Consider the following 57,671-nt stretch of genomic DNA (forward strand, 5'->3'; position numbering starts at 1 on the left):
CCTTATTAAAGAGCTTTATTCTTTTCATGTTCGGTCTTTTTAGAACCTATCTGGCCCTCTGGGTGGTCGCCTCGCATATCATTGCTCTGCCCTTTGTCGGCCATTACGCGGTGCATGGGTTTTTCATCCTGTCGGGTTACCTGATGGCACTGGTGATGAACGGCGTTTACGGCTATTCGCCGCAGGGCACGGCCACCTTTGCACTGAACCGGATCCTGCGGCTCTTCCCCTCCTATTGGGTGGTGCTGATCCTGACCGTGGGGGTGGTGCTGATCCTCGGAGAAGAGGTCACAAGCACCTACCGCCCCGCGATCTTCCTGCCCACAACCGCGGCGGAATGGCTGCAGAACATCACCATGATCTTTGCCAGCTGGATCCCGCTGAGCGTCCAGCCCCGGCTGGCCCCCGCCACATGGGCGCTGACGATCGAGCTGTTTTATTACGCGCTCATCGGTCTGGGGCTCTTTCGCTGGCGCCACCTGACCTGGGCCGTGTTCATCCTCAGCCTGGGCTATCACATCACCACCATTGCGCTGGAGCTGCGCTATGGCACCCGATACGCCTTTATCGTGGCAGGGGCCTTGCCGTTTTCCATCGGTGGGCTGATCTATCACTACCGGTTCTGGTTTGAGCAGCGCAGCCCGGACATTCGGCTGACCTATCTGCTGTTCATCCCGCTCTTTGCGCTGCTGCCCGCCATTGCCTCCTGGCTGCGCCAACAGGGGATCGATTACCCCGCCTCGGGCATGTTCTATGTGAATATGGCGCTGAATGCCGTGGCCGTGGGCTGGCTGGCCAAACCCAGCCAGCGGTTCGACAGCCCAGCGGACCGCTTCATCGGCGATTTCAGCTATCACATCTATATCGCCCATTGGACGGCGGCGTTGATTGCGGCGCATTATATTGTCGGCGTGGCCCGCCCCAACACCACGCTGGAGGGGGGCATTGTCTTTGTCCTGGCGGTTCTGATCTGCGCCGGGCTTAGCCTGGTGTTGCGCAGATATGTCGATGCGCCGGTGGAACAGCTGCGCACGGCCGCCAAACGGCGGCGGGCGGCACCCGGTCTGGATCAGGCCTGAAGCTGCAGGCGGCTTACGTCAGGATGCGTTTCACGATCCCGCCGAGCTGCAGGCCGAGGATATGGTGGGGCGACCACACAAAGCTCAGGCAGACAAAGGTCAGCAGCACCACAGGGTTGACCGGTCGGACCATCCTGATGCGCCCCTGCAGCGCCAGCGCAAAGATCACCACCGTGAAGAGGGTGATGTAGATGCAGAGCCAGCGCCCCCAGTCGTGAGCCACAAAAAACAGCGGCAGCACCGGCAGCAGGCAGGCCGCCAGCACGCCATAAAGCAGCCGCGCCCGGTCATGCAGCGACACCAGATAGACCAGCGGCGCCACCACCAGCGTGGCCGCAACGGCAAAACTCAGCGCGGCACCGGGGGCGGTCAGGCGCCGGATCAGCTCGGCACGCGCATGGGCGCTATCATAGGTCAGCCAGCGGATGGAGCCGCTGCAGATGTTACTGCCCAGACCGCGCTCCAACAGCGGATCGCAGACAGCGGCCCGGTCGCTGATCTGCGCCTGGCTCATCGCATAGAGGAGGGCCGCCGCGGTGAGAGCGAAGAACACCGCCGCCGCCGCCCAGAGCACCCGCGAGCGCAGATCGGGGCGCAGGGTGATCACGAAAAGGGCGGCCAGAACCGGAGCCATAAAGGTGTTTACCTCATGCCCGATGCAGGCAATGGCAAAGAGCAGCAGGGAAAATGCCACCACCAGCCCCCGAAAGGCCTTTGGCAACAGCGGGATCAGCAGCAGCACGCAGATGCTGGCCAGCCCGATCATTTCCTTGCGCAGGCTGCCCGTTGGGCTGGAGGCCCAGAACACGATAAAGAACCCCGGGGAGGTCAGCAGCAGCGCATAGGCCGGGATGCGCAGCCGCCAGAACGCCAGCAGCACCGGCAGCGTCATGACAATCATCAGGCTCAGCTGCAGGATCACTGTCACCGTGAGCGGACCCAGCCCCGTCCAGTCCCCGATGTGGATGATCACGGAGCCCAGAGGCCCGCGCCTGACCGGTCCGTTGATCGAATTGATCAGCCAGTCGCCCTGGATGAACGGGTGCCCGCCCGCCAGATAGGCATTGTAGTGATACCAGAAGCCCATGAGCAGGCTGAGGGCGGCAATGGCGAAGGCCAGCAGCCAGATATATCTTTCCAACCGGCTCTCCCGGGGAAGGGCCATGCTGTCGCTCATATCTTCATGCCTTTGAAGATCCGTTCCGGGATATTGCAGATGATCGTCATGATCCCCCACCAGATCTTGCGCACATAGATGATGTTGCGGCCCTTGCGCAGGGCGGCCTCGATCGCATCCGCGACTTCCTCCGGTTCGGCGGTCAGTTTTTCGGGCAGCTCCAGGTCTTCGGTCATGCGGGTGGCGACAAAGCCCGGCAGCACGGTCAGCACATGCACGCCTTCGCCTGCCAGCCGGTTGCGCAGGCCCGACAGATAGGCGGTGAACCCCGCCTTGGCCGAGCCATAGATATAATTGGTCGCACGCCCACGCAGCCCCGCGACCGAACTGATGCCCACCAGCGCGCCCGAGCCGCGGGCAGCAAAGCGATTGGCCAGATGGCCAAAGATGCTGGCCGGGCCTTCGTAGTTGGAGCGCATGACGCGCACCGCCCGTTCCATATCGGCCTCGTTCTCGGACTGCTCGCCCATCAGGCCCACGGCGCAGACGGCGATGCGCGGCAGCTCCGGCAGCGCATCGATGAAGCCCGCGTGGCTTTCCAGCGCCAGCGCGTCAAACGCATGGGTCGTGACCTCGACGTTATGGCGCAGGGCCATATCGGTCCTGGTGGCCTCCAACCCTGCGGCATCGCGCGCGGCCAACTGGACCGGATGGCCCAGACCGGCAAAGCGATGCGCCACGGCAAGGCCAATGTCGGAGGTGGCCCCGAGGATCAGAACAGCGCCTTTGCTCATAGGGATAGCCTTTCAGATTGTTTGGAGTGAAACCGCGCGGGCAGCCCGCCTGCGGCGCGCATCGCTTCGAAATCGGAAACCCGAGTGTCGGAGCTGCGCAGGGTCTGCGCACTCATGCGGCTGTCCTTGGCGAGGTAAAACCGCCCCTGATGCGCCAGCGTGATCGCATCAAGCCGCTCCATCAGCTGCAGCGTGGTGCGGTTGACCGGGAAATCCAGCGCCAGCGTATAGCCCGCCATCGGGAAGGAAAAACGGCTCTCCTGCGCCCCGAACCGTTTCAGCACGGCCAGAAACGACCCGGCGCCGGCGGCGGATGTCGCCTCCAGCAGCGCCTTGAGACCCTCCGCGGATGTCTCCAGCGGCAGCGCGCATTGAAACTGCATGAAGCCGCGGCGGCCATAGATCCGGTTCCAGCCCAGGATCGCATCGAGCGGGTAGAAATAACTGTCCCAATCCACCAGCGTGGTGCCCGCCTTGCGCGTGCCGTTCCAGTAATAGAGCCTGTTAAAGGCCCGCACGGTGAACCGGTTGAGCGCGAGGCCCGGTGCGTCAAAGGGGATGGTGCGTTTGGATTTTACAGGCACCTCGAAGGGGCGCTTCTTGCGGCTCTTTTTCAGATCATCGCCCGCCGCATGTTCACCCAGCATCAAGAGCGAGCGGCCCAGCTGATCGCCCTTGCTCAGACAGTCAATCCAGGCGACGGAATAGGTGGCCTCATCTGCGGCCTCAAAAGCCTCGATCGCCGCCTCGAGATTGGGCAGCGCTCGGGTGGTCTGGCGAATCCAGGCGCTTTCCACCGGGCGCAGCCGGATCGCGGCGCGCAGGATCACACCCGTCAGCCCCATGCCGCCGAGGGTCCATTCAAAAAGCTCTTTGTTGCGGCGCGGGGAGCAGCGTTTGATCACGCCGTCCGGGCCCATCAGCTCGATCCAGTCGACAAAGCTGCCGAAACTGCCGTCCTTGTGGTGGTTCTTGCCGTGCACATCGGCCGCAATCATGCCCCCCAGGGTCACGAATTTGGTGCCCGGCGTGACGGGGGGAAACCAGCCGCGCGACAGAAAGGCGGTGATGACATCGCCCAGCAGCACACCCGCCTCGGCCACCAGCACGCCTGTTGCGTCATCGAACGAGATCATATGGCTGAAGTGGCGCATCTGCACCGTGCGTCCCTGGGCCACGGCGCTGTCGCCATAGGCCCGCCCGTTGCCGCGGGCGATCACCGGCCCGTCGGCGAGTTCCGCCTGCAGGGCCTCCGGCGTGCGTGGCCTGCAAAGTGCCGTGGTATGCACAGGGTAGCGCCCCCAGCCCGACAGCTTCATGCGGCGGTCCCCAGATGCGTATCGGTGAAGACAAAGCGGCGGTCGAGCTTGTATTTGACGATATAGCCCACCGCGAGCCCCAGCACCGCGCCGGTCTCGCGCATGAGGTCTGTTTCCCAGATCAGCCAGAAGGCGGTTTCGGTGCCCCAGAAGATCGCGGTCGTGATCACGCCCATGACGGTATAGAGGGTGAATTTCTGACCATGCGCCTTCAGCCCGGTGGAGGTGTCGGCAAAGATCCAGCGCTTGTCGAGCGCGTATTTGATCACCAGCCCCACCAGCGTTCCGGCAAAAACGGCGAGCGCAAAGCCAAGGGCGGAGGCATCCCAGGCCAGCACCACGCGCTGCACGCCCAAATTGGCAATGGTGGCGATGACCGCAAAGGCGGCATAGCGCAGAACCAGCGTTTGCAGGCTCACAGCAGGGCCCCGCCGATGGCGCACCCGGCCATGACGACCACGCAGACCTGGCTGATCCGGTCCTTGGCGGCAAAGACCACCGGGTCGTCATGCATATAGCCGCGGTGGGTCAGCATCACCATCCGCGACAGCCAGTAGAGCAGGATGCAGCAGATGCCGCTGAGGGCAATCGGGCTGGAATAGAGCTGCATCACGTCCGGCGACTGCACGTAAAGCGCCATCACCAGCACCGAGACATAGCCCGAGGCGATGCCCATCATCGACACCATCGGCAGATCATCGACATGATAGCCGCGCCCCGAGGCGCTCAGCTTGCCGCTGGCGGCACTGTCCACCAGCTCCGCCTGCCGCTTGACCGTGGCCAGCGAGAAGAAAAAGAAGATCGAAAAGGCCAGCAGCCACATCGACAGCTGAATACCAGTGGCCGCCCCCCCGGCGATGATGCGCAGGGTATAAAGCCCTGCCAGCGTGCAGATGTCGATGATCACCCGGCGCTTGAGCGTCAGCGAATAGGCGGTGGTGGTGATGTAATAGACCACCATGATCCCCAGGAACGTGGGGTTGAGAAAGAGCGACAGCACCGCGCCCAGCGTGATCAGCGCGGCGAACATCAGCCCGCCATGGGCAATCGGGATGGTCCCGGCGGCAAAGGGGCGCAGGCATTTGCGCGGATGCGCCCGGTCGGCCTTGAGATCGAGCAGGTCGTTCAGCACATAGACGCTGGAGGCCACAACAGAGAAGATGATGAAGGCCAGGATGCTTTGTAAAAAGGTTATCGCGCCCAGTTGATGACCCGCCAGCATCGGCAGAAACACCAGCACGTTCTTGAGCCATTGATGCGGGCGCAGCGCCTTGATGTAGGGTTTGGCCGAGGCGGTGACCGTGCTGAGATGCTCCACCTCGCCGTCCATCGCATCGACCTGTTTTTGCAAAGCGGGCGGCGCGTTGACGGTGATCGCCCGCGCAGCCCCTTTCCAGACCGGCAGGTCGGCATCCGTGTCGCCCATATAGGCATAGCCGCGCGGCCCGAAGGTCTCTGTGAGGAAGGCGGCCTTGTTCGGCCCTTTGAGATTATGCGCCGCATCCGAGCCATGCACCGCGTCGAAAATATCCAGATGCGCCGCGATACGGTCCGCCAGATCCTGATTGCTGGCGGTGACCAGCGCGGCCTTGCCCCCCTTGTCGCGCCAGGCGCGGACATAGTCGATGACGCCCGTGTCATAGGGCAGGGTGGTCACATCGATATCGGCGGCCTCAGCCAGATGGCTTTTCAGCGCCGCGCGCCCCTCAGAGAGGTTTTTGACGGCGGCAAAGGGCGTGCGCCAGTCGCGGCTAAAGGCCGACCAGAAGCTTTCATGCAGCATATCAGAGCGCAGCAATGTGCCATCCAGATCGACCGCAAGCATCGGGTGATGTTCCACTGTGTCCTGTAACATGACCTTCAACATTCAAATAACGCCGCACTACGCAGCGGCAGGGGGGAGATACAACGCTTTACCGGGTCTTTCAAAATTATTGTGGCAGTCGCGTGACGATCCGCCGATCGTCGGCGGGATTTGCTGCTTCACGCAGCGGTTGGGCGTAAAAGCACTTGTCCTGAGACGTAACAGAAGAAATCACCGCTCACGGTGACGATGCGGAAAATCAGGACAGACAGCAGCAGGGTGCTGTCCGGCGCCACCCCTTCCAGCAGCAACAGGATCGTCGCCTCGCGCGTGCCGATGCCGCCGGGTGAGCCCGGGGTGAGATAGCCCACCAGCCAGGCGATGATGGTGGCGGGGATCACCGCAAAGGAGGGGTTGGGGATCATGAAATAGAGGATTGCCCAGAGATTGAGCCCGAGAATACCCATGAAGAGGCAGGCAATCAGCACCACCAGGCAGAGCCGGCGCCCGTGGGAGATCCAGGGCAGGTGCGCGGGGATCACGAAAACGGCAAGCCCCGCCAGAACGCCCGCGCCCAGCACGAAGGGGGCGGCAAAATTGGCCAGCGGCGCAAACCAGATCGCCGGATCCAGCGGCATCAGGGTAACAAAGAGCGAGGCGGTCAGCACGGCGGCCAGCGGCATGGACAAAAGCTCCATCAGCGTGGCCAGCCCCAGCGCCTTATCGCTCAGCCCCTTGCCGCGCAGCACCAGATAGCGCCCGATCAGATGGGCGACATTGCCGGGGATATATTTGGCGATTTGCGTGCTGGTGTAGGAAAAGAGCCCCAGCCGCACCGGCATGGCCCCACCGCTGAGCTTGTCGAGGATGATCTGCCAGTTGCCCGCCAGCATATAGAGCGAGGCGCCATAGAGCATCGACTGCACCAGGGTTCGCGTCAGATCGAGCGCGGTGGGCTGCCACTGGCTCAGCGCGGGCCATTGCCGGCGCACCTCCCAGGCGATGAAGGCCAGGGCGGCCAGCGTCAGCGCCCGCCCGATCCATTTCACAACCCCGCTGCTGCGGGATTTTGCCGTCTCTGAGGTTTGCATCAGCGGCATCCCCACGAGGATGCCCAGGTGCCGGTCACAGCGCACATATCGTAGCAAGCCGCTCTGAAGGCAGGCCCTTCTCGGCAACGCGCTCGGCGCATTCCTCATAGGTCCAGACCTGCCCGAAGGTTCGCTGATATCCGTTATTATAGGTGCGCGCGGAAATCAGGCTTATGTAGAGCCCAAAGACCAATGCGGCGCATCCGAGCAGGAAAAACTTTCTGGGGGTGCTCTTGTCCATCAGGCTGCGACAGGCCGCCGGCAGCGAAAAGATCGCCAGCGCCATCAGAAAGGGCCACATGTCAAAGGAATATCGCAGGCTGATCGTGCCGTAGCTAAGCGTCACCACCGCCGGGACGGCTGTGGTCCCCAGGAGCGCCACGCCCCCCGGTGTGAAAATGCCTGTGCGCCTGAAACCCAAAAGCACCAGCGCAAACCAGCCGGTCCAGAGGTAGAAGGCGCCTGCTGTCGGCATGTAGATCCGGATGAAGCCGAGCATGGGTGTGGTGACCTTGCGGTAGGCAATCAGGGCCTTGCGGTAGGGCGCCTTGCTTTTCAGCACCCGCCGTGGCGGAGCAAAGGTATACATCGCCAGATTGGGCAGGATGCGTTTGGCGTTGAACCGCCCGTGTTCGATGAAGGCGCTGGCCCGCGGGCTGTCACGCTCCTCAAAGCCCCAAAAAACCGGGCCATATTGCACCCCGGTGTCCTCATAGGTGCCATGCACCTTGCCAGCGCTGCCGAACTTGACACTGTTGAGCACCATGAAGCCGGCCAGCGAGCCCACCATGATGGTGCCGGACACCGCGATGGGAATCAGCATCTTCATCCGGTCCCGCCCGATAAGCGCCACAAGGCAGAGAAATCCCGTCCCCAGCAGCAAGCCCAGAGCGAGGTTGGGCCGTGCATGTACGGTCATCGCCGCACAGATCCCCATCGGAATCAGGATTTTGGACAGCGGGGCATCGAAGAAGTGATAGCGCACCATGCAAAAGACGCAGATCGCCGCCATCGCATAGCTCAGCGCGATGGGCTCATGATAGAAGGGGACCGCCACCACCATCAACAGCGTGGGCGCGGTGACCCAGACCATGAACGAGAGCACCCCGAACCAGACCATCCGATTGAACGATTCCTCGGGCCAGTAGCGGGCCGCGACCTGATGAAAGGACAGATGATAGAAGACCGCGCCCAGCGTGCACCAGAACCAGATCGACGCCCCCGAGATCGCCGGGTTGTTGAGATCCATGAAAGGCGCCACGATCAGCCGGGTCAGGATCGGGGCGATCCCGTGATAGGAAACCGCCGTGCCGTCGGGCGCATAATGGCCTTCGTAGCCGATGATCCGTACCGGCATCTCCAACGTGCCGTTCAGAATACCGATCGCCTGGTAATTATAGATGTCCATGCCCCAATAGGGCGTGTCTTTCCACGGCATCATAATGTCGAGCGCGAGGAGCAGATAGACGAGGGTGCTCACAACGGCGATCATCACAGCCACCAGGGTTGTTGGGGACACCCTTTCGGAGGGCAGTATATTACTTTCTTCCAGCACTGGCGGTCTTCTTCTGCGGCGCTTCAACGAAGGGGGGTTCTGCGGCGTCTGACAGCGCCATCTGCTGATCGATCTCCAGGTGGCGGACCCGGCGCAGCGTGGCCTCGATGAGGCGACGGTTGGTAGCGATGGTATCGCTGAGCAGGGCCAGCACCAGCGTCAGATACCCCGCCAGCAGGAACATGCTGCCGAGGATCAACGACTGAATGTTGCCGCCGCCTTCGCCGATGAAATAGAAATACAGGAACCGGATGATCGGCACGATCCCGATCACGATCATGACCGCCCCCAGGGTGGAGAACGCATTGAGCGAGCGGTACATCACATAGCTGCGCAGAATCGTCAGCGCCTGCTTCTTGATGAAGGAGGACATCGAGCTGAAGAGCCGCGACGGCCGGGTCTTGCTGTTGGTGCCCACCGGCACCGAGACAATTGTCAGGCCCATCTGGCCCGCGTGGATCAGCGTCTCCGTGGTGTAGCTGAAGGTGGTCATCACGTTGATCGAAAACGCCGCCTCGCGGGAATAGGCGCGAAACCCCGAGACCGCATCCGTGACCTCGATGCCCGCCATGCGCTGCACCACCGAGCTGCCCACCGCCTGCAGGCGCCGCTTGAGCGCGGAGAATTCCATATTGCTGGCGGTATCGCGGTCGCCCAGCACGATATCGGCGCGGTCCTCCACGATCGGCTTCACCAGATCGGGGATGGAATTACCGTCATACTGGTTGTCGCCATCGGTGTTGACGATGATATCGGCGCCCCGCAGCAGCGCATGTTCGATGCCCTTCTGGAAACTGCGCGCCAATCCCTTGTTGGTCTTGTTGCGCACGATATAGGTGACCCCAAGTTCTTGCGCGACAGCGACCGTATGATCGGTCGACCCATCGTCGATGATCTGGGTTTCGATGATATCGATGCCGGGGATTGTGGTGGGCAGGTCCCGCAGGACCGCAGGCAGGGTTTCTTCCTCATTGAGGCAGGGGATTTGGATAATAAGCTTCATTTGACCAACTTGCGACTATCGTTATGCGTTACAACATTAATACCCGGGAACGCACGGCTTTATGACGCTGCAGCGCAGAGATGCACATTTTTTACCCCTGAATGGACAACGTCACCGCCCGGTTTCCCCCTATACCATCAGGGTTTTTCCCACCAGCATGCAATCTGTTTGCAGTTGCAGCACGATTTCAGGCGTCTTTTTGCTGTGATATTTTCGCATCAATTCCCTGCGCCCGATCCGGCCCGCATGCAGAGGCGGGGCAGGATCATGCTTTTGGCGCGTCAGACCTTATTGTCGCCTGCATGTCGTCGGAGTATGTGCATGAGGAGTGCAAGCCACAGATCCAAGGTGCAGGGAGACGCGTGTGATACATCCGGTTATTCTTTGTGGGGGCTCCGGAACACGTCTGTGGCCCTCCTCGCGCAAAGCCTTTCCCAAGCAGTTCAGCAACCTGATCGGCGAAGACACGCTGTTTCAGACCACCTGCAAGCGCCTGAGCGGGCCCGATTTCGCCGCACCATTGATCATGACCAACGCCGATTTCCGGTTCATCGCGATGGAGCAATGCGCCGACATTGGCCTGACAGACGCCCGCGTGGTGATCGAGCCGGCCCTGCGCAATACCGCGCCCGCCATCCTCTGTGCCGCGCTGCTGCTGGAGGCGGACCCCGAGGCGATGATGCTGGTCGCGCCCTCCGATCACATCATGAGCGGGATCGACGCCTTCCATGCGGCCATTCAGGCGGGGGCAAAAGCCGCCGCTGAGGGCCATCTGGTGACCTTCGGCATCACGCCCGACCGGCCGGAAACAGCCTATGGCTACCTTGAACTGGCGGAGACAGCCGCAGGCGACACGCCGGTCAAGCTTGCCAGTTTCACCGAAAAACCCAATGCAGAGACGGCACAGGCCTTCATGGCCAGCGGGCGGCACCTGTGGAATGCCGGGCTTTTCCTGTGGCGCGTGCGCGACATCATCGCCGCTTTTGAGGCCCATGCACCGGATATGATCGCGCCCTGCCGCGCGGCCATCGAGACCGGGGCGGAGGATCTGGGCTTCATGCGGCTGGGAGAAGAGGCCTTTGCCGCGGTGCGCGCCGATTCCATCGATTACGCAGTGATGGAGCAGGCCGAAAACGTCATGGCCGTGCCTTTGAGCAGCGGCTGGTCCGATCTGGGCAGCTGGGATGCGCTCTGGGCCGCTTCGGATCCTGATGACGCGGGCCTCGTGCAACAGGGGCCGACCACAGCGCTGGAGTGCGAAAACACCTTCCTGCGCTCGGAGGATGACAATCTGCATCTGGTGGGCGTGGGGCTGAAGAACATCGTCGCCGTGGCCATGCGCGATGCGGTGCTGGTGGCCGATATGAACGCCTCGCAGCAGGTCAAAAACGCGGTCACCCTGCTGAAAGCGGCGAAAGTCGAACAGGCCACCGATTATCCGCGCTTCTACCGGCCCTGGGGTTGGTACGAGACGCTCTGCCTCGGATCCCGCTTTCAGGTCAAACGCATCATGGTCAAACCGGGCGGGGTGCTGTCCCTGCAAAGCCACGTGCACCGGTCCGAGCACTGGATCGTGGTCGCGGGCACCGCCAAGGTCACCGTGGGGGAAAACGAACAGCTGCTGACCGAAAACCAATCCGTCTATATCCCGCTGGGCGCCGTGCACCGCATGGCCAACCCCGGGCAGGTGCCAATGTATCTGATCGAAGTGCAGACCGGCGCCTATCTGGGGGAGGACGACATCGTGCGCTACGAGGATATTTATGACCGCAGCTGATCTGGACAGTTTTCCAATCAGCCCCACATCCCCGACATATCGCGCCCAGGAAGATCACACGTCCAGAAGGACCAGCAGAATCTATGTTCAAAAACCCCGAGAAACTGATCTTCGCCTTCTCATGTGTGGTCCTGCTGGTCGGGGCCGCCTTCATCTTCGGGGCTTATTCAGGGCAGCGGGAAAACGCCGCCTTCCTTGCGCTGCGCGATCTGAGGAACACGGCCGATACGCTGCTGACCGAACGCGGTGATGACCCGGTTCATTTCCTGCAGCCCGCCCGGCATCAGGGCAGCGGGGTCATCACGAATACCCGACCGGACGACGGCATGCTGATCTTTGTGTCGGGCTTTTTCGACGGCGGCAATGAGATGCGCCTGATGCAGCGCGACGGCACGGTTGTGGCCAGATGGCCGGTGCGGTTTTCAGAGCATTTCCCCGATCCGTCGTTTCTGCCGCAGCCGCCGCAAAGCGACTGGAATGTCGACCTCCATGGCGCGCTCGTCAATCCGGATGGGTCGGTTGTGTTCAACTATGAATATAGCGGCAGCGTGAAGCTGTCGCCCTGCGGCGATGTGCTCTGGACCCTTGATCACCCGACGCATCATTCGGTGGAAACCGCCGAAAGCGGCGGATATTGGATCCCGGGCCGGAGCTTTCTGCGGCCAAAGGCGCGCGACACGCTGTTTCCACATCTCATGCGCATGCGCGGCAGGGGAATGGTCGAAGATGATCTGATTCTGAAAGTCTCCGAAGACGGCGAAATTCTGCTGGAGAAATCCGTCAGCGCGCTGCTGTTCGAAAACGGGCTTGAACCTCTCATGACGGCGACGGGCGAGTCCATCATGAGCAACAAGACCTGGGACCGCGAACTTGTTCATCTCAACAAGATCGGGGAACTACCGAGCAACATCGCCGATGCCTTTGTCGGTTTCGATGCGGGGGACCTGGTTCTGTCGCTGCGGAAATACAATCTCGTCCTGATGGTCGACCCCAATTCCTGGCGGGTGAAATGGCACCAGACCGGCCCCTGGCGCCGGCAGCATGACCCTGAGTTCAATGCCGACGGCACGCTGACCGTGTTCAACAACAACACCTACCGCACCAGCACGCTTGGCGGCAGCAGCGACAAGGTCGACCCCAAGGCACCGCTGGTCAGCAATATTATCAAAACCGATCCCGCGGCGGGCACCAATATCGTTGTCTACGGCACGCGCGCGGGCGAGACCTTCGGGACCGTGGTGCGCGGCAAACACGAGATCACCCCCGAAGGCGGCTATCTGGTGACCGAATTCGAAGCCGGGCGTATCTTTGAAACCAACGCGGCGGGGAAGATCACCTGGGAATACCTCAACCGCTATGATGCGGACCGGGTGGCGGAGGTGACCGAAGCCCGGATGTATCCGCGCACATATTTCACACGCGCGGAATGGTCCTGCCCGTAAGCGGCAGCGCTGTCAGTCGGATGCGAGCTGATAATCCGACCGCCCGATCGAGGTATAGGCGGTAAACCCTGCGGCCTTGGCATCGTCGGGGGAATAGATATTGCGCAGATCGGCCATCACCGGCGTGGTCATATCCTCTGCGATCCGCGCCAGATCGAGCGCGCGGAACTCATTCCATTCGGTCAGCAGCACCACCGCATCCGCATCCTTGGTCGCCTCATAGACATCTTCTGTCCAGACAACCCCCGGCAACAGCGCTTCGCCCTCGCGGAACCCCTGCGGGTCCACCACCCGCACCTTGGCCCCATTGCCCACAAGTGTGGGGACGATGGTCAGCGACGGCGCGTCGCGCATGTCGTCGGTGTTGGGCTTGAAGGTCACCCCCAGCACCGCCACGGTCTTGCCGTTGACCGAGCCGCCGCAGAGGTCGAAAACCTTCTCTACCATGCGGCGTTTGACCTCTTCGTTGACCTTGATCACCGTCTCGGTCAATTGCATCGGTACCGCGTAGTCCTGTCCGATCCGAGCAAGAGCAGAGGTGTCCTTGGGAAAACAGCTGCCGCCATAGCCGGGGCCTGCGTGCAGGAATTTATTGCCGATGCGCCCGTCCATGCCCATGCCCTTGGAGACCATCTTCACATCCGCGCCGGTGCGTTCGCACAGGCTTGCGATCTCGTTGATGAAGGTGATCTTGGTCGCCAGAAACGCATTGGCGGCGTATTTGATCATCTCGGCACTTTCCAGATCGGTGGTCATGATCGGAAAATCGCGCAGGTAGAGGGGCCGGTAGATCGCCTGCATGACCTCTGCGGCGCGTTCGCTCTCGACCCCCACCACAATCCGGTCCGGACGCATGAAATCGTCGATCGCCGCCCCTTCACGCAGGAATTCGGGGTTCGAGGCCACGTCGAAATCGGCCTGTGGATTGGCCGCGGCAATGGTCTCGGCCACTTTGCGGTTGGTGCCCACAGGCACGGTGGATTTCGTCACCACCACCGCATAGCCGGTGAGCGCCTGGGCAATCTCCGTGGCCGCCGCCATCACGTAAGTGAGATCCGCATGGCCGTCGCCGCGCCGCGTTGGCGTGCCCACCGCGATGAACACCGCATCCGCACCATCCACCGCAACCGACAGATCGCCGGAGAAGGACAGACGCCCCGCAGCCACATTCTTGGCCATCAGGTCGTCGAGCCCGGGCTCGTAGATCGGCACTTCGCCCGCATTCAGCTTGGCCAGCTTGGCAGGATCCTTGTCCACGCAGACAACTTCATGTCCGAAATCAGAGAAACAAACCCCTGACACAAGGCCCACATATCCGGTGCCAATCATCGCAATCTTCATTTACTCGTCTCCTGCAGCACAGATCCGTTTGCGTGATGCGGCAAGTGTCTGGACCTGTCAACACCGGCAGCTTGTCCCGGGGGTACTTTTGCGGGGTTTGTGGGTGACAGCCGCCGGACTGCTTGATAATTGGACCCTGGCCGCAGTTGTGTAAGGGTGCCGGTTTTGCAGATCGAGAAGACAAAGTTGAGCGGTGTTTTTGTCCTGACGCCCAAACGGTTCGGCGATGCGCGCGGTTTTTTCAGCGAAAGCTGGAGCAAGCGCCAGATGGCCGAACAGGGCCTCGACATCGACTGGGTGCAGGACAACCACTCCCTGTCGATGCAGGCGGGCACCGTGCGCGGATTGCATTTCCAATCGCCGCCCCATGCGCAGGCCAAACTGGTGCGCTGTGGGCGCGGCGCTTTCATTGACGTGGTGGTCGATATCCGGCGCGGCTCTCCCACCTATGGTCAGTGGTTTGGCGCAGAATTGAGCTTTGAAAACGGCAAGCAACTGCTGGTGCCCACCGGGTTCCTGCACGGGTTCGCCACCCGGGTGCCCGAGACCGAAATCATCTATAAGTGCTCCGATTACTATGCGCCCGAGTGTGACGGTGCCGTGCGATTTGATTGCCCGCAGATCGGCATTGACTGGGGTTTGGGCGATTTAGAGCCTGTTTTGTCGCAAAAAGACGCCGCCGCTCCCGGATTGGCGGATTTCGACAGCCCTTTTGTTTATGAAGGATAGCCCCATGAAACTGCTTGTGACCGGAGGGGCGGGCTTCATCGGGTCTGCCGTGGTGCGTCAGGCCATCGCGCGCGGGTATGAGGTCGTGAACCTCGATGCGCTGACCTATGCCGCCTGTCTGGAAAATGTGGCTTCTGTCGCGGACAACCCGGCCTATGCCTTTGAGCAGGCCGATATCCGCGACCGTGCTGCCCTGGACCGGATATTTGCCGTCCATAAACCCGATGCGGTGATGCATCTGGCCGCGGAATCCCATGTGGACCGGTCCATCGACGGGCCGGGCGATTTCATCGAAACCAACATCACCGGCACCTATCAGCTGCTGGAAGCGGCGCGCAGTTTCTGGACCGCGCAGGGCAAGCCGGAAGGGTTCCGCTTCCATCACATCTCCACCGATGAAGTGTTTGGCTCGCTCGGCGCAACCGGGCAGTTCACCGAAACCACGCCTTACGATCCGCGCTCGCCCTATTCCGCCTCCAAGGCAGCCTCTGACCATCTGGTGCGTGCCTGGGCCGAAACCTACGGATTGCCGGTGGTGATGACGAATTGCTCCAACAACTACGGGCCTTATCACTTCCCCGAAAAGCTGATCCCTGTGGTGATCCTGAACGCGCTGGCGGGCAAGGACATCCCGGTCTACGGCGCGGGCGAGAACGTGCGCGACTGGCTTTATGTCGAGGACCACGCCGATGCGCTGCTGACCGTGCTGGAAAAAGGCGCTCTGGGGCGCAGCTATAATATCGGCGGTGAGAATGAGGCGAAAAACATCGATATCGTGCGGATGATCTGCCGCATTCTCGAAGAGAAACGCCCCAAAAACAGTCCCTATGAAGACCAGATCCGTTTTGTGACCGACCGCCCGGGCCATGATCTGCGCTATGCGATCGATCCCACCCGGATTGCTACGGAGCTGGGCTGGCGACCTTCGGTGACGCTGGAGGAAGGTCTGGAGAAAACCGTGCAATGGTATCTCGACAATGAGCACTGGTGGCGCGCCTTGCAGACCCGCGCAGGTGTTGGCGACCGATTGGGTGTGAAAGCATGAAGGTGCTCGTCTTTGGCAAGACCGGGCAGGTGGCCACGGAACTGGCGCGCTTTGACGGGGTCACCTGTCTGGGCCGTGATCAGGCGGATCTGACCGATCCCGGGACTTGCGAAGCGATCATTGCCGAAACCGACGCAGATGCGGTGATCAACGCCGCCGCCTACACCGCTGTCGACAAGGCCGAGGACGACCGCGACACCGCGATGATCGTGAACGCCATGGCGCCCACGGCGATGGCGGCTGCCGCTGCCGCGCGCGACCTGCCGTTTGTGCAGATCTCCACCGATTACGTCTTTGCGGGCGGCGGTACGGCGCCGTGGCAGCCGGAGAATGAAACCGGTCCTCTGGGCGTTTATGGGCAAAGCAAGCTTGGCGGTGAGCGCGGCGTGACCGGGGCAGGGGGCAGACATGCGATCCTACGCACCTCCTGGGTGTTTTCCGCCCATGGCAACAACTTTGCCAAGACCATGCTGCGCCTCGGCGCAGAGCGTGACAGCCTGAGCATCGTGGGGGACCAGATCGGCGGGCCGACGCCAGCGCGCGATATCGCCGCCGCCTGCATGACCATGGCACAGGCGCTGAAAGAAGACGCGACCAAAACCGGCACCTATCATTTCAGCGGCGCACCGGACGTGAGCTGGGCCGATTTCGCACGCGAAATCTTTGCGCAAGCGGATCTCACGGTGGACGTAACCGACATCCCGACGGCGGACTATCCCACCCCGGCAACACGCCCGTTGAATTCCAGGCTCGACTGCAGCACAACGGCTGCCACCTTCGGCATCCCGCAACCGGACTGGCGCGCCGGACTGGCCGCGGTTCTAGCGGATCTGAAAAGAGCCTAACAAGGAGATTTCCATGACATCGCGCAAAGGCATCATTCTGGCGGGCGGCTCGGGCACACGGCTCTATCCGATCACGCTGGGGGTCTCCAAGCAGCTCCTGCCGATCTACGACAAGCCGATGATCTATTACCCGCTCTCGGTGCTGATGCTGGCGAATATCCGCGAGATTGCGATGATCACCACACCCGAGGATCAGGCGCAGTTCCAGCGCATGCTGGGGGATGGGTCGCAATGGGGCATCACGCTCACCTATATCGTGCAGCCTTCGCCGGACGGGCTGGCGCAGGCCTTCATTCTGGCGGAGGATTTCCTAGACGGCGCGCCCTCGGCGCTGGTGTTGGGCGATAACATCTTCTTTGGTCAGGGCCTGCCCGCGCTGATGGCCGCCGCCGATGCGCAACCGCAAGGGGCCACTGTGTTCGGCTATCAGGTGGCCGATCCGGAACGCTACGGCGTGGTGGATTTCGATGGCGACGGCATCGTGCGCGGCATCATCGAGAAACCAAAAGTGCCGCCCTCGAACCACGCGGTGACGGGTCTCTATTTCGTCGATGGCACGGCGCCGGCCAAGGCGCGCAGCGTGAAACCGTCGGCCCGCGGCGAGGTGGAGATCACCACCCTGCTGGAGATGTACCTGGCCGAGGAAACCCTGACCGTGCAGCGCATGGGCCGCGGCTATGCCTGGCTCGATACCGGCACCCACGGCAGCCTGCTGGATGCGGGTAATTTCGTGCGCACCATCGAAAAACGCCAGGGCCAGCAGATCGGCAGCCCCGAAGAGATCGCTTTCGAGCTGGGCTGGATCAGCCGCGAAGACCTCAAGCGCGAGGCACAGAAATATGCCAAGAACGACTACGGCACCTATCTGAGCAGTCTCTAACAGGCGCATTTGCAGCGGAGGGCAGCGCATGTCCGTGAAATTCGGCACAAGCGGGTTGCGGGGGCTGGTGACAGCCATGACCCCGGCGCTGATCACCGCCCATGTGCAGGCCTTCCTGGCCGCCTGTGATACGGGCGGCGTGCTCTGCGTCGGGCGCGATCTGCGCCCCTCTTCCCCCCGTATTGCGCAGGATGTGATTGAGGCCGCCCGTACCGTGGGTGTCCGCGTGATTGACTGTGGCGCGGTGCCCACCCCCGCGCTGGCGCTGGCCGCACAGGCCGCGGGCGGCGGCGCGGTGATGGTCACCGGCAGCCATATTCCGGCGGATCGCAACGGGCTGAAGTTCTATGTCCGCTCGGGCGAGATCAGCAAGGCCAATGAGGCCGCGATCCTCTCCCATCTGGACAGGCCCGTACCGGATGGCCCCCTCGGCCCGCTGGAAACGGATGCAAGCGCCAATGACCGCTATATCACCCGGTTCACCGATGCCTTTGGGCCGGGCGCGCTCGCCGGTCAGCGCATCGGGCTTTATGCCCATAGCGCCGTGGGGCGCGACGTGCTGGGCCACATTCTGACAGAGCTCGGCGCCGAAGTGATCGAGCTGGGCCGCTCCGATAGCTTCATCCCCGTGGACACCGAAGCGGTGGATCCAGCCGTGCGCGACCAGATCAAGACCTGGGTGGCGGAGCACGGGTTGCACGCACTGGTTTCCACGGATGGCGATTCAGACCGCCCGCTGCTGGCTGATGAAACCGGGCGCGTGATCCCGGGCGATATTCTGGGCCAGATCACCGCAGAAGCGCTGCAAGCAGAGGTCGTGGCCACGCCGATCTCGTCCAACAGCGGGGTCACGATGAAAGGCTTCAAGGATGTGCGGCTGACGCAGATCGGCTCTCCTTATGTGATTGCGGCGATGCAGGGCGGCGGCCGGGTCGTGGGATATGAGGCCAATGGCGGTTTTCTGCTGGGGTTCGAAGCAATGGGCCCGGCGGGGTCGCTGGCGCCGCTCGTCACCCGTGACTGCACGCTGCCGCTCCTGATGGTGCTATATGCAGGCCGGGACGGGGGCATCGCCGCCCGCGTGGCCCAGGAACCCCCCGTGGTGACCGTCGCCGACCGCTTGCAGAACGTCGAACAGGCCAAAAGCCGCGTACTCTTGGACCGGTGGCAGCAAGACCCCGCTGCGCGGGTTGCATTTCTAGCACCCTTGAACAAGGAAGAAGAGCGCCTGGACCTGACGGACGGGCTGCGCATGATCCTGACAGACGGCGACGTGATCCACGTCCGCCCCTCGGGCAACGCCCCGGAACTCAGGCTCTATATCGAGACAAAAGACACTGAAGCGGCAGCGGCCCTACTGGCGCGGGCGCTGACAAACCTCAGGACTGTGCTGAACAAAAGCCATTGAGACAGACCAAAATCTCGCTATCCACTTGTTTTAGTCTCGTTAGCATTGTGCTAGAGCGCCTCTAGTTTACGGAGTTTGTATCCGCTCAAGACCCTTTTTTGACAATGAAGGTTTGATCATGTTCTCCTCTGATCGCTGCCTGTTGGAACGCACCCGCGGCACAGCAGAGAGCAATTTGCGTCGTCAGTTGTTGGATTTGGTCCGCAACCATTAAACTAGTCTCAGCAATAATGGGAAATTGCCTTGAACAAGAAATCCAGCAGACTGCAGGAACTGACGAGATATGTAGACCGCCATAAACAGGGGATTGAAATTGCGCCTTTCTTCAATCCTGCGGTTCCGAAATCCGATGGATACAACGTGCTTGTCCTGGACATATCAACAACGGCAGAGCTGAGAGAGCGCGCCAAAACCTCGGATCACATTCCAAACGAACGGATCGATGAAATTGAAGACGTCGACATCGTTGGGGACGCCAGCAGTTTAGCAGATTTGCTCAAAGCTGCCCAAATCGATGACGATATCCACTACATCGTCTCGTCTCACAATTTCGAACACCTGCCAAACCCTATAAAATTTCTCCAAGGATGTGCTGATGTGCTGCCTGAGGGCGGCATTGTTTCCATGGCGATACCTGATTACCGCGCTTGTTTTGATCATTTTCGCTTTCCGACCAGACTGTCTGACTGGATGCGCGCGTATCGACAGGACATCGATGCTCCAGATCCCGACACAATCTTTGATTATGTATTGAATAAATCGACCTATCAGGACTCTGAAGGACAGCATAACTCCTGCTCGCTGCAGTTGAGCGACCCTGGCCTTTTTGTTGTGGACCGGCGCATGGGCAAGGCATTTGATTTGTATTCGGAACAATTGCAGCCAGATCCTGTTTATGTAGACGTCCACTGCACCGTCTCATTCGGGGCAACTTTTGAGTTAATGGTAAGAGACTTGGCACAGCTTGGATTGCTGGATCTTGAGGTCATTGACGTCACAGAAACGCACGCACACGAGTATTTCGTACACTTGCGCAAGACCTCCACTGCGGGTGTTGCTGAAGATGAGTATTATCAGCGACGCGACGCGCTGATGAAACAAATTGATCGAGGGCTTGGCCCGCTTGCCTTTGATCAGGTTCGCTCGGGCAGAACGCCGGGCTATTTTGAACGATCAAAGGCGCGGGGGACGCTACGCCAACAAATCGGGGCTATGCTTCTTGGAGAGGACAGGCTTGCAAGGCTCCGAGAACGGAATAGACAACGCCGAACGCGACGCAGGCTGTCGCGAAATTAGAACTCGATGCCGATTTCAACTGTTGTCCTGCACAAGCACCAGCAGAAAAGCATTATCTCAATCAGACATTCAGCTGCGGGTTTTGCTTCACAGGAGGAGTTGAACCCACGTAGCAACCAACGTATGAGCACGTATGGCGCGATTTGGAGCATTTGAGGTGGCCAAACGATGAGTGACTGGAAACGAAAAAAATACCGAACATTGCGTCATTTACCGGGTAAAATTGGTCGCCGCTATACCGAAAAATATGAACTGCATGGTACGTCTTGGCGTTTCCTTGACGCCTTGGATTTTACAGCTGGCATGGTTTCAATCGACTTGGGTGCCAATATTGGTGAGTACTCCCAACTTCTGGCACGGCGCGCTCAAAAGGTATATGCGTTTGAGCCAGATCCCTGGGCATTGGAACAGCTGCGAAAGAATACAGCGCATTTGGATAACGTGGAAATTGTGGAAGCCGCGGCCGGTACGTGCGAAGGCAGCGTGAATCTATATCGCCACCCTGAATTTGCAGACGACCCGATCATGAATTCTCAGTCCAGCTCTGTAGTTTCGAACAAATATAACATCTCTCACGAGGATTCCTTCGAGGTTCCGCAAGTCGATGTTCTCAAGTTTCTTCGAGACTTGGATCAGAATATAGGTGTTCTAAAGGTTGATATTGAAGGCGCGGAGGTCGATTTGTTTGAAAAACTCTTTGACGATGCTGACCTGCTTTCGCGAATAAAATACATCTTTGCAGAAACGCATGAAACCAAGATACCAGGGCATGAACCGCGTGTGGCTGCACTGAAAGCGCGTGCAGAGAAGATCAAGAGCCCAGTCATTGATTTGACCTGGCACTAGGGCAGGGGTTCATAACCCGAACGCAACACCCGCTTTTTCAAAACCTTCGTATCCCGTTACCCGCTGAGATTTGCGGTAGCAAAACGAACCATTTCGTTTTTGCATCTGGGTCAGCAAATCTGACAGCAGATGATGGTCTCTCGAACCGGCGCTGTAGGAATTTTCCCGGATGGCCATCTCGATTTTGGCGTAGAGGGATCCTGTAAAACGGTAATGTTGAAATGGCATCAAAAGGTGGGGTGTTGCGGGCACATTGGTATCATGAGAGTTGGTGAAAAATGCACCATCTGGCCAATGCGCCATAACTGGCTTTTGCATGACGTTATATGCGGGGATTTTCGTGCCAAACCGTGTCGCACGCATTCGGCGGCGCCAGTTTTTGTACTGAGGCACGGGGAAACCAAGACTCTCATACAACCGCGTCGTGCCATAAGTCTTGAACAACCGTGCGCGGGCGCCGGGATGCACGACGCTTGGGGGCTGATTTTCCTGCAGTTTTAGGTGGGGTTCCCCGTCAAAATACCAATCCGCCCCTGGATCAACTTCCTTGTCCTTAGATTGAGATGACAAAACAGAGATATTCTTAGGATACACATCCAACATGAGCCCATACGCCACGCGGGCACCGGCAGCATCCAATTTGCGACCAACATCCTGAAATGTATAACCTTGTGGCAAGTGGATGAATTCATCCAGGTCAAGTTGGACAGCCCACTTCCCCTTGGCAAACCTGTTAAACAAAGCAGTGCGCCAGACATACAAGATGCGCTGGTTTGGAATTCTCGCGACAAGATCTTCCGGCAGATCTACAGTGTCCCCGTAGGTGTATTTGCTTTCGAACAAAACCACGTCCGGCTGCGCCAGCAGATATTCCTTTGTTCCGTCATCAGAACGGTCATTCAAGATCGCAAATTGCTCAATGCCAAGCTTGCGATAGTGTTCCAAAAAACTGGGAAGGAAATACATCTCATTGCGGCCGATTGCGCAGAGGGTCAAGGCTTCGGGATCGGGTTGTCGGTTTGACACCAGGTCCAGGTCATCAAGGTGTTCAAGTGGATGCATCATGTGACTACCAATGGGTCGTGATTGAGAGATTGTTCCCAAAGTGACAGGAAATACATGGTGTCCATCTTGATCGATAACAGTTCGGTCTTGTCATGCAGAGTATTGCGCCAATTGCTGGAAATTCCCAAAGCTTCACGACTTCGGTCAATGCTCTCAACGACGGAATCTGGATCCGGTCCGGTGCCTAGTTTCAGGCTAAAGCCGCGCTTGGGTTCATCCAGGAGAAACCCCAAACCACGATCACGCACGATCTTGCGCAGGACATTCTTGGGGTGTGCATCAAAATCATCTGTTTCAGGATGCGACAGGCCCCATTCAATGATGCGGTGATCCAGCATCGGAGGGCGCGCCTCGACACTATACGCCATCCCTGCACGGTCTACTTTCGGCAGTACAACGTCTTGACAGAAGGTGTAGAGATCAACGCGTTGCATGCGCCTTTTCCATGGCAAACCGGGTGCATCGTATCGCCCGAGCGTCGAAGTCAGAAGATCCTCACATAAGGATTTGGACATCCCGTTCATTAATTGTGCTACATGGTCAGGACGCAGGGCCGGAAACACGCGAAAGGCGTGCAGGGACATGTCCGATAATTTCCGCGTTGCATCTCCAAGCGCAGCTTCATGAAGCGCGATCCGATTTTTGCCCTTCAGGCGTTTCAGCCAATTTTTAAAACCACGTTGTGGTGTCAGCGTGAAATCACTGGCTCGCGCAAATTCGTGCCAGCGATAGCCGCCAAAAACTTCGTCTCCACCGTCGCCAGATAAAACCACTTTGAGGCCAGATTGTGCGGCAAGTTCTGAAATCGCTGATTGGCTGACAACAGCATTATATGCCAGGGGCTCATCCAACGCGGCAACGGATTTTTCATAGCTGTGATCAGATGCTGAGTTGAGCGACAGTACCTTGAAATCCAAGTTCAGCATGTCAGCGGTTCTTTGAGCGACCGGCGCTTCATCTGATGCCGCGTTACCTGGGTAGGCGATGGTCAAGGCTGTCATATTCTTGGCCTGTTCGGAGCCAAGATTTGCAACCGAAGCCGCCACGATGCTGGAATCCATCCCACCGGAAAGGAACAAACCGACGGGCACATCTGACAAGAGATGCTCTTCGACCACGGTATCGATCAGATCGCTGAGCGGTGGCTTGCTACTTTCATAGTCGGTGTCTTCAGGTGCCGACCAATATGTGTGTTCCGCGACAGTACCATCCTGAGACCATGTCAGGGTCGTTCCGGCGTCCACTTTTTCGATGCCTTCCCAAATGGAATTGGGAGCAGGTACGTACCCAAGCATCAGGTATTGCGCCTGAGCCTCTTTATTTATTTCTGTGCCAAATCCGAGCGCGCGCAAGGCACGCAAATCGGATGCGCATGCCAACCCTCCGGGTGTGCGCGCAACATAAAGCGGCTTTATGCCCACGCGATCTCTGGCAAGAAAAGCCGTGTTGGAACGCTTATCCCAGATCAGGAACGCAAACATACCGTTCAGTTTTTCGACAACGGAGGATCCCCAGAGCTCATAGCCCTCAAGGATCAGCTCTGTATCAGATGTTGTACGGCATTTGATACCATGACCTTCCAAGGCGTCGCGGAGCGCTTTGGTGTTATAAACTTCACCGTTATACACGATGGAGCATAACCCCGAGGCAGAGGTCATCGGTTGCTGCGCCTGCGCGCTCAGATCCTGAATCGACAGGCGGCGGTGTGCCAGAAAATGGGTTTTGTCGTTGGGCGCATCAATTTCGATCAAAGAGGCGGCATCGGGACCCCGTTTCGCCATGATATCGCGCGCAACTTCGATATGATTTCGGGAAATTTTACTTCCCTTGGGAAGGCCAAGCACTGCCAGCAATCCACACATACCACACCCCTCTGATTTGTGAGGCGCACTGCCTCTTGGTTGCTATGGCCGTTGGATCGGCAATATTCAATCTCTCACGTTCTGCGAGAGCGCCTTGCAGCAATTGCATCTTGCTTGCGTTGCTGCATACGATCAAATTTTAGCCTGGCCAGCGAGTATTTTGGGTATGGGTTTTCCACGGGTAAGACTTGCATGCTGTCTGCCCGTTGCTCTGGCCAATAGACCGGCCATTCAGCAATATCGCCCAGCTTGCCGTCCATGCGAATTGCAGGGCTTCCTGTCAGGTGTTCGGCCACTTGCATCGTGAGCTGATCGCGTTTGCTGTAGTGAAGAAACAGATCGAACCAGAGTTCTGACATTTTCTCCGTTGCGCTGTCTCCGGCCTTGTAAATCAGGATCGCATTATGCGTCAGCTTGAGATCGTTCGAGAGCTTCGCCCGCGTAAAAAGGTCATCCAGGGCTGACCACTGGTCCTCGCTCAAATGGCCCATGCGAAAACATTCATCCAGTTCGTCTCGTACCATTTCACGATCAAGGTGGCGAAACACATAGCGACCAGGCTTTGCTTTATCTCCGCCTAATTTCTGGATCAGATCTGCCGGCGCGCACTGCAAAGACGCGCGGTTGTCGACATATATCGCCCAGTCATATTCGGGCAATTCACGATGCGGTAGTATCTTTGCCCGGCGCGATTCAAACATTGGTCCGAGTGCAACTGCCGAGCGATGCCGGATTTCAACTCCGTCAGGCTGTATGTCTTTACGATCTGTGAACAGAATTCGATCGTAACCTTGGCCATTGCCCAACGACCCGACATTGTAGGGTTCTGGGTCACCGAAGAAACATGAATACACAGCGATCGAGGTTTTTTGCATTCTATTTTGCGCGTCGTCGCCCAGAGCTAAATTTCGCCCATGCCTAGCGAGTAAGCACGGTGTTGTCACTCAAATATCACTATTCTCTAGGTAATCTTTGCACGGCCCATCAGGCGCAGTGTTGCATTCCGACCGGTCCGCAGAAGTGGATACAGGGCACGGGCAATTTTTTCGTTGGAGAAGACCCAACTGATCGCGCGCCCGCCAACGGTCTCTCTGTTCGACAGAAGTGCCAGCAAATTCATACAATCTGCGCCAAAGTAGTCACGCCCGCCATAACGCGCCAGCATACCTTCGTTCAGATCTACATTCAGTGCTTTTACCTCCTGCACCAATGGATGTTCCGAACGGGCATCGATCAACTCGACCGGGCCAACAGCCTGGCGTAAATGGGTCATTGTTACGTATTGCGAACAAAACGGACAATCTCCGTCGTACACAATTTGAATACCTTGTGTCATGTCCAGTTTTACTCTTTGTTTGTCAATCGAGCGTGACAGCAGGGACCTTGAATTCACTCACAAAGCGCACGTCCTCAAGTGGCATCCCACGGTCAAGCGCTATGCAGCTAGATATAGTTCGATAGATGTAGAAATCGATGGTGTTTGGATCAACCTTTGCGAAGTCTTTAAACATCCACGGATTCGACCAAATGTGGTGTGGAAACAGATCGTAACGATACAGGCCATCGTCAGACGCTTGCTGTGCGGCATACGTGTGTGTCGTTTGAACCAGATTGGTGATCCACGCTTTGTCCCGCTGGAAGGGAGTGGAAGGGGTTTCGGGAAATGTGCAGTCCGAATGAGCCTGGTGAAAGATGTCTTCTTGCTGCGTGGTCCCCAATGTCACAGTTGGGAAATGCTCTGTGGCAGTTCGCCCCAGGCGGTGCTGAGCTGCGGTAACGGAGTACGAACCAAAGAAATTCGAAGGCACTTCGTATTCGTTACCATCTTTGGTCACAGCGATAACTTCGGTGCGGGTCAGAGCGGGGGTATCGTACCACCCCAGCCGAACAATGTTGAACGCTTCTGGTGCCAACAGTACGATCGTGCAAGACATGATCACCGCAGTCCGGCGCTCTGCCATTTTTGGCAGATGACGCATTGCGGCGACAAGTGCCGTGTTGAGGGCAACCCACTTCCAAAACATGATCCCGCTAGCAAAAAAGATCGCAACATGTGTGATGTCGTAAAAGAGCGTCGCTGCGATCAGCATGCTGCGACGCGCAACAAAAACAAGCGCGCCTAACTGCCCAACCAAAATTGTTGCGTTCAAAACAGGCCTGAAGATTTCCAAGCTATACAAAGCGAAAGCGGAAAGCTCTGCGTTCGTCCCTGTCGGTAGGAATCCGGATAAATAAGCGTTTGCGCCAAGAATATGTGTCGGATTGTGGAGGACCCAAAGGAAGGGCCCGCCCTCGAGAATAACTTTCTGCAAACCAGAGTAGAAGTAGTTGGAAAAATGTGCACTCACCGCAGCCATGAATGCCAGGACCATCGCATATTCAAGATCGCAGTTCCGCAACATCCGCGACAGCGGGCCAAGCCGCTGAACCAATCCCGGGCCGAGCAACATCAGAGCAAGTCCAAGAAAAACACCCATTTCGAGCACTGGAATGTAGTCAGTGAATGAAATTTCGAACCCAAACATGGTTGAGGCGATGGCCTTTTGCTGGAGCACCAGTACAGACGGGACGAAAACAAAAGCAGGACGCCAGAAACTGACGACGGCTGAAACCAGGCTGACGGGCACGCTCAGAAACACCAGCAACAACGCCAGGTCAAAGTCAGCGTTCACTTTTGCCGGGTAGGTGATCGTTGCAACAGCTGAGTACAGCGCCATAACGACAGCGATCGTACAAGCCACTATTCGAACAGATGTGATCACCGACGTGCTACGTGGGCCGGGAGCGATCAGGCACAATGCAACCGCGAACGGGGTCGCGCCACATAGCCAAACAACCCCGAGTTCTTTCAGGGATAGAAATTGCGCGTTGAAAGCACTGAATGCCAAAAGGGTCACAAGCACATAACCCAACTCCGGCTGAAGAATGCCTTGGAAACGGGACCACAGATTAGACGCAGTCGAAGTGTCGGGGGTCAACATAGGGTGATTTTGCTTGCTGCTCGAACTTATATCATTGACTGAAGTTCACCCGTTACATGTGTATTCTGGGCCGCTTCTACCTTAAGTACTAGTGGATGGGCATTGCGGCGCCAACCAAAAACCCAAATCCGCTCAAACCTGCTGGGTGAGGGCACAACGGCCAAGCAACTGCGGTCTTGCGTTGGCAGAAATCCACTTTTGATTTGCTACCTACTGTTGATTGTAGAGCGAACCGGATAAACGTCGGTTGAATCAGATATGTGCTTGTTCGCGAACTGGCGGATATTTGGAAACAAGCAACGTAAGAGCGGAAAATCCCCGTGGCAAAGTGGTGGAAAATAAAGCGGGAACTCAATCGCCTGGGACGACAGATCGGACATATTCCTGTTGTCATATACGAAGTTTTTTTAGCAGCGCGGTATTATGATTACATTCTGTCAAGGGACAGACAGATATTTGATGGCCAGCAGATGCCGTCCTCGAAATCCGCGATTTACCTGATATTTCCCCAATTTGGTGTTCTAAAGTCGCACGTGCGTACTCTGAGGTACCTCATTGACAAAGGTCGGAGCGTTACAGTTGTCTGCAACGCACCGATCAGTCCTGAAGACCGAGAAATGCTACTTCACCATTGCGAGCGTTTGATTCAGCGACCCAATTTTGGCTATGATTTTGGTGGTTATCGCGACGGTATTCTGGCCTATCAAGCCCGGTTGGCAGAGATGGACCAGCTGATTTTGCTGAATGACTCTGTATGGTTTCCCATCACGGATGACATCGATTGGCTAGATCAAGTGGACCAGCTTGACCGTGATATGGTCGGCGCAGTGTCAAATTATGGCATCGATAGCCAACCGGCGGAAAAATTCCGGGATCTTGAGTTTGACTACAGAACTGAGCGGAAAGGCTTTCATTACTGCTCCTTCGCACTGGCGTTCAGTTCGAACGTGTTACGGGATCGCTCTTTCTTGAGGTTCTGGAAGTGGTTTCCACTGTCAAATGACAAAAGGAAGACAATTCGGCGCGGTGAATTAGGCTTATCGGCCTGGGCGCTTCGCAAGGGTTACTCCCACGCCAGCACGCTCAATGTTACAAACCTGCACGCGAAGCTCGCTGATCTGGATACAGAAAGGCTGTTGCAGGTTGCTACCAACCTGATGATCCCTGAGGACATCCAACTGAGCAAGCTCAAGAAACAGCTCCTTCCTGTACTTGAGACACTTAGCCGAGAAGAGCTAATTTCATTCATTCTGACTGGCGTTACCCGTCAGGGAACTGGATATGCGCTCCCCGAATTTACCGTGATCGAAGAGAAATTCCCTTTCTTAAAAAAATCACCGCTTTGGCTGCATCCAGAGGCCTCGCGGATTTCCTTAAGTATTCTTGAGCGGCTGAAAACGCCTGCTTCGAAGGAAGCTCTCGAAGAGGCAAAAGAGTATTTGCAACCGAAGCTCAGGACGTCTGCCAAGCCTTAAAAATAAAGCAAAGAGCGTCGCTTTGCTCGTGTTAGGCGTTGCGAGCTATCACAAAAACCCAGATATCCAAGTCGGTGTCTGGCCTTTCACCTTCTACTGGCTTCCAATGTGGTTTCTTGTGTTCGGGCTTAATCACATCACGGACACAATATTTGCCTTGGCCCCAATCGAGGATCAGGTAAGGCATGATCAGTGGATGAGCCCCGAACGGATCGGACGCGCTGGAGCCTTCGGGCGCGTGCAGCATCGTATGTTCGATAAAGATCAAACCCTCGGGTGCAAGCTGGTCCACCCAAGCATCAATCGCTTTTTTGGGATCATACGCGTGATCAAGCGCGTTTGTATAGACAAGGGACGCACGTCCTTTCCATTCGTCATTTTTCTCGTGGAAGTCCCATTCCACAACACCTTGTGCGGCTTGCGGTGGCGATATGTCAGTCCCTATTCCTTCGCAGCCAAGCCGTTCAGCCAAATGTCTGGATTCCATACCTGCTTTGCTTCCGTGGCACAGTAAGAACGACAGGTTTGGGATCTTCGCGCGCGCATAATCAGCGATCACATCTAACGTTTTGGGATCCGCCCAGACGTCACCCGTATCAGATTGTGCTTTGGTGACTTGAGCTGCTCTGTAGGCCTCGTAGTCGAACTCACCACCGTCACCAAACTCGAAGAGAGCGAAAAGCTCAGTGTTTTTTGCAGGGGCTGGTTCGGGTGCCGGCTCGGGCGCAAACATCGCGGTGATACGTTTTTTCAGAGACACGAAAGGTTCCTTTCTGATCGCAGCGCGGATCAACCGGTAGGTGTAGGTATGGACCCTAATAGGAGCTGCCATCGACAAGCTCAAGTTGCCAATAGCTGTTGATATTTGGCAAAGCGGCTCTGTTTTACGCTATCTGCAGAGGCTCGACGCAAGATTGCGCACCGCCAAAGTTTTCTGGCCCGCCCTTTCGGTCGCCTTGCTCTTGCAAACAGTACTCGTTCAACTCACAAGAGAACGAAATAACCCACGATTGGGGCCTGGTCGGAAAGTGTTTTAGGAGTTTGGGGTATGCCGCAATGGTGGAAAATCCGACGGGAGCTGAAGCGTTTGGGAAACCACTTGTTAGAGTGGCCAACGGACACCACAAACTTCCTCTTTGGTACCTTCTATTATGATCGCTTTTTAGCGCACAAAAAAACGATCTTGTCTGGTCTGCAGGACACAACGGACAAACGGGCGGTATATCTAATTTTCCCAAAAAACGGGCTACAGCCTGGGCACTTCAGAACCCTCGACTATCTGGCTTCCAAGGGTTTCGCAGTGACGGTGGTGTCAAATTTACCTTTGAATCCAGGACAAAAAGTTGCGGTTCTTCCAAAGTGCCACATGTACATCGAACGCCCGAATTATGGATACGATTTCGGAGGGTATCGTGACGGCATTCTGTCGATGCGTAATGATGTGGCAGCAATCAAGCAGTTGGTTCTACTCAACGACTCTGTTTGGTTTCCCGTCAGTTCCAAAACGGACTGGTTGGCTGACGTTGATGACCTTGGCGTTGAGTTTGCCGGCGCTGTTTCAAACTATGGGATACCCCGTGTTGACCCCGACCACTTCCGTGAATTGAGCTTTGACTATCGAACTGATCACAAGAACTTTCACTACTGCTCGTTTGCGTTAAGCCTTGGTCAAAAAATTGTACAGGACCCGAAATTCATCGAGTTTTGGGCATCTTTTCCCCTCACCAACAAAAAGAAGCGCACAGTGCGGCGGGGCGAAATTGGTTTGACCGCATGGATCTTACGGCGAGGGTATTCGCACGCAGAGACGCTTGGCGTGCACCGTCTTGCTGAATGCTTGGGCAAATTGAGTGATCCGGAATTGCGAGACGTTGCACGGCACGTGATCGTCTTGGATGATTCACGCCTTAAAAAGGCGAAGGCGAACGTCATTCTGTCGATCGATAAGCTTAGTCGTACTGACTTGGTAAACTTCGTTCTGATGGTGGCTGCGCGACAGGGGACTGCCTATGCCCTTGCTTACTATTCGGTTTTGTTTCTCGGGTTTCCGTTCCTAAAGAAATCACCGCTTTGGTTGGATCAAGATGCAGCCAAGATATCTTCTTTACTGCTTGGAGCGTTGTCAGAACCTGCCGCAGATGAAGCATTGATGGAAGCAAACGACCTTCAGCTTTCAAAGTGATTGTCCGCAGCTTTACCGGCTCTTTGTAAAATCGCGCTTGCGCCTGATACCATGCTGCGCATCGCAGATCACATCCCGACTTCAGAACAGGATATTTCTGGGCACAGCCTGATCTCAGCCCAGAGTGGCTGGTCCGGAGCTAAACTGCCTGTCGTAAAGTGTCTGGAACAAGCCATTTTGCGAAAGCAGCTCGCCTTGCGTGCCTTGTTCCGCAACTTCGCCGTCCTTGATCACAACGATCTTATCTGCATTCAGAATGGTAGACAGCCTATGAGCGATCACAATCGTGGTACGCCCCTTGGACAGCTTCTGCAGCGCTTCATTCACAAGGAATTCGGATTCTGAATCGAGCGCACTTGTTGCCTCATCCATGATAAGAATGGGACTGTCGCGCAGGATCGCGCGGGCGATTGCAATACGTTGGCGTTGACCGCCCGACAGGTTGCCACCATTTTCGCCCACATCACTGTCATATTGCTGCGGCATGCCCTGAATGAAGTCATGTGCATTAGCGGCCTTGGCCGCCGCGATGATCTCGTCGTTTGTGGCATTCGCCCGACCCATTGCAATGTTCTGCTTGAGCGAACCTGCAAACAGAAAGGTTTCCTGACCCACAAAAGCTATCTTGTCCCGCAGGGAGGCAAAGGTGGCCTGCCGGAGATCAAAGCCATCGATCTCGATTTGCCCCTGTACGGGATCGTAAAGGCGCAGGATCAGGTTGATAATCGTGGATTTCCCGCCACCGGACGGCCCCACCAGCGCTGTCGTCTTGCCCGCCTCGAAGGTCACGTCAAGATTGCGCAACAGGGATTTGTTATCCTCATAATTGAAGCTGACTTTGTTAAAGATAATTTTGCCCGGACCTTCCGGCAGATCGCGCGCATCGGCCTCTTCACTCACCGCAATCGGAGTATCCAGGATCTGATACATCAATCCGACACCAACGAGGCCCGCCTGAATCCCAACACGCATTCGGGCAAGCCGTTTTGCCGGGTCATAGGCCATCAAAAGTGCCGTCACAAATGACATCAACTCACCCGGAGATGTCGCAGCATCACCGAAGATACTGACTGTGCTCAAAGCCACGACGGAGGCAATCGCAAAGCCTGAAAGCGTCTCCATTAGCGGGCTGGTAGCTCCGGAGAGGCGCGCCATCGCATTCGAACGGCTTTCGACAGTCGTAACGGCCGTGTTCATCCGAGCGGCCATATGCTTTTCCAAAGCAAAAGCTTTAACCACGCGGATGCCCGTTGAGGTTTCCTGTAGCACCCTGATGATCTCAGCGGCAGAGACCATATTAGCCTCAACAATACCTTGCACCCGTTTGAGGATCTGACGCACGCCGAGGATCGCAAGTGGCCCGAAAATCAGCGAAAAGAACGACAGGGTTGGCTGCTGATATATCATGACGATAATCAGTCCGATCAACGTGAGTAGATCGCGCACAAATCCCGTGATCAGAGTATCAATTACAGTACGCGCAGCATGTGCTGAAGCAGTGACCCGCATCAGGATGTTGGAGGTATCGAGCGTATTGAAAAACGCCACACCATGTTCGAGCAGACGATCATAAAGCCTGCGTTGTTGATCGGCGACAATCCGGTTGCCTGCGCGGCTCAGCGCAACGACCTGCACGTAGCCTGCAAGGCCCTTCACCGTGAAGATCAGGGCAACAGCACCGGCAATGGCAAAAACTTTATTGCGGTCGCCTGATTGCACCATGGAATCAATGATATCTTTCATAATCCAGGCAGTGAGTGCCGTCGTAACCGCAATCACGATCATGGCAACAATCGCCACACCATAGCTCAAAGATTGAGAGCGCAGGTTTTCACGCAAAAGCCGTTTGAGCATTTCGCTTTTTTCGCTGTTAACGTTTGTTTGAAAACTATCGATCATCGTGACAGTGCCCGGATCCCATGAGGTCCCTTACGTAGGGGGGATCATTGGGCCTGTAAAGGACCACTGCCGCAAGGCTCCGCTGATCCATCGCAACTGCGCCAGAAACTCAATGCGCTTCAAATCCCTCTCGCTCATCGTCACCCATGTCATATCTGCTCTCGCTGTCTGTTCTCATTGCAGACGAGAGTGACACTTCTGCTTTGCTTGCAGGTGATATTTGGCCTCTGCAGCTACATGAAACGAGACTAGATAAGGATAGTTATGCAAATAAATCACGCTGACTTCTAATAATTCCGCTTTGATGGCGGCACAGGGTCTCGCCCCCTTTGGACCAAAATCGCGGGTATTTGGCCTCTCCTGCCAGCGTCCATTTCAGTCTTTGAACTGCATCATGAGAGGCAGATAAGCGGATTTCGCGACCGTAAGTGCTCAACAATCAGCGACAGTTTACCACAAGCGGGTTTTTTCTCGCCGCAGGGCTGGCTTGTTACAATACGCCCATCTTATGGTCCGCAAGCCAAGAGCTTTTCGTTAACAGAAACTGATTCCCCCAAATGACCCGCAAACCAGATGCCTCTTTGCTGATTTTCCGCATTTGCGCGGTGGTTGTCGTGCTCGGCCTCGCCTTTACCTACGGCGTTATGGCGCAAAAACATCGTCTCTTCCCGATGCCGCAAATCAGAAGCGCCACAGAACAGATCAAGGAGCTGCTGGCGCCCAGCGATCAGATCCTCGTGGCCAGCAACGTCCGCTACGACACCCCCGTTGAATCGCTGCTGCCGGATCGCCTCGCGCCGGGGCTGCTGATGGTCGCGGAAATCGTGCAGGACCGCGATACCGCCGTGCGGATCATCGACAGAAGCGGGCAGACGATCCACGAATGGCGGCCTGTGTGGTCAGAGGTCTGGCCGGGCAGCACAGGCAATTTCCCCGAAGACCGGCGCCCCAAGGGCGACAGTGGCATGTATCTGCATGGGGTCGATATCCTGCCGGATGCCAGCATCGTGGCGAATTTCGAACATCTGAGCTCCTTCCGCATGGATGTCTGCGGCGCGGTCTCCTGGAAGCTCGACAACCTCGGACATCACGCCGTGCATTATTCCGATCAGGGCGCCACCTGGGTGGCCGCCGAACGCTACGTGCAGCAGGGTCCGACCGGATACCAGAACCACGCCGCCCCGCTGCGCTCCTGGACATTGCAGGAAGTGTCGGATGACGGCGAGGTGCTGCGCGAAATCTCGATGATCGATGTCTTCCTGCGCAACGGGCTCGAGGGGCTCTTGTTCATGTCGACCCTGTCCAATGGCCGCACCGTGGTGCGCGGCGACACGCTGCACCTCAACGATGTGGACATCTTCCCCGAAGGCATGGCGTCGAGCGTTTTTGACCCCGGCGACATCATGGTCTCCCTGCGCAACATCAACACCATCGCGGTCTTCGATCCCGACACGCTGGAGATGAAATTCGTCTCTACCGGGCAGGTTCTGCGCCATCACGACCCCGATTTCATGCCCGGCGACCGCATCTCCATCTTCGACAACCGCAATCTGACGCCCTCCACCGAACCGATCCCGCCCGCCAGCCGGGTGGTGGAGGTCAATGCGCGCACCGGGGAGGCCAGCGTGGCGCTGAACGGGGAGGGCCCGGACGGGTTCTTCACCAACATCATGGGCGTGCACCAGCGCCTGCCCAACGGCAATATCCTGGTGACCTCCAGCGGTGAGGGCCGCGCGCTCGAATATCTGCCGGACGGACAACTGGCCTGGCGCTACAGCAACAGGATCTCGGAGGAGATAAACGGCCGGATCTTCATGACAAAGCTGCTGCCAGCGGATATGGATGCTGCATTCTTCGAGACACGTGCAGCCACATGTAATTGATTATTGAAAGGGTACCCCAATGAGATTTCTTGCCTTTTTCCTGACCGCCTTCTGCATGGCCACCCCGGCCTTTGCCTATATCGGCCCTGGGGCGGGTCTGGGTGCCATCGGCATCCTGATCGCGATCATCGGCGGCATCCTGCTGCTTGTGGTCGGCTTCCTGTGGTACCCGATCAAGCGGATGATGCGCAAAAAACGTGACGGGGCTGAACCCGCCCCCGGCACCGAGAACGAATGACCGCATTTCTGGTCTCCCTGGTCGCCGTCTTCGGGTTCGCGGCCGGGATTTACGGCACGGGCATCGTCGGGGCGGCGCAGCGCGCTATCGCCCAGGCCAATACCGGGCTTTCCGCCATGCTGGACAGCGGCCTCTCGGATGACGAGAAGGAAGCGGCTGTGCGCAAGGCGGGCATCGCCCTGATCGTGGGCAGCGGCGCCATCGCCTGGCGGCTCGTGGCCTGTCTCGCAGCCGCCGCCCTGCCGATCTATCTGGCGGAATTCGCCGGGCTCGCCCCCTCTGCCGCCGTCTTCGATCTGATGCTGCGGCTTGATTACATCATCGGGGTCAGCGTGGCGCTGATCGTGCTGGTCTGGCTGTTCAAGCGCAAAGATCCGGATAAACCGCAGACCGGCTATGGCAGCGGGGATCGGTTCCTGCACATGCTGGCCTTTTCCGGGCCCGGCATCCAGAAATTCGCCATCCGGCTCGAAGACATGTTTCTGGGGCGCAAGATCAAAGGCGTCGCGGATCAGCCCCCGGTGCTGGTGACCTCGCTGGCGCGGGGCGGCACCACCGCGGTGCTCAACGCGCTGCACGATCTGCCGGGCATGGTCACCCATACCTACCGCGACATGCCCTTTGCCACAGCGCCGCTGCTCTGGAGCCGCCTCAGCGCGCCGCTCAAACGCGAGGTCGCGCGGCAAAAGCGCGCCCATGGCGACGGGCTCAGCATCGATCTCGACAGCCCCGAGGCCTTTGATGAGATCTTCTGGATGCTCTACTGGCCGGGCAAGTACAAAAGTGACCGCATCCCCCTCTGGACGCCAGAGGATGCCAAGGCCGAGGCCGCGGGCGTGTTTCGCAAAATGTTCCGCAAGATGGCGGTGCTGCGCGGCGGCGGGCGCGGGCGATACCTGTCCAAGAACAACGCCAATATCGCGCGGTTGCAGCTGCTGCCGGAGATGTTCCCCGATTGCGGCATCGTGGTGCTGCTGCGCAACCCCGCCGCCCACGCGGCCTCATTGCTGCGCCAGCATGAGAATTTCCTGACCCTGCAGGCAGAGGATGATTTCGTGCGCCGCTATATGCGCGACATCGGCCATCTGGAATTTGGTCAGCTGCACAGGCCCATCGGGTTTGACGGCTTCGATCCCGGCGCTTACGACCCGCGCACCCCGGATTACTGGCTGGCCTATTGGATTGCCGCCTTTGTCCAGGTGCAGGCCCATGTGGCGCAATGCCATATCCTGGCCCAGGACGACCTGCGCCAGACGCCCGATGCGACCATGCAGGCGCTTTGCAAGGGGTTGGGGATCGAGACCGGAGAAGTCGATTTCGCCAGCTATTTCCGCAACACGCCGGATGTCACGGACCGCGATGTCTTTGACCCCGCGCTGCTGGCACAGGCCGACAAGCTATATGCCGCCCTCGCCCAATACGCCGTGGGCCCGCAACACTCGGACAAGGCCTCCTGAAAGGTCAGACCCGCAGGATATCCGGGTCGCGCGGCAACACACCTTTAACATCCAAAATCAACGGCTGCCCCGCCATCAACGGCAGCAGCGCCGCCACCCCCCCTGACCGGAGCGTCGCATGGGGCACGGCCAGCACCACCGCGTCATAGGCGCCTTCCTGCGGCTCAACCACCTCTAGCCCGAGCTGCGCGCGCGCCTCACCCGGGTCCACCATCGGGTCATGCACATCGACATCCACACCGAAATCCGCCAGTTCCGTCACGATATCCACCACACGGGTGTTGCGCAGATCGGGCACGTCCTCCTTGAAGGCCAGCCCCAGCACCAGCACCCGCGCGCCCTTGATCTTCAGATCGCGGTCGATCATCGCGCGGATCAGCAGCCTCGCCATCCACGCGCCCATGCCGTCGTTGATGCGGCGCCCGGCCAGCACCATCTGCGGGTCATAGCCCAGCATCTGCGCCTTATGCGTCAGGTAATAGGGATCGACGCCAATGCAGTGCCCGCCCACCAGACCGGGGCGGAAGGGCTGGAAATTCCACTTGGTGCCCGCCGCTTCCAGCACATCCAGCGTATCGAGGCCCATGCGTTCGAAAATCATCGCCAACTCGTTGATCAGCGCGATGTTCACATCCCGCTGGGTGTTCTCGATGACCTTGGCGGCCTCGGCCACCTTGATCGTAGGGGCCAGATGGGTGCCTGCCGTGATGATGCGCCCGTAAAGCGCATCGATGAAAGCCGCCGCCGCCGGGGTAGAGCCGGCAGTGACCTTGCGAATATCGGCCAGCCGGTGGGCGCGATCCCCGGGGTTGATGCGTTCGGGCGAATAGCCGGCAAAGAAATCCCTGTTGACCGTCAGGCCCGACAGCCGTTCGACAATGGGAATGCAGTCGTCCTCCGTGGCGCCGGGATAGACGGTGCTTTCATAGATCACCACATCCCCTGCCCCGATGACCTGCCCCACGGTTTCCGAAGCGGCGATGAGCGGGCCGAGGTCGGGGCGTTTCACCCCATCCACCGGTGTCGGCACGGTCACGATATAGACATTGCACGCGGCCAGATCCGCCAGATCCGAGGTAAAGGACAAATGCGCCGCCGCCGCCAGTTCCGCCGGATCCGTCTCTAACGTGGTGTCTTTGCCCCGCTTCAGGGCCGCAATCCGATCGGCACTGATGTCGAACCCCACCACCGGGTGGCGGGCCCCGAAGGCCACCGCCAGCGGCAGCCCCACATAGCCCAGACCGATCACGCCGATCTTCGCGTCCTCAACTTTCAGCATGGCCCCTGCCCTTTTCAGGTGTCGTAATAGTCGCGGAACCACGCCACGAATTGCGCGATCCCGTCGCGGAAATCCGTCTGCGGCTTGTAGCCTGTGAGGTTTTTCAGCAAATCGGCATTGGCCCAGGTGGCGGGCACATCGCCCATCTGCATCGGCATGTAATTGCGGATGGCCTCGCGCCCCAGGCAGCGCTCGATCTCATCCACGAAATCCAGCAGCCGCACCTTGTCGGAATTGCCGATGTTCACCACCCGGAAAGGCGCCACCGGGCTGAGGTTGTCGCCGGGCACCGCCACAGCCTCCGCCCCGGGCAGCGCCGGCACCGCATCGATCAGCAACCGGATGCCCCGCACCAGATCGGTGACATAGGTGAAATCGCGAAACATCTCGCCGTTGTTGTAGATGTCGATGGGCCGGTCCTTGAGGATCGCATCGGTGAATTTGAAAAGCGCCATATCGGGCCGGCCCCAGGGCCCGTAGACCGTGAAGAAGCGGAACATGGTGGTGGGCAGATCGTAAAGATGGGCATAGGAATGGCCCATCGCCTCATTGGCCTTTTTCGTGGCCGCATAGATCGTCATCGGCGTGTCGGCCTTGTCGGTCTCGGCAAAGGGCATCTCTTCATTGGCGCCGTAGACCGAGGAGGTCGAGGCCATCAGCAGATGTTTGACCTGATGGGTGCGCGCCGCCTCCATCACGTTGAAGGTGCCCACCACGTTGCTGTCGATATAGGCGCGCGGGTTTTCCAGGGAATACCGCACCCCCGCCTGACCGGCCAGATGCACGATCACATCCGGCTCGAACTCCGCCGCCATCGCGGCAAAGACATCGGCCTCTTCCAGCATGGCGGTGGTGGCGCTGAAGGCCTCGTTCTGCAGCAGCATCTGATGGCGCCGCTCTTTCAGGCGCACATCATAGTAATCGGTCATGCCGTCAAAGCCATGCACCCTGAAGCCCTGCTCCAGCAGCAGCGTACTGAGGTGGAATCCGATGAAACCGGCAGAGCCGGTCACGAGTACTTTGCGGGCGGGTGAATCTGTCATGGCCACTTTATTGGCGCGCGATGGGGAAAATTGCCAGAGACCTCAGGCGTAATCCCCATAATATTCTTCGGTAGACTCCAGATGGCGACAGCTGTTCAGCACCACTCCCAGCACGTTGGTATGTTCGGCCACTTCGCGTTCGCAGACATCCAACTGCGACACCTTGGTGTGCTCGGCGCGCGAAATGATCAGCGCGCAATCCACGTTTTTCAGCACCGCCCGCGCATCATCCGTCACCAGCATCGGCGGCAGATCATAGATCATGATGTCCGGCTCGAATTCTTTCTGAATGTCATCCATCACCGAGACCGCCTTCTGCGACAGCAGGATCTGTGTCGGGTCGCTCACCGGGTTCTTGGACATGGAAATCGCCACATTGGTGCGCAACCGGACCATCTGCTCCGCGGCGCTGACCTCTCCGGTGAGCAGCGCGCGCACATCATGCTCGGGACGGTGTTCAAAGATCGACGCGATCCCGGGGCGTCTGAAATCCAGATCAAAGAGCATGGAGCGCACTTCCTGCTGGCGGCTGAAACCCACCGCCAGGTTACAGCTGATCGTGGTCTTGCCACAGCCTTTGTCCGGTGAGGTGATCCCCAGGCGCGTCCAGCCGTTCTGCCGCATCAACAGGAAAATCTTGGTGCGCAGAATGTCGAAAGGATTGGCCTCGGCCTGCGCATTGAGGGTGATCACCCGATGCGCGGTCAGGGTGTCGGGATTGGGCTCGATCGGCTGCAGATCGTCCCAGACCGGCGGGAACGGCCGGATCAGCGCCGGGGCCGCAGGCGACAGGGTCTTTGGCGTGCGGCGGCGCGGGGTGCCGGCAGAGGCACCGCCCCGGTCGCGGCGGGCCTTGCTAAGCGCTTTTTGCAGTTTTTCCATCGATTCCAGTCTCCTGGCTTATGTCACAAGAACGGCTGTCCAAAAGGATCCGCAGGGGTTTCATCACATCAGAAGAGACGTTCTCTGACTTTCTCGAAGAGCACATCAAGGGGCATGTAATAGGTATCCACCAGCCACAGCGAGGTTGGCACGGCCACAATTACCGCCGCCAGGGTCAGCAGCTGCAGGGTCCGGCGGCGGCGGCGGTCGGCTTGCGATTCAAACCGCGGCAGGGTGGCCAGCGGCGTGATGCCAAGCACCTTGGTGATGTCGGTGGGGCGGCGGATCGACAGGTTGAGCAGTTCCAGCAGCACGAACAGCCCCCCCGCCAGCCCCATGCCCGCGGCCACGCCCGATGACATGATCGCCGCGCGGTTCGGCCCCGACGGGGTATTGGGCACGGTGGCAGGCTCCAGCACGGTGATGCGTTCGCCGCGGGCAGAAACCTCTACCCGCTCACCCAGACGCGCCTGCGACAACCGCTGAGCGGCACCGCCATAAAGCCCCTGCAGGCTGCGGCGTTCGCGCTCCATCGCCTCCAGCAAAATCCGGTTCGCCGGGGTGCGCGCAATCCCATCGGCCAACTCTTCCAACTCGGCCTTGGCTTCCTCGATCTGCAGCTCCAGCTCGGCAATTTCACCGTCCATCTCCTCCAGAACCGCGTCCAGCGGGCTACCGCCCTCTTCGGCGATGGCCTCCCCGGCTGCGCGCATCTGGGCGGTGAGGGTCTCGATCTGATTGCGCAGGATCTTCACCTTCGGGTTGGTTTCCGAATAGACGCTCAGCGCCACCCGCAATTCCCCCTGCAGCCGTTTGAGCCGCGCCGCCTCCGGCGACAGTTTCACGCGGCGGCTGTCGGTCAGCGTCCCGGTGTTTTCGTAAACCCGCTGAATATTGATTTTTTGCGCCTCGATCGCTTCGATGTCACGCCGGATCCGGGAAATCCGGTCCTGCAGGGTCGCGCGCCGCCCCATCCGGAATTCCAGATTTTCCGGCAGCGCATCGACGTTCTCATTCTTGAAGGCCACGATCTTGGCGCTCTGCTCATCCAGGCTGGCCGACAGGGCGGCCACTTCCTGTTCGAAGAAATCCAGCGTCCCGGCGGTCCGCTCTTCCCGGAAATCGCTGTTGGCGGCCAGCACGATGGTGACATATTGGCTGACCACCGCGGCCACGACCTGCGGGCTGCGGCCCTCGAAACTGATGGTCATGACCGTGGCGCGGTTGCGGCCACTGGCGCGGCGCACCTTGGTCTTGCGGCGCATCTCGGACACCACGTCATCGGGGTTCATGCGGCGCTGGTTGGGAAAGACATTGTTGTCGCGCGCCACCTGGATCAGGTTGGCGCGGGTCATCAGCCGGCGCTGAATGACCTCCAGCTGCTCGGCGGCCTCGACATTGATGGTCGAGCGGATCATCTCGTCGGGGATCTGCGCGGATTCCACCAGCAACGTCGCACTGGTCGAATAGGTCGTCGGCAGCCGCAGCGCCATCACCAGCCCCACACAGCTGGCCAGCACGATCAGAAAGGCCATCGCCGGGAACCGGCGCGACAACAGCCGCAAATAAAATCTCAGATCCGGGATCATTCCGCCACCTTGCTCAATGGTTCGTCGATACGGTTTTCCAGAACGTAGACACCATGGTCATGCTCTCTGGTCTTGATGAACAGCCCATCCGCCACCAGCTCCCGCATCACATTGATCCCCACAACACTGTCTTCGCTGCTGGCCGCATAGACCAGCGCCAGGTCACACAGCTTGTTGATCAGACGGGGCACGCCACCGCTTTCCTCGTAAATGCACTTGATCGCATAGATCGAAAACTCGGTGCCGGTGCCGCCCACATGGATCAGGCGGTGCCGGATGTATTCCTTGGTCTGCGGCAGGCTCAGCGGTTTCAGGTGATAGGTCGCCGTCACCCGCTGGGCGAACTGCATCAGCGAGGGGCTGGCCACGATATCACGCAGTTCCGGCTGCCCCACCAGAATAAGCTGCAACAGCTCATCTTTGTTGGAATTGATATTGGTCAGCATGCGCAGCTCTTCGAGCGCCTCGATGCTGAGGTTCTGCGCCTCGTCGATGACCAGCACCACATGGCGGCCATCGCTGTATTCATCGATGACGAAATCCTGGAACCGCTTGAAGAGCGTGATGTAATCGTCCTGCGCGCCCGCATCGATCCCCAACGCGTAAAGCACCCAGCGCAGCAGTTCACCCCGGCCCCCCTGGGCATTGGAAATCAGCCCGATGGTGACGTCTTCATCGAGCACGCTCAGCAGCTGCTGGATCAGGGTAGTCTTGCCCGCGCCGATCTCGCCGGTCACCAGGGTCAGCGGCGCCCGTGTCGCAATCCCGTATTCCAGCACGGAATAGGCGCGCTTGTGACTGTCGGACCAGAACAGGAAATCAGGATCGGGCAGCAGCGTGAAAGGCCGCTCCGAAAATCCAAAGAAAGACGTATAAAGTGCTGCCGTCATCTCAGAATCTGCTCTCGTTCTGTCCGCCGACAACCCGCGCGTTGGTTTCCTGCACCCGTGCCATTCAAACATCCCACTTTTCAACACACAACCACACACCGCGAGCGGTATCGGCACAAAACCCTTACGTCAACGATCAGAGTCTGTCTCGAAATCGATGCGCTTACAACAGACTATATAGGAATTGAGGCATCAATAGGGAATACACCTCGTCGCTGCCTCTCATCGGGCAGGGCCGCCCCAAACGGCGTTGATTCGAGCGAAATGCCCAAATTCGCCAGACAATGCCCCGAAAAAAACCCGTATTGTTGATTCGAAATACACGCCTTGATTGCAAGCTGTCATATTTTTTTGCCACGCAATGCAGCGACTGCACGTCAAAAGTGCAAATTCCGCCTATTCCGGCAGCAGTGAGCGGCGGGATGCCTAGCATTTTACTAAATTTTCGTTAAAGTGACACAGGGTTCAGGTATTGAGGAGCCCAACGACGACTATTCCCGAAGCTGCAGAGCTTCACGCGTGTGTAACCAAGTACCGACAATATATCGGAGTTTTTGATGCCATTTGATACCTCGGACACCCAGTTGAAGATGAAGTTGGGGTCCACAACCGCTGCTTATCCACAGATTACGACCACGCCCCGGCCCCCCCTGTCTTATGACAGCGGCCTCAAGCGTCTTGTGGATGTCACCCTCGTCGCGCTGAGCGCCGTGGTCGTTGTCCCCGTGATCGCACTGATGGCCCTGCTCGTGTCTCTGGACGGGCGCGCCCCGTTCTATACGCAATTACGCGTTGGCCGGAACGGCAAGGCTTTCCGCATCATCAAGATGCGCACCATGGTGCATAATGCCGATGCGCTGTTGCAGAACCACCTGAGCAAGGATCCCGCGCTGAAGGCGGAATGGGATGCCACGCAGAAGCTCAAGAATGATATCCGGGTCACCTGGATCGGACGCTTCCTGCGCAAGACGTCGCTGGATGAGCTGCCGCAGCTGATCAACGTGCTCATGGGCTCGATGTCGCTGGTCGGCCCGCGCCCGATGATGCTGTCCCAGCAATCGCTCTACCCGGGTCAGAGCTATTACCGTCTGCGCCCCGGGATCACCGGCCTGTGGCAGATCTCGGACCGCAACGCCTGCCATTTCTGTGACCGGGCGAAATACGACGCTGTCTATGAACGCACCATGTCGCTGAAAAATGACATCAAGGTGCTGTTGCAGACGGTTGTCGTCGTGCTGCGCGGCACCGGCTACTAAGCCAGAATACGGCTGATAATTTCCTGGGAAGAGTGTGGCAATTGCCACGCTCTTTTCCGCGTCAGCCCCCTGTCGTAAATTCCATAAAATGGCCTCAGTGTTTGTTAACGATCATGTTATGAATACTGGCACCAGAGGCCTTTTGCCTGCTAGACAGGCTCAGTTTATTGTAAAATGAAGGTATCCACCCCGTGTTGCTCAAGAAATTTACCCTTTCTATGACCCTCTGCATGGCGCTGATCGCCTGCGAATCGGATGCGGAACGTGCCGAAGGGCACTACCAGCGTGGCCTCGAACTGATGGCCGAAGGCGATGAAGCCCGCGCTCGGATCGAATTCCGCAATGCCCTTCAACAAGAAGCAACCCACATCGATGCACGGCTCGAACTGGCCCGTCTGAACTATGAGGACGGCAGCCTGCGGCCGGCGTTCCGGAACTACCTGCGGGTGGCGGAACAGGACCCCAACAACCTCGAAGCTCAGGTCAAGCTGGGTGAGATGGCCTTCATGATCAAGAACTGGGACGCGTTTGAGCGCCACACCGGTGAGGCGATCCGACTGGCCTCCGACGACGCCAATGTGCGGCTGCTGGATCTGGCCTCGCGCTACCGCGACGCGGCCCTGGCCGAAGACCGGGCCGCGCGCCAGAGCCTGCTGGCCGAAGCCGAGGCGCTGGAGGCGGAGTTCCCAGACAATGAAATCCTGCGGCAGATCCTGATCGACGGCTACACCGTCAGCGAACGCTATGACGCGGCCCTGGCGCAGATCGAGAAATCCATTCAGGCCACGCCGGAAGATGTGGACCTCTATTTCGCCAAGATCAGGCTCCTGGGCACATTGAACGATGAGGATGCGGTCGAGGACGAATTGCGCCGCATGGTGGCGACTTTCCCCGATGAAGACCGGCACCAGTCCAACCTGCTGCGCTTCCTGATCAGCCGCGACAAGGGTGATGAGGCCGAAAGCTTCCTGCGCGACCAGGCCGCCGCCGCCCCCGCGGGCGACACCAGCAGCTTTGTCACCCTGATCCAGTTCCTGCTGGCCACCGACAAACGCGCCGAGGCCGCCACCGAGCTGGAAAATGCCGTGGCCGCCAACCCCGATGCGCTGGATCTGCGCGCGCTCAACGCCTCGCTGAAATTCGACAACGGGCAACGCGACGTAGCCCTGGCCGAGATGCAGAGGATTGTCGACAACGCCCCCGAAGATGCCGACACCGAACAGATGGACACCATCAAGGTGACCCTGGCCACCATGCTGGCCACCAATGGCAATGAGGTGGGCGCCCGGCGGCTGGTCGAACAGATCCTGACCGATAACCCCTCTGTTGTCGGCGCGCTGAAAATGCAGGCCCGCTGGATGGTCGAGGATGACGACACCGAAGGTGCCATCAACGCCATGCGCGCCGCCCTGGCTGAAAGCCCCGAGGACTCGGAGGCCATGACCATCATGGCAGAGGCCTATCAGCGCACCGGCGACAAGGCCCTGATGCTCGACTTTTTGTCGCTGGCCAATGACGCCTCCGGCAATGCCCCCGAAGAGGCGCTGCGCTATGCCACCGCCCTGGCCGCCGAAGACCGGCTGACAGCAGCAGAAGCCACCCTGCTGGATTCGCTGCGCCTGCAGTCAGCCAATACCGAAGTCCTGACCCTTTTGGGAAATATCTATCTGGAACAAAAGGATAGCGGTCGTCTGCGGCAGGTGATCGACGCGCTGGAAGACATCGCGACACCCGAAGCGATGGCACAGGCCAGACGGCTCGAAGTGGCCCTGCTGGGCCGCGAAGACGGGGCTGATGCGGTGATGTCCTATCTCGAAGCGCTGGCTGCGTCGCCAGAGCAGGTCGGCGGCGCCGATATCGCGCTGATCCAGGCCCGGCTGCAGAACAACGAGCCCGAAGCCGCGCGCGATCTGGCGCAGGAGCTTGTGGCCAACAACCCTGACAATCTGTCCTACGCCTATTTCCTCGGCCTGACCGAAGCCGCCACCGGCGACATCAGCGGCGCCAAGGAAACCATGGCCGCCGTGGTGGCCGCAGCCCCGGGAGCCGATCTGGCCTGGCTGCAGCTGGCCAAGATGCAGATGATCGATGATGCCAGTGACGATGTGCTGAAAACGCTGAATGACGGCATCGCCGCCAACCCACAGTCGGGCAACCTGCTCTGGGCCAAGGCGTCCTATCTGCAGGAGCAGAGCGACATCGACGGCGCCATCGAGATCTATTCGCAGCTTTATGAGCAGAACTCAGCCTCGGTGATTGTCGCTAATAACCTCGCCAGCCTGCTGGCCACCTTCCGCTCCGACCCCGAAAGCCTGGAGCGCGCCACGCTGATTGCGCGGCGTCTGCAGGGCACCGAAGTGCCGGCGCTGATGGACACCTATGGCTGGATCCTGTTCCGCAATGGCGACACCGAAGGCGCGCTGGAGTATCTGGAACCCGCCGCGGCCGGTCTGCCCGAGGATGCCACCGTGCAATACCACCTCGGCCGGGTCTACAAGGAGCTGGGCCGCAAGGACGAAGCGCTGGCGCAGATGCGCAAGGCCATCGAACGGGTGGGACCGCTGGGCTCTGCCGAGCTTGTCGATGAAATCCGCGCAAAAATTGCCGAGCTGGAGGCCTCCAGCGACAATTAAGGCATTTCGACTATGTTCGCGGCCAACCAACAGGCAGGGCCGCGAAACACTCCGAGCATGAAAGCTCGGATGCTCCCCTGCGCGTCAGGTGTTTGACCCGTGCTATTCCAAATCCAGATGCCGCCAAGGGTCTCGAAAGAGCCCAGAGCTACCGATGCTGCACTTGGGACAAATGTCTGCTATCTCAGTGTCTTTACAAAGCGGCCGTGTTTGGGTGATGGAATTGAGCGTACCTGAAAATCATAAAGCATCTCATTTTGAGAGGTTCTTCCATTGGATAAAACTGCAGTTTACTCGGCATGAAGCCTGGACGCTTAAGGCGGCTCGAAGAGTACCTTTATTCGCCCTATTCGCATTCGGAACTCTATGGGTTTGGCTCTTCTTGCCAATGATCCCGTTTGGCATCTTGTCCGTCGTCCTGCTAGAGAAAGCGGGGGTTTTGGGGGCAATTGTAAACATGGTTCTAGGAATAGGAGCTTTGGCAATCATCGCCCCATGGTTCTTTCGTTGGTATTTCATCTGCACAGGTTTGATGCTTGGGCGCACCAAGATGGCGCAATCAAAAGAAGATGATGTTTCGGATCGACTTGAACGGCTCATGGGGCCCAAAGCTGTGTCAGAGAGTGCTTAAGGGTTTTGGCCTTCGCATCCTCAGATGCGAGGCGCGTTTTCGAAAGCCGACTTTGAAGTAGCGAATTGAACGACAGCTAAGTCCGCGCATTGCTGCCAGGGGGTCAGAAATGCAGGACATTCCGCACCAGGACCCGGCCTGGCCGGCGCTTTACCGCCCGCCTGCCCCTTTTGAGTGACCTTAGAAGCACAACCGCGCAACAGCTTGCCGCCAACTGCCTTGCTTGGGCTTTGCGCGGCGGGAAAATTGACGCAATAATGCGGCCAAGCAGGCATGACGTTTGGTCATGCGCCAAAATAACCGAGGCACGGTATGAAATATCTTATCTTCGCCCTGTGGGGCCTGATGCTGGCAGCAACATCCGCCAGCGCGCAAAACGTCTATCGTATTCAGCCCGGGGACACGCTCGCCATTGAAGTGCTTGAAGACACCTCGCTGAACCGCTCCTTGCTGGTTTTGCCCGATGGCACGGTCAACTTCCCCTTTGCCGGCACCGTACAGGCCGGCGGGCGCACCGCCGCCCAGGTGCAACAGAACATTGCCGCGGGCATTGCCCCCAATTTCGCCACCAGCCCGACGGTATTTGTCTCGGTGAATTCGGTCTCCATCCCCCGTGTGGGCGAGACCGCGGTCGGGCCTGACGCGATCAACGTCTATTTCATCGGCGAAGTGAACGGCGACGGCCTGCGCCCGATGGCCGCTGGCACCACCTTCCTGCAGGCGATTGCCCAAAGCGGCGGGTTTTCCCGTTTTGCCGCCACCAAACGCATCCAGCTGCGCCGCACCGATCCGGTGACCGGCACCCCCAGCATCATCACCATCAACTACCGCGCCCTGTCTGACGGGGCCGAATTCAACCGGAATATCATCCTGCAGGACGGGGATGTCATTCTGGTCCCAGAACGCAGGCTGTTCGAATAGGAACCAGACAGGTGGGGCGGAAATCATTGCAATCGGGTAAGGCGACGCTGGCCGCGGCGATCGTGATCGTCCCTGTCGCGCTCCCCCTGGTGGGGGCCGGTGGGCTGTTGCGGGCCGAGGAAGGGATCAGTGCCTCCTTCACCATCTCGGAACGCCTGGAAAACGTTCAGCGTCAGGGGTTTAGCAACAACGAGAACGAAGGGTTCCGCTCCGTCACGCGTCTGGGCTTTGGCCTGCTGTCGGAAAACCAGAACCAGGCCCTGTCGTTCAATACCGGGACCGACTTTGTCTACAACTTCAGCCGGTCCGAGACCGAGTTTGAAGACCCCGATCTGAACCTGAATTACGACCTGCAGACCCGCAATGCCGGGCTGAGCTTTGATGCCTCCTACGTACGCCGGGATGTCGAGGATTCGGTCTTTTTCGACGATCTGAGCAATGAATTCATCATCTCCGACGATGGCCGGCGGGAAATCTTCTCGTTGCGCAGCGCACTCAGCCTGAACCGGCAAGGGCCCGTCACCTTCGATCTGAACCACTTCTTTTCGGATTCCCGTTTTACCGGCACCACCGATCCCGATCTGCGCGACAGCACCACAAACGGGCTGACCGCCAGCAGTTCGTTCCGGCTGTCGCCTGTGGCCAGCCTCAATGCCACCGCCCGCTGGCGCGAGCAGGATCAGGACGGGGTCGGCGCCAATGACCGCACCCGCACCTCCTTCGATGTGGGCGGCACCTACGACATATCGGCGGTCACCACCCTCTCTGCCGGGATTTCCTATTTCAATAACGAATCCACCACCCGGACGGACAACAGCGGCCCCGGCTACCGCTTCGGCCTCTCCCATGACCGGCCCAACGGCACCTATGATTTCGACATTTCCAGCCGCGAGACGATCAACGGCAATGAAGTCGATGCCCGCGCCAACCGCAGCTACGACCTGCCCCGCGGCACCGCCTCCATCGGCTTCGGCCTGGCCAAGGTCGAAGGCTTCTCCATTGAGCCCCTGATCAGCGCCGGTCTCAACCTGGACATCAACAATGTCAGCCGGATCAGCCTCGATCTGTCACAGGCCTCCACCGTCGACAATGACGACAATGAAACCATCCGGACCCGGCTCTCTGTCAGCTACTCGCGCGAGCTCAACGAAATCTCTAGCATGAGCGCCAGCTTCCGCTTTGCCGATGAGAACGTGCTGGCCGATAATGACGAAGATACAACCTCCCTGCGCGCCAGCCTCAGCTATCGCCGGGCCGTGGGCGATGACTGGAGCCTGGTATCGGGCTATGAGTATTCCACGAACCAGCGGAACGATCGGGAAGACCGGAACTCGAACACCCTCTTTGTCAGCTTGGAAAAAGCCTTCAGTTTCAGACCTTGATCCCTATATGTGACCAAGGCCTGGCGCTCAAAGGACCCCCCTGCGCGGCGGAGGCAGGCAGAGCGAGCCCAACCCGATGACGACCCCCCAGCCGCCCCTCCCCTCTCCCCTCGCCACCGCCCTGCGGCAGCAATGGGCGATTGTGGTGGTGATCGTGATCTGCACCCTGATCGAGACCACGCTGAGCCTGGGCGACATTGGCCTGCTGCCCGTGGGGCGCGTGCGCCAGACGGTCTATGAATTCTTCGGCTTCTGGCCCGGGCTCCTGGGGCGCTGGACCCCGAACTACCCGCTGCAGCCCTATACGATGTTTGTCACCTACTCCTTTTTGCACAGCGGGCCGGTGCACCTCGCGGTCAATATGCTCACCCTCTACAGCCTGGGGCGCGTGGTGCTGGACCGGGTCGGCACCTTTGGCTTCGTCTTTCTCTATACCGCTGCGGTGCTGGGCGGCGCGCTGGGGTTCGGGCTGCTGGCCAAGACCACCAGCCCGATGGTGGGCGCCTCGGGCGGGCTCTTCGGGCTGGCGGGCGGCGTTCTGGCCTGGAATTACGTGGACCGGTTCAGCGCGGCGCGGCGGCTCTGGCCCGTCGGGCGCGCGGTCACCGGGCTGCTGGCGCTGAACCTGATCCTGTGGTGGCTGATGGATGGTTTGCTGGCCTGGCAGACCCATCTGGGCGGGTTTCTGGCCGGTTGGGTGGCCGCCCTGCTGGTCGATCCCCGCAGCATTGTGGCGGAAAATCAGGGCGATTCCCCCGACTGATTGTTGCCGGATGCGCGCCCTATTGCCCAGATCGGGCCTCACTGGCCGCATCCTGCAGACCATCTTTATGCCATAATGCGGGCTTGCCGGGGTTTTTTGCCCATCACACAGTCGTGAAACCCAATGCGGGAACCACCCGCAAGTGGCAAAAATAAAAATAGTTAACGCCTTAAACCATTATGGTTTCCGAACCCGAAACGATCGGTGCCATGATGTTTGCATGCTTTACCCAACGTCACGCCCCAAATGTTAATTTTCCTACCCCGGCGTCATCGGTGGAATCCTGCCTACTTATGAGTGAATTCCCGCCCCTCAGAGCCAGCTATGGTTGGATTTGAGGGGTTCTACCGATAGGCAATTTGAAAAAGCCAACGACAAGCATGAATTGGAAACAGGTCTTCAACCACATTCCTGCCATAAAATGAGCAGCCTTCAACCACAGCGTTTTCCACAATGCACCATAAAGCACGGTCATGGACCGTTAACCTATCGTTAATGTTACGGACGGAAGCAAACAATGACTTCAATTTTTACCGGTGCAATGGCCTACTGCGGCCATGAGAGAGTTAATGAGTCAGAGTTTATCATCTCAGCGAAAACCACGGTCCTTTCGGGGGACCATTAGAATGCTGGGCCTGTTGTTTGGGCTGCTCGGCAGCCTGTCGTTTGCCGGCATGGCCGGTGCCTCCAAGGATGCAGACGGAGAAGAGGTTCTCTCTGCTGACGCATCCCCAAACCCCGACGCGTCCCCCGCCCCTAAATCGGTACCAAACCCCGACGCCCTGGCCGCACCCGTCAATCCGGACGCGCCGGATCCTGATGCCGTTGCGGCCCCCGCGACGCCGGACACACCCGATCCCGACGCTGTCGCGGCCCCGGCAAATCCGGACGCGCCGGACCCGGTCGATGACGATGTCGTCGTTGTGGATCCGCCCGTACCGGCCCCCACACCGGTTGCAGCCCCCGCCCCCTCCCCTGATGATGTCGTTCCCACCCCGACACCCACCCCGACGCCCACGCCGACACCGGTTCAGACGCCCGGAACGCCGAATTCCGATGTCACCATCAGCACCGCGCTGTCTGACGATTTCACGGCCACGGTCATGCAGGGCCGTGTGGCAACGCTGGAACTGCCCGATGATGATGTCGCCTCGGTGCGGATGATCTCGGGCCCCGAGTACGGCAATGTCACGGTCAACCCCGACAATACCCTGGCCGTGGTCCTGACCGGCACCAAGAGCACCGATGATCTGTCGTTCGAGTTTGAGATCACCCATGACGATGGCAGCACCAGCGCCCATACCGCCAATCTGGACGTGACAGAGGGCCTGCAAAAGGCGGGCTGGGGTCTGGGCGATTTCTACATGCTGGAGACCGACGAAGACGACAACATCGTCGTGGAGCACGGTGAGAACCACCGCAAGGTCTATGTTTCCGGCGACGACGATGCCCTGACCCTTGCCGATATCGCCGCCCTTGAAGGCAAGGACGTTAGCAAGATCAACCAGAACTTCTTCCGCCACAACACCGAATACGGCGCCACCGAAGACATGGCGCTGGCCGAGGATGCGGCGGACCTTGCCTGGCGGGCCAACAGCGGCTGGAGCACGAAGAATTCGATAAAAGATCCGACATCCAACTGGCTGCTCTTTGAAAAAGGGTATGAATACAACGACATACGGATCATGACAGAGGGCGAATCCGAGCTGAACCCGACCTATATCGGCAGCTACGGCGAAGGCGACCGGCCCATCATCTACGACCGGTTGAGCTCCACCAAGGAAGGTGTGGATCACATCGTCATCCAGGGCCTCGACATCCGCGGTGGTGCGGCCATGCTCGTGGGCCAGGACGTGCTCTTTGATGACCTGCATTTCTCGGAAACCGAGGTCAACATCCAGGGCATCGACGGCTTCACCATGCGCAACTCGCAGATCATCGATGTGTGGAACGAAGACCCCCGCAAGGGCGACACTTGGTCGCCGCATGCGGACCGTGAAAGCGGCATCTACATGGCCCGCGTCGATGGCGCGCTCTTCGAGAACAACTTCTTTGACCACAACGGCTGGGAAGACGGCTACGACTACAATCTGGACGGGGATGCGCCGCAGCCGCCCAGCATGTTCAGCCACAATGTCTATTTCGCCTCTGCCAACCGCGATGTCACCTTCCGCGACAACATCGTCATGCGCGGCGCGGCAACGGGTGTGCAGATGCGCCCCGGCGGGGTCATCGAGGACAATGTGTTCCTTGACAACAACAGCGGCATCCTGCTGGCCGGTGGCGGCTATTCGGATGCGGGGAACTACTCGCTCTTCACCGACAACCTGATCACCTCCGGCGCGCATAAGACGACCTCCGAAGGCACCGGGGCCCGGACCCAGGGGGTGGTCAACAAGACCCAGCTGACAACGCTGATGGACAACATCGTGACCCATCTGGCGGATCCCAACGACCCCAACGGGCTGGACGGCAAGGGGCTCACCCAGAACCCGCTGCACCATCATGACAGCAAGGTGTTCTACGACGATACCATTGTCTACAACTGGGCGGGCAAGACAGATCATGCGCAGCGCTTCGAGCAGAACAATTCCAACATCGATGGGCTGAACACCGATATTCTGGATGAAACCACCATTCAGAACTTCACTGCCAACCTTTTGGGCAAGGACACGGCCACCATCGGCGATCTGGCGGATTACCTGCGCGGGCAAGCCGATGGCAGCCTGGATGATGTGGTCGATGCCGACCTGATTATCCAGTTCTTCCAGACCGGGTTCGGCCTGCAGACCGCCCTGCGCTCGGAGGCCGAAACCCTGCGGTTCATCCCCGATGAGCTGGGCGATGGCGTGCGCTGGGACAACCGGCTCAACTGGTCCACCGAGGACCTGCCCGGCACCCAGGACGGCGACAGCGTCGATCTGGCGGGCAACTGGGTCTATTACGGCGGCACCAACCGGATCGAGGATCTCGACTTCGGCGAGGGCGGCAAGCTCTTTGTCACCCATGGCTACCTTGAGATCGAAGGCGATCTGCGGGTGGGCGACGCCGGTGCGGATCTCAACATCGACCGTGCGGGCCAGTTCTGGACCGACGGCTATACAGATCAGGACCTGCTGAGCATCAATGCGGATGGCGGTCGCTTTGCCAATACCGGCCTCTTTACCGGCAATACCGAGCTGACAGTGACGGATAACGCCCAGGTCATTCTGGCCAGCGATGGTGCGGATTTCGTTCTGAACGACGACAGCCGCATCGAGATCGTCGGCGGCGACACCAAGGTCGGCTTTGACGGTGCGGAAAACGGCACCGGGGTGCTGCTGATGGCGGATGACGCCACGCTGAGCTTCACCGCCGAAGACGGCGAGATTGGCCAGATCCGCGAGTTCTACAGCGGTCATTTCTCGGACGGCAAAGGCATCCAGTCCGGGATCAACCTCGGGGATGCGACGCTTGATCTGGATGTCACGCATCTTGCGGGCGGCACGGAATCCACTTTGATCAGCGTGGATGAACTCATCGGGGCCTTTGGGGACATCAACATCACCGGACTTGGTGCCAAGCAGGATGCGAGCATCATCGTGGATTATGAAACCGATCAGGTTCTGCTCAACCTTGGCGAGGCCGGGGTCGGATCAGGATCGCAGCGCGTCTACACCAAGGGCGATGCCAATGATGCGCAGGCCAATGACGATCTCTGGGATGCCCTGACAAACGGGCATGGCATCTACCCCGAGGATCTGCCGGCGGATATTCCGGATGATCCGGATATGATCGACGTCTGATCTCTTTTCGCACGCGAAAGGTTTTCCGCTAAACGCCTGATAACGCGCGATATATTGCGCCTCACAGCGGAAACCGCAGACCTGAATAAAAAACGCCCCTCCATTTCGAGAGGGGCGTTTTTCTTTGTTATCAGCATGTTGGCCGATTTCTTTTCGCGTGCGAAACCTCAGCGCTGCGCCAGCCAGGCCTCCAGATCGCGGCGCAGGTCCTCCGTGACCCCCTGCCCCGTGAGCACCAGCCGCCCTTTGCGCGCCTCCAACTGGACGCCGGGCACCACCTCCGGCGTGGCGGATCTGGCCGGGGTCTTGCGCAGCGCCCGCTCCAGCGCCGCACGCTCGGCCTCGGCACTCTCCGGAGGGGTCTTGCGCAGTGCCCCCTTCAGACGCGCTGCAAAGCCGCTCTCCGCCTCTGTGGCGGCCACCAGCGCCAGCCCCAGTCGTTCCGGGATCGCCGTGGGGAACCGCAGCACATCGCCAAGCGCCTCATGCAGCCGCACGAAAGAGCCGATCTTGGAGCGTTTGGCCGGGGCAGCATTGGCAAAAAGTGTCTGGATCGCGCGGGCGGGCGTCGGGTAAACCCCCAGCCGCACCGCCTCGCAGGCCAGATGCGCGCGCTCGTAGAAGGACAGGTTGGTGCGGATCTCGTTTTCCTCGACCATCGCCACATAACCGTCGGACACCGTGTCGATGGGTTTGATCAGCGCCTCGATGATTGCAAAGCGCGGATCATTGGTCTCCTCCAGCAACGCCCGCAGCGCATGCAGCCGCCGCCAGCCCGAGATCAGCCCGTAGGACCCCTGCCCCAGCTCCACCACCTCAATCGGCGTCTGTTGGCCACGGGCCGCGAGGCTGGCCTTCAGGCTCGCCATCTCCTGCGGGTCGCTGACCATGCGGTCGCGCACCATGTGGCGTTCGGAAATCGCCTCCAGCGGCAGCGATTGCACCAGACGGCCCTGCGTGCGGGCTTCGCGCATCTCATCGGCCAGCGCATCGAGTGCGGATTGCGCCGCGGCATCGCCAGCCACCTGGGCAATGGGCGCGCGCGACACCGGCTTGGGGGCGACGCCCATGGGGTAGCTGGGAAAAGCTGATTTGGTCTCTAATGCGGGCGTAACAGTCTCTGTGGGGGCTGTCAGACCGGGCGCGGGGGTCAGTCTTTTGCGTTTGGCCATGGGGTGTCCTTTGCGAGTGCAGCGGCCGGTATCGCCGCCATCGGGTCAGAATTTTGCAAACGAGGCGCGCGCACCATCATTCCGCCGCCTGTGCTGCGGCCTGTTCATCACGCCGCCAGATGCCCAGCAGCAGCGTCTTGAAGGCGGCATAGGTCTCATCGAAGGTCGCGCGCCCCCGCACGTAGGTCTCCCGGTTGAAATCGCGGTAGTCGGCCTCGTAGATGCCATTCACGCTTTCGCCCGCCTGTCCGATCAGCGCGGTGAAATCCTGCCGGTAAGGCGAGATGGTCCGCCCGAGATAAGCCTGGATGAGACCGGCCATTTCGGCCTGCTGCGCGCCGTCATAGCGGGTGATGACCGCGCGCACCGCATCCCACTCAAAGGCCATCTCTGGCCGCCCCAGGGCGCGTGCAGCGGTGTTTTCGCTGCTCTCGATCGACTGGAAGGTGGAATGCAGCATGTCAAAGAACCGCCCGGTGCTGTCGAACTCCAGAAACGATGCGCCCAGAGGCACCAGCAGGATGTCCGCCGCCGAGAGCCCGTTGATCGTGAGGTACCCCAGGGCAGGGGGCGTATCGAGGAACACCAGATCGTAATCATCCAGCACCCCGTCGGCGGCCAGAATGTCCCCCAGGGCGTCCCAGAGCTTCCAGCCGCGGCTCTGCATGCGCCAAACGGGGATCTGGAACTCCGACCAATAAAGATTGAGCTGCGCGCCAATGAGATCGATGTTGGGCCAGTGGGTATTCTGGATCACATCCGCGGTTTTCACCCCCATCGCCTCCGAGAGCGTGTCATCAAGGGGCAGGGGGGCCTCACCGCGGTCGAGACGGCGCTGATTGTCCGCCTGCAGGGTCTGCCCGTAATGCCGCGCCAGCAGCGGAAAGACGGTGGCCCATTCATCGGCCACCTGCCCGCCAAAGATCGAGGTCATCGAGCCCTGGCTGTCCAGATCCACCATCAGCACCCGGTAGCCATCCAGCGCCGCTGACATCGCCAGATGCGCGCAAGTCGAGGTCTTGCCGACCCCGCCCTTGAAATTCGCCACCGCCACGATTTTCGCAGGCTGCCCCTTGGGGCGGTAGGGGATATAGTCCTTGGCCTTGGAGCCTTCCGCCCCGAAATGTGCGCGCAGCCGCAGCACCTCTTCGAGCGTGAACCATTTCGCCCCGCCCTCAGTCTCGGAGCGGCCCTGCGGCAGATCGGGGTTCTGACGCAGCACCCGGCGGAAATGGGCGGGGGCCACGGGGATCAGATATTTGGTGATCTCCCAGGTTGAAAACCGCCGCAGCTGCTTGCGCCCGGTATCGTCCATGCCGCGCCCGGCGAGATCGGAGCGCCCCTGCTGACAGGCCTGCGCGATCTGGGCAAACCCACTGGTATCGGTGGGGGCATCCAGCTGCGCAAAAGCCGCATCCGGAGAGATGTTGAAATAAGGGGGCGGGAGATCACTGCTCATGAGATGCCTCGCATATGTTATATGTTTTCATGAAAGTACCATGAAAGCTGTCACATGCAAAGGAAATCGATACACCCTTCTTCTTTTCTCAGTAAAAACAAGGGCTCTGCAGGGCGGATCAGCTATTTTGACAGGATCCTTTGATCTTTTTTTGTTATGTATGGGTTATTTAAGAGTTACGGGACAAGCCTTGTCTTTGCTGGGCCATAAAAACAACGGGGTTGCGCGGGTTTTTGCAAAGGGGGGTGACTCTGATCCCCCGATAAAGTGACTCCGATCCATCGTTCAGATGACTCCGATCCCCCGATGCCCGCTCTGGACGCAGCGCCTGTGGATAACTAGGGTGGGTGTCAATGAAACGACGAATCCCGAAAATGGGATCGCGGGGCGCAAAACGCGCCATTGAGCAGAAGAGCAGGACAGTCGGATGAGCAGGACGGCAGGGCAGGGGGCGCTCCCCCAGCAGACACGTGATTTTTTTGTCTGCGACTTTTTCGGGGTCAGTCCGAAACATGATCTGGCCAGCATGGAACATCCCATCTTTTCGCTCTCTACCCGGCCCGACCGGCGGATCCTGAACTACACCCACAATGACGCGGAGATCACCGTGACCCCCAGCGTGAAGGGGCGCGCGACAATCTTCGATGCGGACATCCTGATCTTCTGCATCAGCCAGCTGATGGCGGCGATCAATGCGGGCAAGCCCACCTCGCGCACGCTGACGCTGACGGCGCATGATCTGCTGCAGGCCACGGGGCGCGAAACCTCCGGGGACAGCTACCGGCGTTTGCGCGATGCCTTCGAGCGGCTGGCCGGCACCCGCATCACCACCAACATCGCCACCGGGCCCAAGGGCGACCCGACGCTGGTGACGACCGGCTTTGGCCTGATCGAAAGCTGGGAGATCGTGCGCAAGACCCGGGCGGGGCGCATGGTCAGCGTTACGGTGCGCCTGTCGGAATGGCTGTATAACGCAGTGCTGTCGAAATCGGTGCTGACGCTCAACCGCGCCTATTTCAGTCTGCGCAAACCGCTGGAGCGGCGGCTTTACGAGCTGGCGCGCAAACATTGCGGCAAACAGCCCGAATGGCGGGTCTCGGTTGAAACGCTGCTGAAGAAATCCGGCTCCACCAGCCCGCGCCGGGTGTTCCGCGCCATGCTGCGGGAGATCATCCGCGCCGACACGCTGCCCGATTACCTGCTGGTGGAAGAGCCGGGCGATGTCATCTCGGTCACGCCGCGCGCAGAGGTGATCGAGCCGGGCAGTGACCCCATCCTGCCGCCCGAAGCGCTGGAGGCCGCCCGCGCCCTGAGGCCTGGGGCGGATGTCTACGCGCTGGAGGCGGAATGGCGCGCACACTGGCGCCGGACCGGAGCGAAACGGCTGCGGACACCGCAGAAAGTGTTTCTGGAATGGGTATCCAACCTGGAGTTGAAATAGTCCCTTGACAGATGATTCTGCGAATCTGCTGTGATGGGAAAGATTGTTTTCATAAAGGGGACAAAAGCGTTTTTAGACCGGTTCTGTCGGTCTGACCGCCGGATATTCAACTTTAAATTGTGGGGTATCCCA

At 59.1% G+C, this 57,671-nt stretch carries 46 protein-coding genes; 23 read left to right on the forward strand and 23 right to left on the reverse strand.

The features are described 5' to 3' along the window. A partial coding sequence (locus Q1A63_RS23595; RefSeq protein ID WP_299632619.1) for an acyltransferase occupies positions 1 to 1,079 on the forward strand: 1,079 nt, incomplete at its 5' end. A 13-nt stretch (positions 1,080 to 1,092) separates the two neighbouring features. Here the strand turns inward: Q1A63_RS23595 and Q1A63_RS23600 are convergent. The 8 genes from Q1A63_RS23600 to Q1A63_RS23635 form a co-directional block, all read right to left on the reverse strand. Beyond that, complete coding sequence (locus Q1A63_RS23600) at positions 1,093 to 2,256, reverse strand: hypothetical protein (RefSeq protein WP_299632620.1); 1,164 nt, start codon at positions 2,254 to 2,256, stop codon at positions 1,093 to 1,095. Then, a complete protein-coding gene (locus tag Q1A63_RS23605) occupies positions 2,253 to 2,990 on the reverse strand; it encodes an SDR family oxidoreductase (RefSeq protein ID WP_298976322.1) in 738 nt (245 codons plus the stop codon). The genes Q1A63_RS23600 and Q1A63_RS23605 overlap by 4 nt, the downstream gene beginning before the upstream one ends. Then, complete coding sequence (locus Q1A63_RS23610; protein ID WP_298976321.1) at positions 2,987 to 4,309, reverse strand: FAD-binding oxidoreductase; 1,323 nt, start codon at positions 4,307 to 4,309, stop codon at positions 2,987 to 2,989. The genes Q1A63_RS23605 and Q1A63_RS23610 overlap by 4 nt, the downstream gene beginning before the upstream one ends. Beyond that, the gene (locus Q1A63_RS23615; protein WP_298976320.1) at positions 4,306 to 4,728 is read right to left on the reverse strand and encodes a GtrA family protein; all 423 of its coding nucleotides are present in this window, start codon (positions 4,726 to 4,728) and stop codon (positions 4,306 to 4,308) included. Before Q1A63_RS23615 ends, Q1A63_RS23610 begins: the two co-directional genes overlap by 4 nt. Then, complete coding sequence (locus Q1A63_RS23620) at positions 4,725 to 6,164, reverse strand: UbiA family prenyltransferase (protein WP_299632621.1); 1,440 nt, start codon at positions 6,162 to 6,164, stop codon at positions 4,725 to 4,727. Before Q1A63_RS23620 ends, Q1A63_RS23615 begins: the two co-directional genes overlap by 4 nt. Positions 6,165 to 6,292: 128 nt before the next feature. Continuing rightward, positions 6,293 to 7,204: a lysylphosphatidylglycerol synthase domain-containing protein gene (locus Q1A63_RS23625; RefSeq protein WP_299632622.1), complete on the reverse strand. Its 912-nt coding sequence runs from the start codon at positions 7,202 to 7,204 to the stop codon at positions 6,293 to 6,295. 34 nt (positions 7,205 to 7,238) lie between these two features. Further along, entirely contained in the window at positions 7,239 to 8,723 is a 1,485-nt protein-coding gene (locus Q1A63_RS23630) for a hypothetical protein (RefSeq protein ID WP_298976314.1), read from the reverse strand. 19 nt (positions 8,724 to 8,742) lie between these two features. Next, complete coding sequence (locus tag Q1A63_RS23635; RefSeq protein WP_299410258.1) at positions 8,743 to 9,762, reverse strand: glycosyltransferase family 2 protein; 1,020 nt, start codon at positions 9,760 to 9,762, stop codon at positions 8,743 to 8,745. A 364-nt stretch (positions 9,763 to 10,126) separates the two neighbouring features. On the opposite strand from Q1A63_RS23635, the gene Q1A63_RS23640 reads away from it, so the two are divergent. Both Q1A63_RS23640 and Q1A63_RS23645 read left to right on the forward strand, forming a co-directional pair. Next, entirely contained in the window at positions 10,127 to 11,539 is a 1,413-nt protein-coding gene (locus tag Q1A63_RS23640; RefSeq protein ID WP_298976310.1) for a mannose-1-phosphate guanylyltransferase/mannose-6-phosphate isomerase, read from the forward strand. A gap of 83 nt (positions 11,540 to 11,622) precedes the next feature. Further along, complete coding sequence (locus tag Q1A63_RS23645) at positions 11,623 to 12,981, forward strand: arylsulfotransferase family protein (protein ID WP_298976309.1); 1,359 nt, start codon at positions 11,623 to 11,625, stop codon at positions 12,979 to 12,981. 12 nt (positions 12,982 to 12,993) lie between these two features. On the opposite strand, the gene Q1A63_RS23650 is transcribed toward Q1A63_RS23645, so the two are convergent. Further along, positions 12,994 to 14,322: a UDP-glucose/GDP-mannose dehydrogenase family protein gene (locus Q1A63_RS23650; RefSeq protein WP_298976307.1), complete on the reverse strand. Its 1,329-nt coding sequence runs from the start codon at positions 14,320 to 14,322 to the stop codon at positions 12,994 to 12,996. 165 nt (positions 14,323 to 14,487) lie between these two features. Here Q1A63_RS23650 and rfbC point away from each other — a divergent pair, with 165 nt between their 5' ends. From rfbC to Q1A63_RS23685, 7 genes are all read left to right on the forward strand, one after another. After that, positions 14,488 to 15,051: a dTDP-4-dehydrorhamnose 3,5-epimerase gene (gene rfbC / locus Q1A63_RS23655; RefSeq protein WP_298976379.1), complete on the forward strand. Its 564-nt coding sequence runs from the start codon at positions 14,488 to 14,490 to the stop codon at positions 15,049 to 15,051. Positions 15,052 to 15,055: 4 nt separating this feature from the next. Next, positions 15,056 to 16,096, forward strand: coding sequence for a dTDP-glucose 4,6-dehydratase (rfbB, locus tag Q1A63_RS23660; RefSeq protein WP_298976305.1), 1,041 nt, complete (start codon positions 15,056 to 15,058; stop codon positions 16,094 to 16,096). Further along, positions 16,093 to 16,941 carry a dTDP-4-dehydrorhamnose reductase gene (gene rfbD, locus Q1A63_RS23665; protein ID WP_299632623.1) on the forward strand — a complete coding sequence of 283 codons (849 nt, stop codon included), beginning with the start codon at positions 16,093 to 16,095 and terminating at the stop codon, positions 16,939 to 16,941. Before rfbB ends, rfbD begins: the two co-directional genes overlap by 4 nt. Positions 16,942 to 16,954: 13 nt before the next feature. Continuing rightward, positions 16,955 to 17,821, forward strand: a complete 867-nt coding sequence (gene rfbA, locus Q1A63_RS23670) for a glucose-1-phosphate thymidylyltransferase RfbA (protein WP_299632624.1) — start codon at positions 16,955 to 16,957, stop codon at positions 17,819 to 17,821. A 28-nt stretch (positions 17,822 to 17,849) separates the two neighbouring features. Next, positions 17,850 to 19,229, forward strand: a complete 1,380-nt coding sequence (locus Q1A63_RS23675; RefSeq protein ID WP_299632625.1) for a phosphomannomutase — start codon at positions 17,850 to 17,852, stop codon at positions 19,227 to 19,229. Positions 19,230 to 19,472: 243 nt separating this feature from the next. Then, a complete protein-coding gene (locus Q1A63_RS23680) occupies positions 19,473 to 20,525 on the forward strand; it encodes an adenine phosphoribosyltransferase (RefSeq protein ID WP_298976299.1) in 1,053 nt (350 codons plus the stop codon). A 168-nt stretch (positions 20,526 to 20,693) separates the two neighbouring features. Next, positions 20,694 to 21,371, forward strand: coding sequence for an FkbM family methyltransferase (locus Q1A63_RS23685; protein ID WP_298976298.1), 678 nt, complete (start codon positions 20,694 to 20,696; stop codon positions 21,369 to 21,371). Between the two features lie 9 nt (positions 21,372 to 21,380). Here Q1A63_RS23685 and Q1A63_RS23690 read toward each other — a convergent pair whose 3' ends face one another. The 5 genes from Q1A63_RS23690 to Q1A63_RS23710 form a co-directional block, all read right to left on the reverse strand. After that, a complete protein-coding gene (locus tag Q1A63_RS23690; RefSeq protein ID WP_298976297.1) occupies positions 21,381 to 22,436 on the reverse strand; it encodes a glycosyltransferase family 2 protein in 1,056 nt (351 codons plus the stop codon). Beyond that, positions 22,433 to 24,298: an asparagine synthase (glutamine-hydrolyzing) gene (gene asnB / locus Q1A63_RS23695; protein WP_298976296.1), complete on the reverse strand. Its 1,866-nt coding sequence runs from the start codon at positions 24,296 to 24,298 to the stop codon at positions 22,433 to 22,435. Before asnB ends, Q1A63_RS23690 begins: the two co-directional genes overlap by 4 nt. A 74-nt stretch (positions 24,299 to 24,372) precedes the next feature. Continuing rightward, positions 24,373 to 25,173 (reverse strand): hypothetical protein, encoded by an 801-nt coding sequence (locus Q1A63_RS23700; RefSeq protein WP_299632626.1) that lies wholly within the window; start codon positions 25,171 to 25,173, stop codon positions 24,373 to 24,375. Positions 25,174 to 25,259: 86 nt separating this feature from the next. After that, a complete protein-coding gene (locus Q1A63_RS23705; RefSeq protein WP_298976293.1) occupies positions 25,260 to 25,634 on the reverse strand; it encodes a DCC1-like thiol-disulfide oxidoreductase family protein in 375 nt (124 codons plus the stop codon). A gap of 22 nt (positions 25,635 to 25,656) precedes the next feature. Then, on the reverse strand, positions 25,657 to 27,279 hold the full coding sequence (locus Q1A63_RS23710) for a hypothetical protein (RefSeq protein ID WP_299632627.1): 1,623 nt from the start codon (positions 27,277 to 27,279) through the stop codon (positions 25,657 to 25,659). 320 nt (positions 27,280 to 27,599) lie between these two features. Between Q1A63_RS23710 and Q1A63_RS23715 the strand changes: the two genes are divergently transcribed. Then, positions 27,600 to 28,754, forward strand: coding sequence for a rhamnan synthesis F family protein (locus tag Q1A63_RS23715; RefSeq protein WP_298976291.1), 1,155 nt, complete (start codon positions 27,600 to 27,602; stop codon positions 28,752 to 28,754). Between the two features lie 31 nt (positions 28,755 to 28,785). Here Q1A63_RS23715 and Q1A63_RS23720 read toward each other — a convergent pair whose 3' ends face one another. Beyond that, positions 28,786 to 29,514: a hypothetical protein gene (locus tag Q1A63_RS23720; RefSeq protein WP_298976290.1), complete on the reverse strand. Its 729-nt coding sequence runs from the start codon at positions 29,512 to 29,514 to the stop codon at positions 28,786 to 28,788. A 288-nt stretch (positions 29,515 to 29,802) separates the two neighbouring features. On the opposite strand from Q1A63_RS23720, the gene Q1A63_RS23725 reads away from it, so the two are divergent. Then, positions 29,803 to 30,936 (forward strand): rhamnan synthesis F family protein, encoded by a 1,134-nt coding sequence (locus Q1A63_RS23725; protein WP_298976289.1) that lies wholly within the window; start codon positions 29,803 to 29,805, stop codon positions 30,934 to 30,936. A 114-nt stretch (positions 30,937 to 31,050) separates the two neighbouring features. Here Q1A63_RS23725 and Q1A63_RS23730 read toward each other — a convergent pair whose 3' ends face one another. Next, the gene (locus tag Q1A63_RS23730; RefSeq protein WP_298976287.1) at positions 31,051 to 32,790 is read right to left on the reverse strand and encodes an ABC transporter ATP-binding protein; all 1,740 of its coding nucleotides are present in this window, start codon (positions 32,788 to 32,790) and stop codon (positions 31,051 to 31,053) included. A 602-nt stretch (positions 32,791 to 33,392) separates the two neighbouring features. Between Q1A63_RS23730 and Q1A63_RS23735 the strand changes: the two genes are divergently transcribed. From Q1A63_RS23735 to Q1A63_RS23745, 3 genes are read left to right on the forward strand one after another with little or no spacing between them, the layout of a single operon-like run. Then, complete coding sequence (locus tag Q1A63_RS23735) at positions 33,393 to 34,718, forward strand: arylsulfotransferase family protein (RefSeq protein WP_298976285.1); 1,326 nt, start codon at positions 33,393 to 33,395, stop codon at positions 34,716 to 34,718. 19 nt (positions 34,719 to 34,737) lie between these two features. Continuing rightward, a complete protein-coding gene (locus tag Q1A63_RS23740) occupies positions 34,738 to 34,956 on the forward strand; it encodes a hypothetical protein (RefSeq protein ID WP_298976283.1) in 219 nt (72 codons plus the stop codon). Beyond that, entirely contained in the window at positions 34,953 to 36,413 is a 1,461-nt protein-coding gene (locus tag Q1A63_RS23745) for a sulfotransferase (RefSeq protein WP_298976282.1), read from the forward strand. The genes Q1A63_RS23740 and Q1A63_RS23745 overlap by 4 nt, the downstream gene beginning before the upstream one ends. Positions 36,414 to 36,417: 4 nt before the next feature. Here the strand turns inward: Q1A63_RS23745 and Q1A63_RS23750 are convergent, their stop codons facing one another. From Q1A63_RS23750 to Q1A63_RS23770, 5 genes are all read right to left on the reverse strand, one after another. Continuing rightward, complete coding sequence (locus Q1A63_RS23750; protein ID WP_298976280.1) at positions 36,418 to 37,692, reverse strand: nucleotide sugar dehydrogenase; 1,275 nt, start codon at positions 37,690 to 37,692, stop codon at positions 36,418 to 36,420. A 14-nt stretch (positions 37,693 to 37,706) separates the two neighbouring features. After that, entirely contained in the window at positions 37,707 to 38,735 is a 1,029-nt protein-coding gene (locus Q1A63_RS23755; protein WP_298976279.1) for an NAD-dependent epimerase/dehydratase family protein, read from the reverse strand. Between the two features lie 42 nt (positions 38,736 to 38,777). Next, entirely contained in the window at positions 38,778 to 39,617 is an 840-nt protein-coding gene (locus tag Q1A63_RS23760) for a CpsD/CapB family tyrosine-protein kinase (protein WP_299410291.1), read from the reverse strand. Between the two features lie 68 nt (positions 39,618 to 39,685). Then, on the reverse strand, positions 39,686 to 41,206 hold the full coding sequence (locus tag Q1A63_RS23765; RefSeq protein WP_298976275.1) for a lipopolysaccharide biosynthesis: 1,521 nt from the start codon (positions 41,204 to 41,206) through the stop codon (positions 39,686 to 39,688). Continuing rightward, positions 41,203 to 42,096, reverse strand: coding sequence for an AAA family ATPase (locus Q1A63_RS23770; RefSeq protein WP_298976273.1), 894 nt, complete (start codon positions 42,094 to 42,096; stop codon positions 41,203 to 41,205). The genes Q1A63_RS23765 and Q1A63_RS23770 overlap by 4 nt, the downstream gene beginning before the upstream one ends. Before the next feature lie 557 nt (positions 42,097 to 42,653). On the opposite strand from Q1A63_RS23770, the gene Q1A63_RS23775 reads away from it, so the two are divergent. From Q1A63_RS23775 to Q1A63_RS23805, 7 genes are all read left to right on the forward strand, one after another. Next, positions 42,654 to 43,352, forward strand: coding sequence for a sugar transferase (locus Q1A63_RS23775; protein WP_298976272.1), 699 nt, complete (start codon positions 42,654 to 42,656; stop codon positions 43,350 to 43,352). 230 nt (positions 43,353 to 43,582) lie between these two features. Next, entirely contained in the window at positions 43,583 to 45,985 is a 2,403-nt protein-coding gene (locus Q1A63_RS23780; protein WP_298976270.1) for a tetratricopeptide repeat protein, read from the forward strand. A gap of 217 nt (positions 45,986 to 46,202) precedes the next feature. Further along, a complete protein-coding gene (locus Q1A63_RS23785; RefSeq protein ID WP_299632628.1) occupies positions 46,203 to 46,616 on the forward strand; it encodes a hypothetical protein in 414 nt (137 codons plus the stop codon). 312 nt (positions 46,617 to 46,928) lie between these two features. After that, complete coding sequence (locus tag Q1A63_RS23790; protein WP_298976267.1) at positions 46,929 to 47,537, forward strand: polysaccharide biosynthesis/export family protein; 609 nt, start codon at positions 46,929 to 46,931, stop codon at positions 47,535 to 47,537. Between the two features lie 11 nt (positions 47,538 to 47,548). Further along, a complete protein-coding gene (locus tag Q1A63_RS23795; protein WP_298976265.1) occupies positions 47,549 to 48,919 on the forward strand; it encodes a hypothetical protein in 1,371 nt (456 codons plus the stop codon). Between the two features lie 76 nt (positions 48,920 to 48,995). Continuing rightward, on the forward strand, positions 48,996 to 49,682 hold the full coding sequence (locus Q1A63_RS23800; RefSeq protein WP_298976263.1) for a rhomboid family intramembrane serine protease: 687 nt from the start codon (positions 48,996 to 48,998) through the stop codon (positions 49,680 to 49,682). Positions 49,683 to 50,308: 626 nt separating this feature from the next. After that, positions 50,309 to 53,467 (forward strand): right-handed parallel beta-helix repeat-containing protein, encoded by a 3,159-nt coding sequence (locus tag Q1A63_RS23805; RefSeq protein WP_299632629.1) that lies wholly within the window; start codon positions 50,309 to 50,311, stop codon positions 53,465 to 53,467. 167 nt (positions 53,468 to 53,634) lie between these two features. Here Q1A63_RS23805 and Q1A63_RS23810 read toward each other — a convergent pair whose 3' ends face one another. After that, a complete protein-coding gene (locus Q1A63_RS23810) occupies positions 53,635 to 54,639 on the reverse strand; it encodes a ParB N-terminal domain-containing protein (RefSeq protein ID WP_298976376.1) in 1,005 nt (334 codons plus the stop codon). A 76-nt stretch (positions 54,640 to 54,715) separates the two neighbouring features. Continuing rightward, positions 54,716 to 56,098, reverse strand: coding sequence for an AAA family ATPase (locus tag Q1A63_RS23815; protein WP_298976374.1), 1,383 nt, complete (start codon positions 56,096 to 56,098; stop codon positions 54,716 to 54,718). 427 nt (positions 56,099 to 56,525) lie between these two features. On the opposite strand from Q1A63_RS23815, the gene Q1A63_RS23820 reads away from it, so the two are divergent. After that, a complete protein-coding gene (locus Q1A63_RS23820; protein WP_298976370.1) occupies positions 56,526 to 57,539 on the forward strand; it encodes a replication initiator protein A in 1,014 nt (337 codons plus the stop codon). Positions 57,540 to 57,671: the final 132 nt, after the last annotated feature.

The organism is uncultured Roseobacter sp. (assembly GCF_947499265.1).
GTDB lineage: Bacteria > Pseudomonadota > Alphaproteobacteria > Rhodobacterales > Rhodobacteraceae > Roseobacter.

What these genes read in the sequence shown, in the direction of transcription:
- Q1A63_RS23600 (WP_299632620.1), bottom strand. Translation starts at nt 2,256, where the DNA reads ATGAGCGACAGCATGGCCCTTCCCCGGGAGAGCCGGTTGGAAAGATAT.
- Q1A63_RS23605 (WP_298976322.1), bottom strand. Translation starts at nt 2,990, where the DNA reads ATGAGCAAAGGCGCTGTTCTGATCCTCGGGGCCACCTCCGACATTGGC.
- Q1A63_RS23610 (WP_298976321.1), bottom strand. Translation starts at nt 4,309, where the DNA reads ATGAAGCTGTCGGGCTGGGGGCGCTACCCTGTGCATACCACGGCACTT.
- Q1A63_RS23620 (WP_299632621.1), bottom strand. Translation starts at nt 6,164, where the DNA reads ATGTTACAGGACACAGTGGAACATCACCCGATGCTTGCGGTCGATCTG.
- Q1A63_RS23625 (WP_299632622.1), bottom strand. Translation starts at nt 7,204, where the DNA reads ATGCAAACCTCAGAGACGGCAAAATCCCGCAGCAGCGGGGTTGTGAAA.
- Q1A63_RS23635 (WP_299410258.1), bottom strand. Translation starts at nt 9,762, where the DNA reads ATGAAGCTTATTATCCAAATCCCCTGCCTCAATGAGGAAGAAACCCTG.
- Q1A63_RS23645 (WP_298976309.1), top strand. Translation starts at nt 11,623, where the DNA reads ATGTTCAAAAACCCCGAGAAACTGATCTTCGCCTTCTCATGTGTGGTC.
- Q1A63_RS23650 (WP_298976307.1), bottom strand. Translation starts at nt 14,322, where the DNA reads ATGAAGATTGCGATGATTGGCACCGGATATGTGGGCCTTGTGTCAGGG.
- rfbB (WP_298976305.1), top strand. Translation starts at nt 15,056, where the DNA reads ATGAAACTGCTTGTGACCGGAGGGGCGGGCTTCATCGGGTCTGCCGTG.
- rfbD (WP_299632623.1), top strand. Translation starts at nt 16,093, where the DNA reads ATGAAGGTGCTCGTCTTTGGCAAGACCGGGCAGGTGGCCACGGAACTG.
- rfbA (WP_299632624.1), top strand. Translation starts at nt 16,955, where the DNA reads ATGACATCGCGCAAAGGCATCATTCTGGCGGGCGGCTCGGGCACACGG.
- Q1A63_RS23675 (WP_299632625.1), top strand. Translation starts at nt 17,850, where the DNA reads ATGTCCGTGAAATTCGGCACAAGCGGGTTGCGGGGGCTGGTGACAGCC.
- Q1A63_RS23685 (WP_298976298.1), top strand. Translation starts at nt 20,694, where the DNA reads ATGAGTGACTGGAAACGAAAAAAATACCGAACATTGCGTCATTTACCG.
- Q1A63_RS23690 (WP_298976297.1), bottom strand. Translation starts at nt 22,436, where the DNA reads ATGATGCATCCACTTGAACACCTTGATGACCTGGACCTGGTGTCAAAC.
- asnB (WP_298976296.1), bottom strand. Translation starts at nt 24,298, where the DNA reads ATGTGTGGATTGCTGGCAGTGCTTGGCCTTCCCAAGGGAAGTAAAATT.
- Q1A63_RS23700 (WP_299632626.1), bottom strand. Translation starts at nt 25,173, where the DNA reads ATGCAAAAAACCTCGATCGCTGTGTATTCATGTTTCTTCGGTGACCCA.
- Q1A63_RS23705 (WP_298976293.1), bottom strand. Translation starts at nt 25,634, where the DNA reads ATGACACAAGGTATTCAAATTGTGTACGACGGAGATTGTCCGTTTTGT.
- Q1A63_RS23710 (WP_299632627.1), bottom strand. Translation starts at nt 27,279, where the DNA reads ATGTTGACCCCCGACACTTCGACTGCGTCTAATCTGTGGTCCCGTTTC.
- Q1A63_RS23725 (WP_298976289.1), top strand. Translation starts at nt 29,803, where the DNA reads ATGCCGCAATGGTGGAAAATCCGACGGGAGCTGAAGCGTTTGGGAAAC.
- Q1A63_RS23730 (WP_298976287.1), bottom strand. Translation starts at nt 32,790, where the DNA reads ATGCTCAAACGGCTTTTGCGTGAAAACCTGCGCTCTCAATCTTTGAGC.
- Q1A63_RS23735 (WP_298976285.1), top strand. Translation starts at nt 33,393, where the DNA reads ATGACCCGCAAACCAGATGCCTCTTTGCTGATTTTCCGCATTTGCGCG.
- Q1A63_RS23740 (WP_298976283.1), top strand. Translation starts at nt 34,738, where the DNA reads ATGAGATTTCTTGCCTTTTTCCTGACCGCCTTCTGCATGGCCACCCCG.
- Q1A63_RS23745 (WP_298976282.1), top strand. Translation starts at nt 34,953, where the DNA reads ATGACCGCATTTCTGGTCTCCCTGGTCGCCGTCTTCGGGTTCGCGGCC.
- Q1A63_RS23750 (WP_298976280.1), bottom strand. Translation starts at nt 37,692, where the DNA reads ATGCTGAAAGTTGAGGACGCGAAGATCGGCGTGATCGGTCTGGGCTAT.
- Q1A63_RS23755 (WP_298976279.1), bottom strand. Translation starts at nt 38,735, where the DNA reads ATGACAGATTCACCCGCCCGCAAAGTACTCGTGACCGGCTCTGCCGGT.
- Q1A63_RS23760 (WP_299410291.1), bottom strand. Translation starts at nt 39,617, where the DNA reads ATGGAAAAACTGCAAAAAGCGCTTAGCAAGGCCCGCCGCGACCGGGGC.
- Q1A63_RS23765 (WP_298976275.1), bottom strand. Translation starts at nt 41,206, where the DNA reads ATGATCCCGGATCTGAGATTTTATTTGCGGCTGTTGTCGCGCCGGTTC.
- Q1A63_RS23770 (WP_298976273.1), bottom strand. Translation starts at nt 42,096, where the DNA reads ATGACGGCAGCACTTTATACGTCTTTCTTTGGATTTTCGGAGCGGCCT.
- Q1A63_RS23775 (WP_298976272.1), top strand. Translation starts at nt 42,654, where the DNA reads ATGCCATTTGATACCTCGGACACCCAGTTGAAGATGAAGTTGGGGTCC.
- Q1A63_RS23780 (WP_298976270.1), top strand. Translation starts at nt 43,583, where the DNA reads ATGGCGCTGATCGCCTGCGAATCGGATGCGGAACGTGCCGAAGGGCAC.
- Q1A63_RS23785 (WP_299632628.1), top strand. Translation starts at nt 46,203, where the DNA reads ATGGAATTGAGCGTACCTGAAAATCATAAAGCATCTCATTTTGAGAGG.
- Q1A63_RS23790 (WP_298976267.1), top strand. Translation starts at nt 46,929, where the DNA reads ATGAAATATCTTATCTTCGCCCTGTGGGGCCTGATGCTGGCAGCAACA.
- Q1A63_RS23800 (WP_298976263.1), top strand. Translation starts at nt 48,996, where the DNA reads ATGACGACCCCCCAGCCGCCCCTCCCCTCTCCCCTCGCCACCGCCCTG.
- Q1A63_RS23805 (WP_299632629.1), top strand. Translation starts at nt 50,309, where the DNA reads ATGCTGGGCCTGTTGTTTGGGCTGCTCGGCAGCCTGTCGTTTGCCGGC.
- Q1A63_RS23810 (WP_298976376.1), bottom strand. Translation starts at nt 54,639, where the DNA reads ATGGCCAAACGCAAAAGACTGACCCCCGCGCCCGGTCTGACAGCCCCC.
- Q1A63_RS23815 (WP_298976374.1), bottom strand. Translation starts at nt 56,098, where the DNA reads ATGAGCAGTGATCTCCCGCCCCCTTATTTCAACATCTCTCCGGATGCG.
- Q1A63_RS23820 (WP_298976370.1), top strand. Translation starts at nt 56,526, where the DNA reads ATGAGCAGGACGGCAGGGCAGGGGGCGCTCCCCCAGCAGACACGTGAT.